This window comes from Nonomuraea candida (assembly GCF_000725485.1).
Lineage (GTDB): Bacteria > Actinomycetota > Actinomycetes > Streptosporangiales > Streptosporangiaceae > Nonomuraea > Nonomuraea candida.
The window spans coordinates 280161-337690 of record NZ_KL647031.1 but is presented as its reverse complement, the minus strand read 5'-3'; the positions used below and the strand labels follow the sequence as shown (position 1 = coordinate 337690).

The 57530-nt window shown below is 72.8% G+C and carries 52 protein-coding genes (1 of these 52 only partly in view); 18 read left to right on the top strand and 34 right to left on the bottom strand.

Translation table 11 applies throughout. The features are described from left to right. Positions 1-86 precede the first annotated feature (86 nt). From IO39_RS45500 to IO39_RS45455, 8 genes are all read right to left on the bottom strand, one after another. Positions 87-518 (bottom strand): DUF2752 domain-containing protein, encoded by a 432-nt coding sequence (locus IO39_RS45500; protein ID WP_043638773.1) that lies wholly within the window; start codon positions 516-518, stop codon positions 87-89. Positions 519-565: 47 nt separating this feature from the next. After that, complete coding sequence (locus IO39_RS53845) at positions 566-1183, bottom strand: CD225/dispanin family protein (RefSeq protein WP_245642634.1); 618 nt, start codon at positions 1181-1183, stop codon at positions 566-568. Positions 1184-1339: 156 nt separating this feature from the next. Continuing rightward, positions 1340-2026, bottom strand: coding sequence for a DUF4190 domain-containing protein (locus IO39_RS53840; protein ID WP_052424207.1), 687 nt, complete (start codon positions 2024-2026; stop codon positions 1340-1342). Positions 2027-2135: 109 nt separating this feature from the next. Next, entirely contained in the window at positions 2136-2723 is a 588-nt protein-coding gene (locus IO39_RS45475) for a Trp biosynthesis-associated membrane protein (protein ID WP_052424206.1), read from the bottom strand. Between the two features lie 5 nt (positions 2724-2728). Continuing rightward, entirely contained in the window at positions 2729-3076 is a 348-nt protein-coding gene (hisI, locus tag IO39_RS45470; protein WP_157549867.1) for a phosphoribosyl-AMP cyclohydrolase, read from the bottom strand. Between the two features lie 68 nt (positions 3077-3144). Next, a complete protein-coding gene (locus tag IO39_RS45465; RefSeq protein WP_052424205.1) occupies positions 3145-3399 on the bottom strand; it encodes an STAS domain-containing protein in 255 nt (84 codons plus the stop codon). Positions 3400-3702: 303 nt separating this feature from the next. Next, on the bottom strand, positions 3703-5592 hold the full coding sequence (locus IO39_RS45460) for an ABC transporter ATP-binding protein (RefSeq protein ID WP_043638768.1): 1890 nt from the start codon (positions 5590-5592) through the stop codon (positions 3703-3705). Then, a complete protein-coding gene (locus tag IO39_RS45455) occupies positions 5589-7394 on the bottom strand; it encodes an ABC transporter ATP-binding protein (protein WP_084774689.1) in 1806 nt (601 codons plus the stop codon). Before IO39_RS45455 ends, IO39_RS45460 begins: the two co-directional genes overlap by 4 nt. Before the next feature lie 116 nt (positions 7395-7510). Between IO39_RS45455 and IO39_RS45450 the strand changes: the two genes are divergently transcribed. The 3 genes from IO39_RS45450 to IO39_RS45445 all read left to right on the top strand — a co-directional run bounded on the left by IO39_RS45450 (position 7511) and on the right by IO39_RS45445 (position 9927). After that, positions 7511-8140, top strand: a complete 630-nt coding sequence (locus IO39_RS45450; protein ID WP_043638765.1) for a TIGR03085 family metal-binding protein — start codon at positions 7511-7513, stop codon at positions 8138-8140. A gap of 202 nt (positions 8141-8342) precedes the next feature. Further along, positions 8343-8504: a hypothetical protein gene (locus IO39_RS56535; RefSeq protein WP_169789240.1), complete on the top strand. Its 162-nt coding sequence runs from the start codon at positions 8343-8345 to the stop codon at positions 8502-8504. 61 nt (positions 8505-8565) lie between these two features. After that, complete coding sequence (locus IO39_RS45445) at positions 8566-9927, top strand: glutamine synthetase family protein (RefSeq protein ID WP_052424203.1); 1362 nt, start codon at positions 8566-8568, stop codon at positions 9925-9927. Positions 9928-9941: 14 nt separating this feature from the next. Here the strand turns inward: IO39_RS45445 and hisF are convergent, their stop codons facing one another. The 9 genes from hisF to hisD all read right to left on the bottom strand — a co-directional run bounded on the left by hisF (position 9942) and on the right by hisD (position 16126). Further along, a complete protein-coding gene (gene hisF, locus IO39_RS45440; RefSeq protein ID WP_043638762.1) occupies positions 9942-10703 on the bottom strand; it encodes an imidazole glycerol phosphate synthase subunit HisF in 762 nt (253 codons plus the stop codon). After that, entirely contained in the window at positions 10700-11110 is a 411-nt protein-coding gene (locus IO39_RS45435; protein ID WP_052424202.1) for a Rid family hydrolase, read from the bottom strand. Before IO39_RS45435 ends, hisF begins: the two co-directional genes overlap by 4 nt. A gap of 21 nt (positions 11111-11131) precedes the next feature. Next, positions 11132-11854, bottom strand: a complete 723-nt coding sequence (gene priA, locus IO39_RS45430) for a bifunctional 1-(5-phosphoribosyl)-5-((5-phosphoribosylamino)methylideneamino)imidazole-4-carboxamide isomerase/phosphoribosylanthranilate isomerase PriA (RefSeq protein WP_043638755.1) — start codon at positions 11852-11854, stop codon at positions 11132-11134. Beyond that, entirely contained in the window at positions 11855-12184 is a 330-nt protein-coding gene (locus IO39_RS45425) for a hypothetical protein (protein ID WP_043638752.1), read from the bottom strand. A 106-nt stretch (positions 12185-12290) separates the two neighbouring features. Next, complete coding sequence (gene hisH, locus IO39_RS45420) at positions 12291-12929, bottom strand: imidazole glycerol phosphate synthase subunit HisH (RefSeq protein WP_211267409.1); 639 nt, start codon at positions 12927-12929, stop codon at positions 12291-12293. Continuing rightward, the gene (locus IO39_RS56530; RefSeq protein WP_169789239.1) at positions 12923-13078 is read right to left on the bottom strand and encodes a CG2302 family histidine operon protein; all 156 of its coding nucleotides are present in this window, start codon (positions 13076-13078) and stop codon (positions 12923-12925) included. The genes hisH and IO39_RS56530 overlap by 7 nt, the downstream gene beginning before the upstream one ends. Then, positions 13075-13668: an imidazoleglycerol-phosphate dehydratase HisB gene (hisB, locus tag IO39_RS45415; protein WP_043638750.1), complete on the bottom strand. Its 594-nt coding sequence runs from the start codon at positions 13666-13668 to the stop codon at positions 13075-13077. Before hisB ends, IO39_RS56530 begins: the two co-directional genes overlap by 4 nt. Then, entirely contained in the window at positions 13665-14720 is a 1056-nt protein-coding gene (locus tag IO39_RS45410; protein WP_043639744.1) for a histidinol-phosphate transaminase, read from the bottom strand. The genes hisB and IO39_RS45410 overlap by 4 nt, the downstream gene beginning before the upstream one ends. Positions 14721-14818: 98 nt before the next feature. Beyond that, entirely contained in the window at positions 14819-16126 is a 1308-nt protein-coding gene (gene hisD / locus IO39_RS45405) for a histidinol dehydrogenase (protein WP_043639741.1), read from the bottom strand. Between the two features lie 412 nt (positions 16127-16538). Here hisD and IO39_RS45400 point away from each other — a divergent pair, with 412 nt between their 5' ends. From IO39_RS45400 to IO39_RS45390, 3 genes are all read left to right on the top strand, one after another. Continuing rightward, a complete protein-coding gene (locus IO39_RS45400; protein WP_043638748.1) occupies positions 16539-16751 on the top strand; it encodes a hypothetical protein in 213 nt (70 codons plus the stop codon). Between the two features lie 48 nt (positions 16752-16799). Further along, on the top strand, positions 16800-17831 hold the full coding sequence (ligD, locus tag IO39_RS45395) for a non-homologous end-joining DNA ligase (RefSeq protein ID WP_052424201.1): 1032 nt from the start codon (positions 16800-16802) through the stop codon (positions 17829-17831). Positions 17832-17892: 61 nt separating this feature from the next. After that, positions 17893-19827 (top strand): trypsin-like serine peptidase, encoded by a 1935-nt coding sequence (locus IO39_RS45390; protein ID WP_157549865.1) that lies wholly within the window; start codon positions 17893-17895, stop codon positions 19825-19827. Positions 19828-19946: 119 nt separating this feature from the next. Here the strand turns inward: IO39_RS45390 and IO39_RS45385 are convergent, their stop codons facing one another. Further along, complete coding sequence (locus IO39_RS45385) at positions 19947-21068, bottom strand: MFS transporter (protein ID WP_245642633.1); 1122 nt, start codon at positions 21066-21068, stop codon at positions 19947-19949. Between the two features lie 54 nt (positions 21069-21122). Here IO39_RS45385 and IO39_RS45380 point away from each other — a divergent pair, with 54 nt between their 5' ends. Continuing rightward, complete coding sequence (locus tag IO39_RS45380; RefSeq protein WP_043638744.1) at positions 21123-21884, top strand: AraC family transcriptional regulator; 762 nt, start codon at positions 21123-21125, stop codon at positions 21882-21884. Between the two features lie 59 nt (positions 21885-21943). Then, positions 21944-22399 carry a Cys-tRNA(Pro) deacylase gene (gene ybaK, locus IO39_RS45375; protein ID WP_052424199.1) on the top strand — a complete coding sequence of 152 codons (456 nt, stop codon included), beginning with the start codon at positions 21944-21946 and terminating at the stop codon, positions 22397-22399. 93 nt (positions 22400-22492) lie between these two features. Here ybaK and IO39_RS45370 read toward each other — a convergent pair whose 3' ends face one another. Together IO39_RS45370 and murA are read right to left on the bottom strand one after the other, a co-directional pair. After that, positions 22493-24916: a transglycosylase domain-containing protein gene (locus IO39_RS45370; protein WP_084774605.1), complete on the bottom strand. Its 2424-nt coding sequence runs from the start codon at positions 24914-24916 to the stop codon at positions 22493-22495. A gap of 63 nt (positions 24917-24979) precedes the next feature. Then, the gene (murA, locus tag IO39_RS45365) at positions 24980-26290 is read right to left on the bottom strand and encodes a UDP-N-acetylglucosamine 1-carboxyvinyltransferase (RefSeq protein WP_281200379.1); all 1311 of its coding nucleotides are present in this window, start codon (positions 26288-26290) and stop codon (positions 24980-24982) included. Between the two features lie 253 nt (positions 26291-26543). On the opposite strand from murA, the gene IO39_RS45360 reads away from it, so the two are divergent. Beyond that, on the top strand, positions 26544-27059 hold the full coding sequence (locus IO39_RS45360; RefSeq protein ID WP_052424198.1) for a hypothetical protein: 516 nt from the start codon (positions 26544-26546) through the stop codon (positions 27057-27059). A 135-nt stretch (positions 27060-27194) separates the two neighbouring features. Here IO39_RS45360 and IO39_RS45355 read toward each other — a convergent pair whose 3' ends face one another. The 3 genes from IO39_RS45355 to dnaE all read right to left on the bottom strand — a co-directional run bounded on the left by IO39_RS45355 (position 27195) and on the right by dnaE (position 33118). Further along, the gene (locus IO39_RS45355) at positions 27195-28577 is read right to left on the bottom strand and encodes an amidase (RefSeq protein WP_043638737.1); all 1383 of its coding nucleotides are present in this window, start codon (positions 28575-28577) and stop codon (positions 27195-27197) included. Between the two features lie 14 nt (positions 28578-28591). After that, complete coding sequence (locus IO39_RS45350; protein WP_157549863.1) at positions 28592-29455, bottom strand: CPBP family intramembrane glutamic endopeptidase; 864 nt, start codon at positions 29453-29455, stop codon at positions 28592-28594. A gap of 135 nt (positions 29456-29590) precedes the next feature. Then, the gene (gene dnaE / locus IO39_RS45345; protein WP_043638731.1) at positions 29591-33118 is read right to left on the bottom strand and encodes a DNA polymerase III subunit alpha; all 3528 of its coding nucleotides are present in this window, start codon (positions 33116-33118) and stop codon (positions 29591-29593) included. A 213-nt stretch (positions 33119-33331) separates the two neighbouring features. Here dnaE and IO39_RS45340 point away from each other — a divergent pair, with 213 nt between their 5' ends. Together IO39_RS45340 and IO39_RS45335 are read left to right on the top strand one after the other, a co-directional pair. Then, positions 33332-34690: an amino acid permease gene (locus IO39_RS45340; protein WP_043638728.1), complete on the top strand. Its 1359-nt coding sequence runs from the start codon at positions 33332-33334 to the stop codon at positions 34688-34690. Positions 34691-34960: 270 nt separating this feature from the next. Continuing rightward, complete coding sequence (locus IO39_RS45335; RefSeq protein WP_052424197.1) at positions 34961-35968, top strand: SGNH/GDSL hydrolase family protein; 1008 nt, start codon at positions 34961-34963, stop codon at positions 35966-35968. 122 nt (positions 35969-36090) lie between these two features. Here IO39_RS45335 and IO39_RS59540 read toward each other — a convergent pair whose 3' ends face one another. Next, positions 36091-36933 (bottom strand): chorismate mutase, encoded by an 843-nt coding sequence (locus IO39_RS59540; protein WP_342671494.1) that lies wholly within the window; start codon positions 36931-36933, stop codon positions 36091-36093. A 283-nt stretch (positions 36934-37216) separates the two neighbouring features. Between IO39_RS59540 and IO39_RS45325 the strand changes: the two genes are divergently transcribed. Genes IO39_RS45325 through IO39_RS51650 form a run of 6 tightly spaced genes read left to right on the top strand, consistent with a single transcriptional unit; the run spans position 37217 to position 44065 of the window. Continuing rightward, a complete protein-coding gene (locus tag IO39_RS45325; RefSeq protein ID WP_052424196.1) occupies positions 37217-39139 on the top strand; it encodes a serine/threonine-protein kinase in 1923 nt (640 codons plus the stop codon). Positions 39140-39149: 10 nt separating this feature from the next. Continuing rightward, entirely contained in the window at positions 39150-40856 is a 1707-nt protein-coding gene (locus IO39_RS45320; protein WP_084774598.1) for a serine/threonine-protein kinase, read from the top strand. After that, a complete protein-coding gene (locus IO39_RS45315) occupies positions 40853-41683 on the top strand; it encodes an AraC family transcriptional regulator (protein WP_043638724.1) in 831 nt (276 codons plus the stop codon). The genes IO39_RS45320 and IO39_RS45315 overlap by 4 nt, the downstream gene beginning before the upstream one ends. A gap of 22 nt (positions 41684-41705) precedes the next feature. Next, on the top strand, positions 41706-42368 hold the full coding sequence (locus IO39_RS45310; protein ID WP_043638721.1) for an AzlC family ABC transporter permease: 663 nt from the start codon (positions 41706-41708) through the stop codon (positions 42366-42368). Continuing rightward, positions 42365-42676, top strand: coding sequence for an AzlD domain-containing protein (locus IO39_RS45305; protein WP_043638719.1), 312 nt, complete (start codon positions 42365-42367; stop codon positions 42674-42676). Before IO39_RS45310 ends, IO39_RS45305 begins: the two co-directional genes overlap by 4 nt. Positions 42677-42685: 9 nt before the next feature. Then, positions 42686-44065: a serine/threonine protein kinase gene (locus tag IO39_RS51650; protein ID WP_245642631.1), complete on the top strand. Its 1380-nt coding sequence runs from the start codon at positions 42686-42688 to the stop codon at positions 44063-44065. Positions 44066-44069: 4 nt separating this feature from the next. Here IO39_RS51650 and IO39_RS45295 read toward each other — a convergent pair whose 3' ends face one another. The 3 genes from IO39_RS45295 to IO39_RS45285 all read right to left on the bottom strand — a co-directional run bounded on the left by IO39_RS45295 (position 44070) and on the right by IO39_RS45285 (position 45992). Next, a complete protein-coding gene (locus IO39_RS45295; RefSeq protein ID WP_043638717.1) occupies positions 44070-44999 on the bottom strand; it encodes an RluA family pseudouridine synthase in 930 nt (309 codons plus the stop codon). Continuing rightward, positions 44992-45522: a signal peptidase II gene (gene lspA / locus IO39_RS45290; RefSeq protein ID WP_281200384.1), complete on the bottom strand. Its 531-nt coding sequence runs from the start codon at positions 45520-45522 to the stop codon at positions 44992-44994. The genes IO39_RS45295 and lspA overlap by 8 nt, the downstream gene beginning before the upstream one ends. An 80-nt stretch (positions 45523-45602) precedes the next feature. After that, a complete protein-coding gene (locus IO39_RS45285) occupies positions 45603-45992 on the bottom strand; it encodes a TraR/DksA family transcriptional regulator (protein ID WP_211267408.1) in 390 nt (129 codons plus the stop codon). A gap of 471 nt (positions 45993-46463) precedes the next feature. Between IO39_RS45285 and ileS the strand changes: the two genes are divergently transcribed. Then, positions 46464-49610, top strand: coding sequence for an isoleucine--tRNA ligase (gene ileS, locus IO39_RS45280; RefSeq protein WP_043639711.1), 3147 nt, complete (start codon positions 46464-46466; stop codon positions 49608-49610). A gap of 286 nt (positions 49611-49896) precedes the next feature. Here the strand turns inward: ileS and IO39_RS45275 are convergent, their stop codons facing one another. From IO39_RS45275 to IO39_RS45245, 7 genes are all read right to left on the bottom strand, one after another. After that, positions 49897-52275, bottom strand: coding sequence for a hypothetical protein (locus tag IO39_RS45275; RefSeq protein ID WP_157549859.1), 2379 nt, complete (start codon positions 52273-52275; stop codon positions 49897-49899). A gap of 271 nt (positions 52276-52546) precedes the next feature. Continuing rightward, the gene (locus IO39_RS45270; RefSeq protein ID WP_043638710.1) at positions 52547-53425 is read right to left on the bottom strand and encodes a DivIVA domain-containing protein; all 879 of its coding nucleotides are present in this window, start codon (positions 53423-53425) and stop codon (positions 52547-52549) included. Positions 53426-53530: 105 nt separating this feature from the next. Then, complete coding sequence (locus tag IO39_RS45265) at positions 53531-53824, bottom strand: YggT family protein (protein WP_043638707.1); 294 nt, start codon at positions 53822-53824, stop codon at positions 53531-53533. Positions 53825-53904: 80 nt separating this feature from the next. Next, the gene (locus IO39_RS45260) at positions 53905-54405 is read right to left on the bottom strand and encodes a cell division protein SepF (RefSeq protein WP_043638705.1); all 501 of its coding nucleotides are present in this window, start codon (positions 54403-54405) and stop codon (positions 53905-53907) included. A gap of 138 nt (positions 54406-54543) precedes the next feature. After that, a complete protein-coding gene (locus IO39_RS45255; protein WP_043638704.1) occupies positions 54544-55236 on the bottom strand; it encodes a YggS family pyridoxal phosphate-dependent enzyme in 693 nt (230 codons plus the stop codon). 123 nt (positions 55237-55359) lie between these two features. Continuing rightward, the gene (ftsZ, locus tag IO39_RS45250) at positions 55360-56832 is read right to left on the bottom strand and encodes a cell division protein FtsZ (RefSeq protein ID WP_043638702.1); all 1473 of its coding nucleotides are present in this window, start codon (positions 56830-56832) and stop codon (positions 55360-55362) included. Between the two features lie 335 nt (positions 56833-57167). After that, on the bottom strand, positions 57168-57530 hold the 3' portion of the coding sequence (locus IO39_RS45245; protein ID WP_043638700.1) for a cell division protein FtsQ/DivIB. The gene runs 306 nt beyond the window's last position; 363 of the gene's 669 nt are visible here — the last part of the coding sequence; its start codon lies beyond the right edge, outside the window — the gene reads right to left on this strand; its stop codon occupies positions 57168-57170.

Sequence of the window (57530 nt, the reverse complement as noted above, 5' to 3'; positions counted from 1 at the left end):
GCTCTCTGCCTTGTCTTGCGATGGTATCGGCCCGGGTGGGGTCACCTCACCACTGGTACCCCCAAGTGCCGGCCGCCTGTCGGCGGCTAGGGGGCAAGAAACGCCCCGAATGGCAGATTACGGACGACCCAGTAGACCACGATGATCGCGATGAACGCCCACAGCCACGCCGGATGGGCCAGCGTGGTGCGCCGCGGCCCGCCGCGCCAGGCCCGCACGACCCAGCGCCCCCACCAGAACAGCAGGAACGGGATCGTCGCCACGGCGAGAGGGTTGAGGCCGATCGCGGCGACCGGGTCGAGGTGGGCCAACGCGTGGATGGTGCGCAGCGTGCCGCACCCCGGGCAGTAGAGGCCGGTGACCGCCAGGAACGGGCAGGTCGGGTAGTGGCCCTGCTCGTTGGGGTCCACTACGCCGACGAACGCGAACACCGCGCCGGTGGCGGCCGCAACACCGAGCGGCGGCAGCAGGTCCTTCAGACGCCGGCGCTCGTCCCGCCCGGTTGTTGCGATGCTCATGTTCCCAGTATCCGCCTTCCCGTACGTGCCGATCGTGGTGCGCCGGCTCAGTACGACGAGTAGGAGGACATGCTGGCGGCCAGGATCACGAAGAACAGCACGTACGCGATGATGCTCAGGCCGATCATGATCGCACCGACGATCAGGCTGCGCTTCCACCACGTCTTGGCCTCTTCGGACGCCTGCTGCGCGCCCGCGTAGTCGCCGATCTGCCACTTCTGGTTGACCTGCGACGACTTGACGATCGACACGATGCCGAGCGGCAGGCAGCAGAACAGCGTGGTGAGGATGGCCGGGACGAGGTGGTTGTCCGGCGGGGTGCCGCCGGGCCCGCCCGGGCCGCCGTAACCGCCCCCGTAGCCGGGGGGCTGCTGGCCATAGCCGCCACCGCTCGGGGGCTGCTGGCCGTAGTCCCCGTAGCCACCACCACTCGGAGGCTGCTGCCCGTACCCGCCGGGAGGCTGCTGGCCATAGCCGCCGCCACTCGGGGGCTGCTGCCCGTAGCCGCCACCGCTCGGAGGCTGCTGGCCGTAACCGCCACCGCTAGGAGGCTGCTGGCCGTAACCGCCGTAGCCACCACCGCTGGGCGGCTGCTGGCCGTAACCCCCGCCGGGCGGCTGGGCGCCGTAACCGCCGTCGCCCTGGTTGCCGTAACTCATGCTCATGACCCCTTATGTCGCATCTTTGATTCGAGGTGCGCGCGGCACTCTAGCGAGAAACCATCTCCTACGTGGATTAACGCCCACTTTGCGGACAATTCGTAATCGGACCGCAAGCGGCTCGTCACGGTGCGGCTACGCTGCGAACGGGTTACCGGCCGGTCAATAACCGTAGGAAGAGGTGGCCGCCGCGCTCAGGCCGAGGATCGACAGCACGAAGCCGCCCCAGATCAGCCAGCACAACACCCAGATCACGACCGCGATGTACGAGGTCACCAGGCCGGCCATCGCCATGCCCGAGCCCTCCTCCCCCGTGCGCTTGATCCGGTTGAGCGCGACGTGCCCGAAGATCACGCCCAGGATGCTGGTGACGCCGCAGGAGACCAGGCCGATGATGCCCAGGACGAGCGAGGCCACCGCCATGCCGTTGGTGGGCCTGGACTGCGCGTGCGGGCCGTAGGGGCCGTAGCCCGGCTGGCCGTACCCGCCGGGGCCGGGGGGCTGCTGGCCGTAGCCGCCGCTCGGGGGGAGCTGGCCGTAGCCGAGCTGCTGGGGATGGCTCGACGGCTGCTGCCCGTAACCGTACCCGCCGCTGCCGGCCTGCTGGCCGTACCCGCCGCTGCCCGCCTGCTGGCCGTACCCGCCGCCGGCGGGCGGCTGCCCGTAGCCGCCGCCGTTCTGGGGAGGCTGGCCGTAGCCGCCGCCGTTCTGAGGATGCTGCCCGTAGCCGCCGCTCTGGGGCGGCTGGCCGTACCCGCCACCGGTCTGGGGCTGTTGCCCGTAGCCGTCGCCGTGGTTCGGCGGTGGCGCGCCGTAGCCCCCGTTGGCGCCCTGATCCCCGTAGCTCATGAGCCGGCTCCCCAAGTGTTCGTGACGAGTTGCAACGGCAGCTTATTGAGGAAACGCCCGCCGGGGAGGGAAGGGTTCAGAACAGTGGAGAATTCGCCATCGCCGGATATCAGCGGTGATCGGTGGGATCGTCGCCCCGGTCGAGCGCGTCCCAGAGCGCCTTGTCGTCCTCGGGCCGCCCGGCGGCGCCGCCCGGCTTGGCCGCCCCTCTGTCGTAGCGCGCCGACATGCCGGCCCACCTGCCGCCGCGTACGATCGCCGCGACCCCGCCGGCGAGCATCAGCGCCGCGCCCACGGCGGAGACGGCCGGCCACAGGGGCGCGCTCTCCCAGGGGATGCCGGCGGCGCCCTGCAGCACGTTCTGCTCGCGCAGCCAGGCGGTGACGCCGCCGCCGTCGAGCGCCGCCCACGTCGCCGCCCCGGCCCCCAGGCCGCACAGCGCGAGCAGCGCGCCGACGAGGCGGCGGCCCAGGCCCTTGGTGGCCAGCACGGCCACCACGCCGGCCAGCCCGGCCAGCGCCACGGGGCTCAGCGCGGGGCTGAGGTCGCCGCCGGCCGGCGCCGCGACGTCGGCCCCCTGCAGCACCCGCACCCACGCCCGGCCCGCGGCGACCAGCACCAGCAGGCAGCCCAGCGCGGTGCCCGCCAGCCAGACCCACAGCTCCCGGCGGCCGGCCGCCCGCTCGTCGGTCTCCATCGCGGTCAGCCGAGCGCGATCTCGAGCGGGCCGGCGTCGAAGCAGGTGCGGTCGCCGGTGTGGCAGGCGGCGCCCGTCTGGTCGACCTTGACCAGGATGGTGTCGCCGTCGCAGTCGAGCGCCACGGACTTGACGTGCTGGACGTGGCCCGAGGTGTCGCCCTTGACCCAGAACTCCCCGCGGCTGCGGGACCAGTAGGTCGCCCTTCCGGTGGTCAGCGTCCGGTGCAGGGCCTCGTCGTTCATCCAGGCGAGCATGAGCACCTCGCCCGTGTCGTACTGCTGGGCGATCGCGGGGACCAGCCCTTCGGGGTTGCGCTTCAACCGCGCGGCGATCTTGGGATCGAGCGACATGCCGCCCATTCAACCAGCCCGGCCCGGTGACCCCGCCAACGAGCCCCCGCCGGGGCCCGCCGCCCGCCTCAGGCCAGAGCCTGGGCGAGCGTGTCGTAGACGGGGAAGACCCGCACCAGGTTGGTGCGGCGCAGCCGCCGCAGCACCGGCCCGTCCGGCGCGACCGGGGACATGGTGCCGTTCCTGTCACGCAGCGAGGCCACCAGCAGCCGCACCAGCACGCCCAGCCCCGTCGTGTCGATGAAGGTCAGCCCGTCCTCGGGGAGGTCACCATCGTGGTGCACGTCGCCGGCGGCGCCCTCGATCCCGACCTGGGCGACCACGTGTGCCTGCCGTTCGAGGGCGAGCGGGAGCGGCGCACGGCCACGCGGGTCTTCACCCTGAACGGCCTGCGCCGCCGTACCAGGGTGGTGATCCTCACGCACACCGACAGCCCCGGGCGCACGCGCGGCTGGCTGGCGCCGCTCGTTCCGGGGCTCGCCGACGCCGAGTCGGCGGGGCACGTCGAGATCCTGGCCTGCGCCGACCGTCGTACGAGGCTGAGCGTCGTACGAGGTCGAGCGTCGTACGGGGCTGGCCGAGCGCCCCTTCCCGGCCGGAGCGGGCTCGGCGGACGGGAAGGGGCGTCAGGAGCGGGCGGCCGAGACCCAGGAGGCGTGCAGGTCGGCGTACACGCCGGGCCGGCCGACCAGCTCCGCGTGCGGGCCGCGCTGCACCAGGCGGCCGCCGTCGAAGACCAGGACCTCGTCGGCGTTCTCCGCCGTGGACAGGCGGTGCGCGATCGAGACGGCCGTGCGGCCGCGGGTGACGCCTTCGAGGGCGCGCGCCAGCCGTACCTCCGTGGCGGGGTCCACCGCGGAGGTGGCCTCGTCCAGCAGGAGCAGGTCGGGGTCGGCGAGGTAGGCGCGGGCCAGCGCGACGAGCTGGCGCTCGCCCGCCGACAGGGACTCCCCGCGCTGGCCGACCGGCGTGTCCAGGCCGGCCGGCAGGCCCTCCATCCAGTCGGCCAGGCCCAGCTCGGTCAGCGCCAGCTCGATCTCCTCGTCGGTGGCCGACGGCTTGCCGTAGCGGATGTTGTCGGCCAGCGTGCCGTCGAACAGGAAGCCGTCCTGGGGGACCATGACGATGCGCTCGCGCAGCGAGGAGAAGCGCACCTCGCGCAGGTCGTGGCCGTCCACGGTGACGCGCCCGGAGCCGGGGTCCATGAGCCGGGTCAGGAGCTTGGCGAACGTGGTCTTGCCCGACCCGGTCTCCCCCACCACGGCCACGCGCGAGCGCGGCGGGATGGCGACCGTGACGTCGCGCAGCACGGGCACGCCGCCGGGGTAGGAGAAGTGCACGTTCTCGAAGGCGACCTCGATGGGCCCGCGCGGCAGCTCCACGCCCGTCTCGCCGGGGTCGGCCACGTCGGGCGGGGTGTCGATGACGCCGAGGATGCGCCGCCAGCCGGCGACCGCGTTCTGGGCCTCGTTCAGCACCTCGGTGGCGGTCTGCAGCGGCGAGACGAACAGCGTGACGAGGAAGAGGAACGCGACGAGCTGCCCCTGGGTGATGTCGCCGGACAGGCCGAGCCGCACGCCGAGCAGCACGACGCCGGCGATGGCGACGGCGGCGACGATCTCGGTGAGCGGGAAGACGAAGCCGACGATGGTCTGGGCCCTGGTCTGGGCCCGCTTGTTGGCGTCCACGGCCCGGTCGATGCGCTCGGCGGTGCGCTGCTCGGAGGCGTAGGCCCGGATGACGGCGGCGCCGACGACGGACTCGCTGACCGCCGCGAGCATGTCGCCGGTGCGCTCGCGCACGATCGTGTACGCCCGCGACAGCAGCCGCTGGAAGCGCGGCAGGGCGATCATCAGCGGGATGAAGCAGGCCCAGACCAGCAGCGTGAGCTGCCAGGAGTAGACGAACATCAGGACGGTGGCCACCAGGAGCTGGCCGGCCGCCACGATGATCATCAGCCCGCCCCATTGCATGAAGTTGCTGATCTGGTCGATGTCGTTGGTGACGCGGGAGACCAGGGCGCCCCGGCGCTCGGTGTTCTGGGTGAGCACGGACAGGTCGTGGACGTGGCGGAAGCCGCGTACGCGCAGGGTGGCCAGCGACGACTCGGTGGCCTTGTAGAGCCGGACGTTCATCACGTAGGCGGCCAGCGCCGTCAGCACCACGGCCGCCGCGCAGATGACGACAGCGCGCGTGATGTACGAAATGTCGGGTGTGCCGCTCTTGAGTCCCGTGTCGATCGTCTGCTGCACCGCGATCGGCACGATGATCTTGCCGATGGTCGCGATGACGGCCAGCGCCAGCGTGCCGGCCAGGCCCTTGCGGAACTCGGGCGTGAGCGACAGGCCGTGGCGGATGGTGGCCAGCGCCGACCGGTCCTGGTCGCGCTGGATGCTCTGCGCGGCCGGGTCGCGCTGGATGCCCTGCGCGGCCGGGTCGCGCTTCGTGCTCTGCGCGGCCTGGTCGCGCTTCGTGCTCTGCGCGGCCTGGTCGCGCTTCGTGCTCTGCGCGGTCATGCGCCGACCTCTTCCTCTTCCACTTCGCCCGCGTCGGGGGCGGCGGGCACGTCGATGGCCGCGCGCTCGGCCTCCTCGCGCTCGTAGGCGGTCACCAGGTTGCGGTAGCCGGCGCAGCGCTCGATCAGCTCGTCGTGCGGGCCCCGGTCCACGACGCGGCCCTTGTCCAGGTAGACGACCTCGTCGGCCAGGGCGATCGTGGCCATGCGGTAGGCGACGACCACGACGGTCGACGCCTCGGCGGCGTCCCGCAGCCCGTACAGGATCTTGGCCTCGACCTGCGGGTCCACGCTGGAGGTGGCGTCGTCGAGGACGAGCAGGCGGGGGCGGCGCACCACCGCGCGGGCCAGGGCCAGGCGCTGGCGCTGCCCGCCGGACAGGGAGGCGCCGCGTTCGCCGACGCGGGTGTCGAGGCCGTCGCGCAGGCGGTTGACGAAGCCGTCGGCCTGGGCCAGGCGCAGGGCGGCCCACACGTCCTCGTCGGTCGTGGCGGCGTCGAGCGCGACGTTGCCGCGCACGGTGTCGTCGAACAGGAACGTCTGCTGCGGCACCAGCGCCACCGAGGCGGCCACCTCCCCGTAGGGCAGCTCCCGCAGGTCCACGCCGTCGAGCAGCACCCGGCCCGCGTCCGGGTCGACCAGGCGGGCCAGGAGCTGCACGAGCGTGGACTTGCCCGACCCGGTGGGGCCGACGAGGGCGACGGTGCGGCCGGCGGGCACGTCGAAGGCGACGTCGTGCAGCACCTCGGCCTCGCCGTAGGCGTAGGAGACGTCGCGGACCGCCAGCTCGGCGGGGGCGGTGGAGGTGAGCCGGGCGGAGCCGTACTCCATGGAGCCGCTCGCCTCCAGCACGGCCTGCACCCGCTGCCAGCCGACGACGCTGCGCGGCAGCTCGGCCAGCACCCAGCCCAGCGCCCTGATCGGGAAGGCCAGCAGCGTGAACAGGTAGGCCACCTGCACCAGCCCGCCGGCGTCGATCGCGCCCGCGGACAGGCGCATGGAGCCGACGGCCAGCACGGCGAGCACGCCGAGCGTGGGCAGCGCCTCCAGCAGCGGGTCGAACAGCCCGCGCACCCGGCCGACGGCGATGTTGGCGTCGCGCAGCTCGTGGGCGCGCCGCCGGAACCGCTCGGTCTCCAGGTCCTCGCGGCCGAGCGTCTTGACGACGAGCGCGCCGTCGAAGCTCTCGTGCGCGATCTCGCTGACCTCGGCGCGCAACTGCTGGGCCCGGGTCGCCAGCGGGCTGAGCCGGCGCTGGTAGACCAGGTTGAGCAGGGCGATGGCCGGGAAGATCAGGAAGCCCACCAGGGCCAGCACGAGGTCGGTGAACAGCATCGCGACCGCCGCGGTGACCAGCATGACGACCACGCCCACGGCCATCGGCAGCGGCGCGAGCGGCGCCCAGGCGGCCTCGGCGTCGGCGCTGGCGTTCGACAGGAGCTGCCCGGTGGGGTGGCGGTGGTGCCACGACAGCGGCAGGCGCAGGTACTGCTTGGTGACGTCCCTGCGCGACCTGGCCTGCATGCGGTACTGCATGACGCCGGCCAGGATGCGCCGCCCGGCGACGCCGAGCGCCTTGAGCAGCGCGGTGCCGAAGATCAGCAGCACGCCGGTCCACAGCACGCCCGGCGCGACGGCGCCGGAGGCGAACGAGGTGAGCACCACGTTCTGCGTCGCCCACCCGAGCGCCCAGGCGGAGGCGACGGTCATGCCGCCGTAGACGGCGCTGGCGATGACCGCCAGCGCGAACACCGCCTTCTCTGTGCGAATGGCCACCCCAAGGACGCGGAGTCCCTGACGCATCACGGCCGAGGTGACCTTGTTCGCCACTCGGTGAGCTTCCTCTCAAGTATGACGTTTCTCCGTATGTCAGTATCTCGTCTGATCATGTGGTTATTCCCGGCGGTAGGGTGGGACCCGTGACTCACGCCCGTGCCGAACGCTCGGCGCTCTGCGATCTGCTCGACCGGCTCGGCCCGGACGCGCCGACGCTGTGCACGGGCTGGACCACCGCCGACCTGGCGGCCCACCTCGCCGTACGCGAGCGCAGGCCCGACGCCATGCCCGGCATCGCCCTGGGCTTGCTGGCCGGCTACACCGCCTCCGTGCAGAGCTCCTTCAGGGCCCGCCACTCCTACCCCGCCCTGGTCTCCGTCGTCCGCAGGCCCGGCGGCGTCTACGCCCTGCTGCCCGCGCTCGACGAGGCGGTCAACACGCTGGAGCTGTTCGTCCACCACGAGGACGTGCGACGCGCCCAGCCGTCGTGGGAGCCGCGCGAGCTGCCCGCCGACCTGGAGACGGTCATCTGGAAGCGGGTCTCCACCGGCGCCCGGCTGATGTTGCGCAAGTCACCCGTGGGCGTGGTGCTGCACCGGCTCGGCGGCGGCGTGGCGCTCGGCGGCCCCCGCGGCGGCTCCCGGGTGGAGGTCACCGGCAGGGCGGCCGAGCTGCTCGTGTTCTGCTTCGGCCGGCAGGCCCACGCCAGGGTCGAGCTGACCGGCGACCCCGCCGACATCGACGCGCTGCGCGCCGCCTCCCTGGGCGTTTAGCCCGCGCGGCCGGGACCCGCCGCCGCTTCTCCCAACGTGCCGAACTCCCGGCGCGGCAGGCGCTCGCGCGCCGATTCGAGCCCGTACCATGGCATGAGTAAGAAGCCCCCCGGTTAGGATCATGTACATCTTCACAGAAGATGCCTAGTGATCGCCCAGATCCGGGTATATACGGCTGGGAATGGACTGCAGGAGGCCCCCCATGCAGGTCAAGAAGGTGATCACCTACGTGGCTGTCGCGTTCGTGGTCTTCTACCTGTTCACCCGGCCGGCCCAAGCCGCCGCCGCGGTCAACGGTGTGTTCGACGGAATCATTCAAGGAGCCAATCAGTTGGCCGTGTTCTTCTCAAGTGTTCTGACCTGACGGACGGTTCTGTCTGCGTCAGGTGCTTCCCCGCACTGCCAGATCGTGTTACGCAGACAGGATGAGAGATCGCTCCGGCGGCACCAAGCCCCAACAGCTCGACCCACAGGCGCGGCGCATCCTCGAGCGAGCCGAGCTCGAGGGCATCGAGCTGATCCGGTTCCTGTACGCCGACCACGGTGGCGTGATCCGTGGGAAGGCGGCATCACGGTCGCGGTTGGCCGAACGGCTCGGCACGGGCATCGGGCACACGGTGGCCATGATGGCGATGAACATGCTCGACCAGCTCCAGGAGGTCGAGCACCTGGGTCCGGTGGGTGAGGTACGCATCGTTCCCGACCCCGCCACCTACGTCCCGTTGCCCCACGCCCCCGGCGCGGCGGCCATGCTGTCGGACCTGTGCCTGCCCGACGGCACGCCGTGGGGGGCGTGCCCGCGGACGTTCCTCAAGGACGCCATCGCCGAGCTCGGCACCGAGGGCTACGCGCTCGTGGCCGCGTTCGAGCCGGAGTTCACGCTGGGCCGGCGCCTGCCCGACCCCGGCGGCGGCCCCGACCGGCTGGTGCCGCTCGACGACTCGCTCTGCTATGCCGGCACGGGCTTCGACACCGCCCACGACTACACGATCAAGCTGATCCGCGCCCTGGAGACCCAGGGCCTGCGCGTCGAGCACTACCACCCCGAGCTCGGCCCCGGCCAGCAGGAGCTGTCGGTGCGCCACGCGCCGGCCCTGCGCGCCGCCGACAACCACGTCATCTACCGCGAGACCGTGCGCGGCGTGGCCATGCGCATGCAGATGTGGGCCTCACTGGCGCCCAAACCGCTGGCCGACCAGGCCGGCAACGGCGCCCACCTGCACCTGTCGCTGTGGCGCGACACGCACAACCTCTTCGCCGAGGACGGCGAGGTGCGCGCCGGCTTCATCGGCGGACTGCTCGCCCACCTGCCCGCCCTCACCGCGCTGACCTGCGGCAGCGTCAACAGCTTCCGCCGCCTGGCCCCGCGCGTGTGGTCGGGCGCCTACGCGGTGTACGGCCCCGACAACCGCGAGGCCGCCGTCCGCGTCTGCTCCCCGCTGGGCGACACCGGCGAGCCGAACCTGGAGCTGAAGCCCTCCGACTCCTCGGCCAACCCCTACCTGTCGCTCGGCGCCGTCATCCACGCGGGCCTGGACGGCATCCGGCGCAAGCTCGACCCCGGCGAGGCCGTGGACGTCGACCCGGACAGCCGTCCGGGCCGCTATCCGCGCCTGCCGGCCACGCTGGACGAGGCGCTGGACGCGCTGGAGGCCGACGAGATGCTCATGGAGGCGCTCGGGCCGTTGCGGCGCAGCGCGTACCTGGCCGTCAAACGGTCCGAGGCGGCCGCGTTCGCCGCCAAGGACGTCTCCTACGAGCTCTTCCACCACCTGCGCGTGTTCTGACCCGGCGCGCCGGGTCAGCGGACCGGGTGGCCCGCCATCCTGAGGGTCTCCTTGACCTCGGAGATCTTCAGCGTGCCGAAGTGGAACACGCTGGCCGCCAGCACCGCGTCGGCGCCCGCCGCCACCGCCGGAGGGAAGTCCTCCAGGCGGCCCGCGCCGCCGCTGGCGATCACCGGCACCCGCACGGCCGCCCTGACCGCGCGCAGCATCTCCAGGTCGTAGCCGTCGAGCGTGCCGTCGCCGTCCATCGAGTTGAGCAGGATCTCGCCGACGCCGAGCTCCTCGCCGCGGGCGGCCCACTCGACGGCGTCGATGCCCGTGCCGCGCCGCCCGCCGTGCGTGGTCACCTCGAAGCCGCTGGCCGTGCCGGGCGCGCGGCGGGCGTCGACCGACAGCACGACGCACTGCGCGCCGAACCGCCTGGACGCCTCGGTGAGCAGCTCGGGCCGGGCGATCGCGGCCGTGTTGAGCGACACCTTGTCGGCGCCGGCCCGCAGCAGCCGGTCCACGTCCTCGACCGAGCGGACTCCCCCGCCGACGGTGAGCGGGATGAACACCTGCTCGGCGGTCCTGCGCACCACGTCGAGCATGGTCTCCCGCTCCCCGGACGACGCCGTGATGTCCAGGAAGGTCAGCTCGTCCGCGCCCTCCTGGTCGTAGCGCCGCGCCAGCTCGACGGGGTCGCCCGCGTCGCGCAGGTTCTCGAAGTTGACGCCCTTGACCACGCGGCCGGCGTCCACGTCGAGACAGGGGATGACTCTTACCGCAACGGTCATGTTCGCAACGCCTCGATCTCGATCTCTACCAGCATTCTCGGGTCGACCAGCCCGGCCACCCTGACTCCGGTGCAGGCGGGCCGCACCTCGACGAAGACGTCGTGGATGGCGCGCCCGACGAGGTCGAAGTGACGCTGCTCCACCACGTAGTAGCGGACCATGACGACGTCTCTCGCCGTCAGGCCGCCCATCAGGACCGCTTCGAGCGCGATGTCGATCGCCGTCAGGCTCTGCTTGTAGGCGTCGCCGACGTGGCGCACCTCTCCGTCGACGGTGGAGGTGCAGCCGGAGACGATCACCCGCTCGCCCGCGACGACGGCGCGGGCGTAGCCGTACTTCTCCTCCCAGATGCCGCCCGAAAACACCCTGAACCCGGTGCTTTCCATACCGATGCTGCTGACGCTCATCTCGCCCCCTCCCGGCAAGAGCTACACGCGTACCGCGGCAAGCGCGTCTTCCAGCGTGAACGCGTGAGCGTACAGGGCCCTGCCCACGATGGCGCCCTCCACTCCGACCGGAACGAGAGAAGACAGTGCCACCAGGTCATCGAGGCTGGAGACACCGCCGCTGGCGATGACGGGCCGGTCGGTACGGGCGCAGATCTGGCGGTACAGGTCGAGGTTGGGCCCCTGCAGCATGCCGTCCTTGGTGACGTCGGTCACCACGTAGCGGGGGCAGCCGTCGGCCTCCAGCCGGTCGAGCACCTCCCACAGGTCGCCGGCGTCCTCGGTCCAGCCGCGCGCGGCCAGCGTGGTGCCGCGCACGTCGAGCCCGACCGCGATCTTGTCGCCGTGCTCGGCGATGATCTTCCGGCACCACTCGGGGTTCTCCAGCGCGGCGGTGCCGATGTTGACCCGCCGGCAACCGGTGGCCAGCGCGGCGGCCAGGGACTCGTCGTCGCGGATGCCGCCGGACAGCTCCACGTTCACGTCCAGCCGGCCGATCACCTCGGCCAGCAGCTCCCGGTTGCCGCCCCGGCCGAACGCCGCGTCGAGGTCGACCATGTGGATCCACTCGGCGCCCGCCTCCTGCCAGGCCAGCGCGGCGGCCAGGGGCGCGCCGTGGACGGTCTCGGTGCCGGCCTCGCCCTGCGTCAGGCGTACGGCCTGGCCGTCCACGACGTCCACGGCGGGCAGCAATACGAGCGACATTCAGGTCCTCCGGTCGAATGCGAGGGTCACGACAACGGGTGCGAGCAGCAGGGACAGCACCAGGGCGGCGAAGCTGATCGGGAACGACCCCCACACCAGCCAGACGATCACCTGCACGATCAGGAAACCGAGCGCCACCGCGGCGTTCTGGGCGCGGTGGCGGCGGGCCAGCAGGCCGCCCTGCCGGTAGAAGCGCACCGGGCGCGGCGTCAGCCGGACCAGGAGGGCGCGGCGGCGGGCCCGGCGCGCCTGCCGCTCCTCGTTGGCCCGCATCGCGCGCGCCCGCTCCGCCTCCCGCTCGGCCCTGCGCCGCGCCCGCTCCTTGCTCATGGCTGCGTGCTCATGGCACGCGCTCCCTGGTCACGGCATGCGCTCCCTGGTCATGGCCTGCGTCTCCTGCTCACGGCATGCGCTCCCTGCTCGCGGGGTGGCCGGCTCATAGGGTGGCGAGCCAGTTGCGCAGCAGGGCGGCGCCGGCGTCGCCTGACTTCTCGGGGTGGAACTGGGTGGCCATCAGCGGGCCGTTCTCGACGGCGGCCACGAACGGCACCCCGTGCTCGGCCCACGTGACCACGGGCTCGGCGAAGCCGTCACCGGTGCGCAGCTCCCATTCGCGCACCCCGTAGGAGTGCACGAAGTAGAAGCGGGTGGCCGCGTCGAGCCCGGCGAACAGCACGCTGCCCTCGGGCGGCTTGACGGTGTTCCACCCCATGTGGGGCAGCACCGGCGCGTCGAGCCGCTCGACCGTGCCGGGCCACTCGCCGCACCCCTCGGTCTCCACGCCGTGCTCGACGCCCCTGGCGAACAGGATCTGCATGCCGACGCAGATGCCCAGCACCGGGCGGCCCCCGGACAGGCGGCGGCCGACGATCTGGTCACCGCGCACCCCCTTGAGCCCCTTCATGCACGCCTCGAACGCGCCCACGCCCGGCACGACCAGCCCGTCGCACGCCAGCGCCGCGTCGAAGTCGGACGTGACCGTCACCTCGGCGCCCGCCCTGGCCAGCGCGCGCTCGGCCGAGCGCAGGTTGCCCGAACCGTAGTCGAGCACCACGACGTTCTTCTTGCTCACCACCACAACACCCCCGCCGTGATCGCCATCGCCGCGGCCAGCGCGCAGACGGCAGCACCGATCTTGATCCCCTGCCTGCCCAGGGAGAACACGCCTCCGGCCAGGAACAGCCCGAGGAAGAGCATCGCGACGGCGAGCAGGTTGTCCGTCACAGGACGCCCTTGGTGCTGGGCACCCCCGTCGCCCGCGGGTCGATCTCCGACGCCTCGCGCAGCGCCCTGGCCAGCGCCTTGAACTGGGCCTCCACGATGTGGTGGGCGTTGCGGCCGTAGGGGACGTGCACGTGCAGGCAGATCGCCGCCTGCGCCACGAACGACTCCAGGATGTGCCGGGTCATGGTGGTGTCGTATTCGGGCCCGATCATCGGCGCCATGCCCTCGGGCTCGGAGTGCACGAGGTAGGGGCGGCCGGACAGGTCGACGGTGACCTGGGCGAGGGATTCGTCCAGCGGGCACGACGCGCTGCCGAACCGCCTGATGCCCGACTTGTCGCCCAGCGCCTCGCGGAACGCGGCGCCCAGCGCCAGCGCGGTGTCCTCGATCGTGTGGTGCGAGTCGATGTGCAGGTCGCCCTCGGTCTTGACGGTCAGGTCGAACAGGCCGTGCTTGCCGAGCTGGGCCAGCATGTGGTCGTAGAAGCCGACCCCCGTCGACACCTCCACCCGGCCGGTGCCGTCGAGGCCCACCTCCACCAGGACCGAGGTCTCCTTCGTGACACGCTCGATGCGACCTACGCGGCTCAAAGCACTCCTTCCAGGGCGGCGCGGAAGGCCGCCATCTCCTCGCCCGTGCCGATCGAGACACGCAGCCATTCCGGCGGGCCCACCTCGCGGATGAGCACGCCGCGCTCCAGCAGACCCTCCCACACCGCGCGCCGGTCGGGGAAACGCCCGAACAGCACGAAGTTGGCGTCGGAGTCGGCCACCCTCAGCTTCTTGGACCGCAGCCACGCCACGGTGTCGTCACGCTCGCGCCGCAGCGCGTCGACCGTGCCGAGCAGCTCCTCGCGGTGCCGCAGCGCCACGCGCGCCGCCGTCTGGGTGAGCGTCGACAGATGGTACGGCAGCCGCACCAGCAGCAGCGCCTCCACCACGGCCGGATGCGCGGCCAGGTAACCCACCCGCGTGCCCGCCATGGCGAACGCCTTGGACATCGTCCGGGTGACGATCAGCCTCGGGTGCGCCGGCAGCAGGGTCAGCGCCGACGGCGTGCCCTCGCGGGCGAACTCGGCGTAGGCCTCGTCGACCACCACCATGCCGGGCGCCGCGGCCAGCACGGCCTCGATCGTCTCCAGCGGCTGCGCGGTGCCGGTGGGGTTGTTCGGCGAGGTGAGGAAGACGATGTCGGGGCGGTGCTCCTCGATCGCGGCCGTGGCCTTGCCCGGGTCGAGCGAGAAGTCCTCCTCGCGGCTGGCCTTGACCCACTCCGTGCTGGTGCCGCCGGTGATGATCGGGTGCATGGAGTAGGACGGCTCGAACCCCATGGCGGTGCGGCCGTGGCCGCCGAACGCCTGGAGGATCTGCTGGAGCACCTCGTTGGAGCCGTTGGCCGCCCACACCTGCTCGGTGGACAGGCCATGGCCGAGGTAGGCGGCCAGGTCGGCGCGCAGTTCCACGGCGTCGCGGTCGGGGTAGCGGTTGAGCTCGCCCGCCCGCGCCCCGATCTCCCCGGCCAGGTCGGCGACCAGCGCGGGAGAGGGCGGGTAGGGATTCTCGTTGGTGTTGAGCCGGACCGGCACGTCGATCTGGGGCGCGCCGTAGGGCGTCTTGCCCCGCAGGTCGTCGCGGATCGGCAGGTCGCCGAGGCTTACCCCGGCCCTGGTGGTCTCTCGGACGCCGGTGGTCTCTCGGACGCCGCCGGTCTCGCGGTCGCCGGTGGTCTCGCGGGCACTGCTCACTCGGGCACTCGCCAGTCGAATCGGGCGCGGATCGCCGCGCCGTGTGCGGGCAGGTCTTCGGCGTCGGCCAGGACCGACACGTGCGCCGCCGCGCCCGCGAGCGCCTCACGGCTGTAGTCGACGACGTGGATGCCGCGCAGGAACGACTGCACCGACAGGCCGCTGGAGTGGCAGGCGCAGCCGCCGGTGGGCAGGACGTGGTTGGAGCCGGCGAGGTAGTCGCCGAGCGAGACCGGCGCGTAGGCGCCCACGAAGATCGCTCCGGCGTTGCGCACCCGCGCCGCGACGGCCGCCGCGTCGGCGGTGTGAATCTCCAGGTGCTCGGCGGCGTAGGCGTCGACCACCTTCAGGCCGTCGTCGATCGAGCTGACCAGCACGATGCCCGACTGCCTGCCGCTCAGCGCCTCGGTGATGCGCTCGGAGTGCCTGGTGGCCGAGACCTGGCCGGGCAGCTCCTTCTCGACCGCGTCGGCCAGCTCGGCGCTGGTGGTCACCAGCACGGCGGCGGCGATCGTGTCGTGCTCGGCCTGGCTGATCAGGTCGGCCGCGACGTGCACCGGGTCGGCCGTCTCGTCGGCCAGGATGGCGATCTCGGTCGGCCCCGCCTCGGAGTCGATGCCGATGCGGCCCTTGAGCAGCCGCTTGGCCGCCGCCACCCAGATGTTGCCCGGACCGGTCACCATGGTGGCCGGCGGGCACTCCTCGGTGCCGTAGGCGAACATGGCCACGGCCTGCGCCCCGCCCACCGAATAGACCTCGTCGACGCCGAGCAGCGCGCACGCGGCCAGGATCGTCGGGTGCGGCAGGCCGCCGAACGCCTTCTGCGCCGGGCTGGCCACGGCCAGCGAGCCGACGCCGGCCTCCTGGGCCGGCACCACGTTCATCACCACGCTGGACGGATAGACCGCGCGGCCGCCGGGGACGTAGAGGCCCACCCGGTCGACCGGCACCCACCGCTCGGTCACCGTGCCGCCGGGCACCACCTCGGTGGTGACGTCGGTGCGCCGCTGGTCGCGGTGGACCAGCCTGGCCCGCCTGATCGACTCCTCCAGCGCGGCGCGCACCTTCGGGTCGAGCTCGGCCAGCGCCCTGTCCAGGGCCTCGGCGGGGACGCGGGCGGAGGCGATCTCGACGCCGTCGAACCTGGCGGTCAGCTCCCGTACGGCTGCCGCCCCGCGATGGCGCACGTCCTCGCAGATGGGCCGCACCTTCTCCAGGGCGGCCTCGACGTCGAGGTCGGCGCGGGGCAGCACGTCGCGCAGGTCCTCGGGCAGGCCACTGCGCATGTCGATACGGGAAATCACCCTCATAGTCTACGGAGTCCGGGCCCTGAATCTGGTTCTGTCCATCATGCGGACATCCGGGCCGCCGGAGACGAGGAAACGGCGGCCGGACAGGTGAGGGGGCGCGGGGCGGCGCTCGCCGACGTCCGCCCCGCGCCCGCGAACGCCCCGGACCGGGCCTGCCGGGGCGGCGCCGTGGCCGTCACGGGGGTACGGCCACGACCGGGAAACGCTCAAGGCGTCACCACTGCCCGAGACGCGCCGCCTCTAACACGACGGACCAAGAAAAACTTCGGGTCAGCAAAAGATAACGTTACGTGGCCGCCGCACGAGGGGCGTGTCGGTGCGCGTCCTGCGGGGATTCCGGCCGGTGCGGGCGCGGCGGAGGCCCGACATTACCTGTCCATTATGTCCGGCCCCTTACCCTTACGGCATGGGACAGTGGCGCGGGCCCGACGGCATCCTGGTCGAGGCGATCATCCTGGGCGACCGCCCCCTGCTGCGCGTCTCCCACCAGGTCGGCGACCGCACCTACCTGCGCGGCTACTGCACCACCGTCACCGAGCTGGGCGAGCACGGCGTGGACCTCGCCGAGCTGGTGGAGGACGGCCGCACGGCGGCGGACAGCCGCCTTGACCATCTGTAGACCCCCGGCCGCCACTGCCGGCCGCCCCGGCGGGGTACTGCCTGCACCATGGTGCTGCCGGCCTACGCGCCGATGCTCGCCCAGCTCGGGACCCTGACCTCCGTCCAGGGTGACGACTGGGCCGTGGAGATGAAATGGGACGGCGTGCGCGCCCTCGCCTACGTCGAGGACGGCGCCGTCCGCCTCATGTCGCGCAACGGCAAGGACATCACCGCCGCCTACCCCGAGCTGCAGCTCATGGCCGGCGCCACCGGCCGGCGGGCGGCCGTGCTCGACGGGGAGGTCGTGGCGTTCGACGAGGCCGGACGGCCCAGCTTCGGCGCGCTGCAACCCCGGATGCACCAGCGCAGGCCCGCCGCCGTGGCCGAGCTGGCCAGGGCGGTGCCGGTGACGTACATGGCCTTCGACATCCTGCACCTCGGCGACGCCGCGGTGATCGCCCGGCCCTACACCGAGCGGCGCGAGCTGCTGGAGGGCACGCTGACGCCCGGCTACCGGTGGCAGGTGCCCGTCTGGTTCGCCGACCACGCCGAGCGGGCGTTCGACTCCTCCCGGCAGCTCGGGCTCGAAGGGGTCGTGTGCAAGCGGATGAGCTCGCCGTACCGGCCCGGGCGGCGCAGCGGCGAATGGACCAAGGTCAAGAACGTCAGCGCGGTCGAGGTCGTCATCGGCGGCTGGAAGGCCGGCGGCGGGCGGCGCTCGGGGATGATCGGGTCGCTGCTGCTCGGCGCGTACGACCCGGACGGCCGCCTGCGGTACGTCGGCCACGTCGGCACCGGCTTCACCGAGGCCATGCTGCGCGACCTGCTCGACCGGCTGGCCCCGCTGGAGCGGCCCGACCCGCCCTTCGGCGAGGCGGTGCCCCGCGAGCACGCCCGCGACGCGCGCTGGGTGGAGCCCCGGGTGGTCGGCGAGGTGCAGTACGCCGAGGTCACCGGCGACGGGCGGCTGCGGCACCCCTCGTGGCGGGGGCTGCGGCCCGACCGCTCCCCCACCGACGTGACCACGGCCGGCATCCTGCCGGAGCGGGGCACGGGCGACGGCACGGGTGACGGCAGGGGCGAGGCCGTGGCGGGCTGATCCGGGCGTTCTCCGACACGCGGCACCCTAACCACAGTTCGCACCCTTATGGTGACTTAGAGTGATCGAGAGGTTGTCGAGCCGCTCGGGGGACACTGTGCACAAAACTCTGGTCACCACCTTGACCACGCTGGCCGGCGTCACGCTCGCGCTGCCCGCCGCGGCCGACCAGGCACCCGCCGTCCCGGCCGGCCGCACGAGCACCGCGGCGAACGCCACGTCCGTCCCGACCACCGTCCCGACCACCGTCCCGACCACCGCCACGACCACCGCCACGACCACCGCCACGTCCGCGGCGACATCTGGCGTGCCGACGCGGGCGCCGGTGGCCGAGCAGCCGCCCGCCGCGCCGGTCGGCGCCGGGCGGCCCGCCCGGCCCACCCGCTCCTGGGGAGCCGTGGCGTCGCCGGTGATGCGCCCGGGACGCGCCGTGCGCTACTGGACCGCGGGCAAGCAGGCCAAGGCCAAGGCCGCCGACCTGCCCGAGAGCCTGCCCAGCACGGCCACGCCCGGCGGGACGACCGGCGCGGCAGCAGGCGCGACGGCAAGGGTGACGGGCGGCGGAACGGGCGCGGCGCGGGCCGGGGCGGATGGTGAGACCTCGGGCGGCGCAGCCGAGGAGACGGCCGGCGGCACCGCAGGGGTGACGACCGGCGGCACCGCAGGCCAGGCGGCCGGTGAGGCGGCAGGCAAGACCGCAGGCGAGACGACCGGCGCAGCCGCAGGCAAGACCGCAGGCCAGGCGACCGGCAGAGCGGCGGGCAAGACCGCAGGCAGGGCGGCCGAGCGGCGGAGCGTGCCGTCGGCCAAGCGGATCACCCCCGGCGGCGACGCCAACGGATACGCCCGGGCGCGCAGGCCGTACACCGCGACGCCGTACAGCCGGATCAGCGGACGGCTGTTCTTCGTCAACGCCTCCGGGCAGGGCGACTCCTGCACCGCCTCCGTCGTCCGCTCGGCGGCCGGCCTGCTCGTCGTCACCGCCGCCCACTGCGTGTACGGCGTCCCCGACGGCGCGACGACCGGCAGATGGCACACCAGCTTCGCCTTCGTGCCCGCCTACGACGGCCGGGCGACCACCCAGCGGCAGCGCGAGCCGTACGGGAGATGGGGCGCGCGGCGGGCGTGGAAGCCCGACGGCTACACCGGGATGAGCGGCGGCGACTGGAACTCCATCTACGACGTCGCCCTCATCGAGGTCGGCCGGCGCAACCGCACCCTGCAGGACGCCGTCGGCGCGTTCACCCCGCTGCTCAACCAGGGCGGCAGGCACACGATCGCCACCACCGGCTACCCCGGCCTGCTCGGCAGGAAGCCGTACGACGGCAGGGACCAGCTCTGGTGCCTGGGCAGGACCAGGCAGGCGCTCGGCGTCACCGGCGCGGAGACCATGCTCGCCGCCCGCACCGCGGTCCCCGCCGCCAAGGCCGGGCGGCTGGAGACGCAGAACTGCCACCTGTTCAAGGGCCACAGCGGCGGGCCGTGGTTCCTCAGGGCCACCGGCGACCTGGTCGGCGTGCTGTCGGCGGGCAAGGAGGACGGCGAGTCCGACGGCAACTCCGTCGCCAACGCGATCAACCTGGAGGGCTACGGCGCGATCGTCAAGCAGGCCGACCCGCGCGGCGTGTACGACGCCCTGTCCGTCGCCCTGTCCGGCCCCGCCCGGCCGGCCAGGCGCGGCGGCACGGCCACCGTCACGGCCACCGTCACCATGCGCGGCCTGCTGGCCGCCTCCCAGGTGCCCGTCACGCTCACCCTGCCGCCCGGCGCGACCCTGACCGGGACCGGCGGGGCCACCTGCAAGAGCGCCTCCCGCGCGGCCGCCTGCACGATCGGCGTCATCCGCCCCGGCCGTCCCGTGCGGATCACCGCCCAGGTGCGAGTGGCCGACGACGCGCCACGCCGCCTGCCCGTGACGGCCCGCGTCACCAGCACCCGCCTGGACCCGACCCAGCGCGACAACACCAGCGTCCTGCGCCTGCCGGTCACCGGCTGAGCGCCACGCGTGCGGGGCCCGCTCCCCCGAGCCTTCCACCGCCGGGAAGCGGGGCCCGTCCGGCGTGACACCGGAGCCGGCCCCCGACCCGGGCGGGCGGGATCCGGGCCGGTCTCGCGTCAGGCGGAGGCCGGGGCCGGATCCTTGAGGGTGCGCGCCAGGAGCCAGGCCAGCGCCGGGAACACGATCAGGCACGCCAGCGCCGTCCGCAGCGACGCCGCCTGCGCCACCGCCCCCACCACCGGGCTGACCAGGCCGCCCACGCTCACCGCCAGGCCCAGGGTGACCCCGCCCGCCGTGCCCACCCTGGTCGGCAGGAAGTCCTGCCCGAGCGTGACGTGCAGGGAGAAGGGGGCGTACAGGGCGATGGAGGCGGCGGCGACGCACACGTACGCGGCGGGGCCGGGCACGAACACCACCCCGGCCACCGCCGGCACGGCCAGCGCGTACGCCAGCCGCATCGTGGGCAGCCGGCCCCGGCGCGCCGCCATCCTGCCGCCCAGCACCGTGCCCACCGCCCCGCCCGCGAACAGCACGAACAGCGCCACCGCGCCGGCCGCCCCGCCGCCCAGGTGGAGGGCCACGAAGGCGCTCAGGCCCACGTACACGACCGACCGCAGGACGATCACCAGCGTCAGCCGGACGAACGACGGCCAGTCGTCACGTCCCGCGACCGGCGCGGCGGCCCGCGCCGCGCCGCCCCGCCCGGTCAGCGCCAGCACCGCCGGCAGCGTCACCACCGCCCCCAGCACCGCCGGCAGCGCCAGGAACGGCGAGGCGTCCAGCCCCCACCCCGCCAGCAGCGGCGTCACCAGCACCGGAGCCGAGGCGAACCCCAGCGTCCCGCCCAGCGAGAACCAGCTCATCCGCACGTGGCTGCCCGCGCTGGCGACCCTGGCCAGCCGCGCGGACTCCGGGTGGTAGGCGGCCACGCCCAGCCCGGACGCGGCCACGGCCAGCCAGATCAGCGCGTACGAGTCCGCCGCGCCGCCCGCCGCCACCCCCGCCCCGGCCAGCACCATGCTCGCCGGGATCAGCCAGGGCATGCGCCACCGGTCCGTCAGCACCCCGAACAGCGGCTGCACGATCGACGACAGCAGCGTGGCGGCCAGCACGATCCCGGAGACCGCGACATATCCGTAGCCGCGCTCGGCCACCAGGAAGGGCACGAGCGCGGGGACCGCCCCCTGGTAGAAGTCGACGGTGGCGTGACCGGCGGCGAGCATCGGGATTTTGTTCACGCTTCGATCCTCGACCGGCCGCCGCGTGGCCCGCTTCCGATAATGTGCCAGCTTATGAGGGAAATCCGCCACGTGTCCGAGGCGCCCACCGGACGGCGTCCCCTCGCGCCCGGCGCGGGCATCACCGCCCACCGGCACGACACCCACCAGATCGTGTACGCCTGCCGCGGCGTCGTCTCGGTCACCACCGACGCCGGCACCTGGGTCGCCCCCGCCAACCGCGCCCTGTGGGTGCCGGCCGGCACGGTGCACGAGCACCGCGCGCACGGGGACACCGACCTGCGCCTGGTCGGCCTCACGGGCAACCCGCTGGGCCTGGCCCGGCCCGCGGTGCTGGCGGTCGGCCCGCTGCTCCGCGAGCTGATCATCGCCTACACCGACCCGCCTCCGGCCGGCGCCCCCGGCGCCGGAGGCGATCGCGAGGCGGAGCGGGGGCGGCTGCTGGGCGTGCTGCTCGACCAGCTCAGGCACGCCCCCGAGCAGCCGCTCCACCTGCCCACCCCCAGGGACCCGCGGCTGGCCGCCGTCTGCGCCGTGCTGCACCGCGACCCCGCCGACAACAGCACCCTGGCCCGGCTCGCCGCCCGCGCCGGCACCAGCGACCGCACGCTGGCCCGCCTGTGCCGGGCCGAGCTGGGCATGAGCTTCCCGCAGTGGCGCACCCAGCTCCGCCTCCACCACGCCCTGCTGCTGCTCGCCGGCGGCACCCCGGTGACCGCGGTCGCGCACAGGTGCGGGTGGGCGTCGGCGAGTGCGTTCATCGACGTGTTCAAGAGGGCGTTCGGGTACACCCCCGGCCGCGCCTTTACACTGTAGATTCGCTACAATCGGATCTCGTGAGCACATCGAAGGGCAAGGGGGGCACCCCCGCCACCATGGCACTGGCCAAGGCGAAGGCCGAGTTCACGCTCCACCCGTACGATCACGACCCCTCCGCGCAGGCCTACGGGGAGGAGGCGGCCGACGCGCTCGGCGTGCCGTACGAGCGGATCTTCAAGACCCTCGTGGCGGAGGTCGAGAGCGGGCTGGCCGTGGCGGTCGTGCCGGTGGCGGGCAAGCTCGACCTCAAGGCCCTGGCCGCCGCGCTCGACAGCAAGCGGGCCGCGATGGCCGACGCCGCCAAGGTGGAGCGCGTCACGGGTTACGTCGTGGGCGGCATCAGCCCGCTGGGGCAGCGCAAGCAGCTCCCGACGGTGGTCGACTCCTCGGCGCTCGACTTCGAGACGATCTACTTCTCGGCCGGGAAGCGCGGCCTGCAGATCGAGACCGCACCCGACAACCTCATCACGCTCACCAGGGCCGTCACCGCCCCCATCGGCAAGGCCGGCTGACCCCGCCCGGCCTGACCGAGGCCCGGCCTGACCGACGCCCGGCTGACCGACACCCGGCCGACCCGCCCGGCGCGCCGTCACCTCGGAGCCCCGTCACCTCGGAGCCCCGTCACCTCTGATTCCGTCAGGGCCGCCGCGGTGCCGCCACCCCTCGCCGCGCCCGCGACGCGGCCGGTCGGCCTCCCGCCCGGGACGCCGCGCCCACGGCGGCTCCCCCACCCGCCGGTCCCGGCCCTCCTGGCGCCGTACGCCGGGCCGGAGGGCGGGGGCGCCGTCGATGGCGTCGCGGCGCAGGCGCTCCAGCAGCCGCTCCCCGCGCTCCCGCCCCGGCGGCGCGGCGGGCCCCTGCCCGAGCAGCCACTCGAACAGCCGCCGGTGCCGCCTGCCCCCGAACGGATGGTCACCGCGCCGCTTCTTGCGCTCCTCCTCGGCCAGCGCCTTCTCCAGCCCCGGCGTGTGCCCGCCGCCGAACCGCGACATGTCCGGCCCGGGGAACCCGCGCGGCTCCGTACGCCGCAGCGCCGCCCCCATCGACTCCACCCAGATCGGCCCCGGCAGCGACGCCCCCTGCACCGACCCGTAGCTGCGGCCCCCGATCTCCACCCCCTGCAGCGGGTACTTGTAGGACCCCCGGATGTCCCCGACGCTGACCGCCGCCGCCAGGTCGGGCGTGTAGCCGGCGAACCAGGCCGAGGTGTAGCCGTTGTTGGTGCCGGTCTTGCCGGCGGCCGGCCGGCCGATGCTCTGCCCCTTCATGGTGCCCTTGTCGAAGACGCCCTCCAGGACGTGGTTGACCGCGTCCGCGACGGGCCGCTCGATGGCCTGCTCGCACGAGGGCGGCACGTGCGTGCGCCGCCCGTCCCTGCCGGTGATCTCCACGATGGCCAGCGGCCGGCAGTACCGGCCCCGGCTCGCGAACGCCGCGAAGGCCGCCGCCACCGTCACGGGGTCCATCTCGTTGACCCCCAGCGTGAACGTCGGCACCTCCTTCAGCGGCTTCCCGTCGGCCCGGCTGATGCCCAGCGACCGGGCCGTGCGCACCACGTCGCAGAGCCCGACCTTGCGCTCCAGCATCATGTAGAAGATGTTCACCGACTTCCACGTGCCGGTCTCGATGCTGTGCGGGCCGCCCTCGCCCTCGCCGCTGGCGTTGAGCACCCGCGTGCCGGGGTCGTTGACCGGGCGGCCCGAGCAGTCGCGGTAGCCGTGCGACGGCGTCATCGCCCCCGGCGTCTGGAAGCCGTCGCCGAAGCGCCACCCCTGCCGCAGGGCGGTGGCCAGGGTGAACACCTTGAACGTCGAGCCGGCCTGGAAGCCCTGTCCCCCGCCGTGCGCGACGTCGGCGGGCAGGTTGAAGGTGGTCTTGGGGCCGTTCCTGCGGTTGCCGGGGTTGCGGCCGAAGCGTTTGCTGGCGGCCATCGCCCTGATGCGGCCGGTGCCCGGCTCGACCATGGCCTCGGCCGCCACCTCGGTGTCCTCGGGCGAGACGTGCTCGCGGATGGCCCGCTCGGCGGCGCGCTGCGCGATCGGGTCGAGGCTGGTCCTGATCACCAGGCCGCCCCTGGCCATCCTGGACTGCCGCTCGCGGGCCGAGTTGCCGAAGACGGGGTTGGACAGCAGCTCGCGTTTGACGTACATGCAGTAGAAGGGGTACTGGCTCTGCTCGCAGCCGCCGGGCTCGGGCCGCAGCCGGATGCCCAGCGGCGCCGCCTTGGCGCGCGCCGCCTCCTGCCGGGTGATCTGCTTGAGCCCGGCCATGCGGTCGAGCACGAGGTCGCGCCGCTCCTTGAGCCGCTCCCGGTGCGCCTGCCCGAGCGAGGGGTCGGTCGAGTACGGCATCCGCACCGCCCCCGCCAGCGTGGCCGCCTGGTTCAGCGTCAGCCGGGAGGCCGAGGTGGAGAAGAAGCGCCTGGCCGCCGCCTCGACGCCGTGCGCCCCGGCGCCGAAGTAGGCGATGTTCAGGTAGCGCTCCAGGATCTCGTCCTTGCGGTACTTCTTCTCCAGGGCCAGCGCGTACCGCAGTTCGGTGATCTTGCGGGCCAGGTTCGGGGCGCGGGCCTTGTCGCGTTCCTCGTCGGTGCGGGCGCTCTCCACCAGGATGTTCTTGACGAGCTGCTGGGTCAGCGACGAGCCGCCCTGCCGGATGCCGCCCGCCTGGGTGTTGGTGAGCAGCGCCCTGATCGTGCCCCTGACGTCCATGCCGCCGTGCTCGTAGAAACGGGCGTCCTCGATGGCCACGATCGCCCGGCGCATCACGGGCGCGACCGCGCCGAGCGGCACGGCCGTCCTGTTGGCCTCGTAGAACTGGGCGAACGGGCGGCCGTCCTTGTCCAGCAGCCTCGTCACCTCGGCCAGCGGCTCCTCGCGCGGGGCGGGCGGCAGATCCACGAACGTGTTCGCGACGCCCATCGCCGCGATGCCGCCCCCGCTCACCACGGGCGCGGCCAGTGCGGCCGCCAGCACTCCGCCGAGCGCCCCCGCCAGCCCGAGCGCCCCGACGGATCTGAGTACGGTCACGTCAGATGATGTGCGACGTCCGGATCGGCGGCAAACGCCCGCTTCCGACCTCTTTACCGAGGTTTACCGTTGCCGGGTGATGTGCAGCCCCAGGGACGCGAACTGCTCGAACGGCCGGTGGTAGCCGCGCTCGATGTGGTGCACGCCCCGCAGCGTGGAGGGCCCGTCGGCCACCGCCGCCGCCAGCACCGCCGAGAAGCCGGCCCGGATGTCGGGCAGCGTCACGTCGGCGCCCTTGAGCCGGGACACCCCGCGCACGACGGCCGAGTGACGGGCGTTGGTGTCGTGGTAGCGGCAGGCGGGCCCGCCCAGGCACTGGTCGAACACCTCGATCTCGCAGCCCATCTTCTGCAGCGCGGGCACGTACACCAGGCGGTTCTCGAAGACCGTCTCGTGCAGCACCGACATGCCGTGGCTCTGCGTGAACAGCACCATGAGCGGCGTCTGCCAGTCGGTCATGAACCCGGGGTGGGTGTCGGTCTGCACGGCCGCCGCGCGCAGGCCCTCGGGCGGCGCGGTGGCGCACAGGTACTCGTCGTTGATGTCGAACTGGGCGCCCATCCTGGCCAGCGTGGTGATCGCGGTGACCAGGCGGTCCTGGGGGCAGCCGTGCACGCGGACCTCGCCCTGGGTGACCAGCCCCGCCGCCAGGTACGAGAACGCCTCGATGCGGTCGCCGGTCAGCCAGGTGGAGGCGCCGCGCAGCCGTTCGACGCCCTCGATGACGATCCTGCGGTCGGGCGACAGCTCGATCCTGGCCCCCATCCGCTGCAGGAACAGCGCCAGCTCCACCACCTCGGGCTCGGTGGCCGCGTTCTTCAGCACGGTCTTCCCGTCGGCCAGCACCGCCGACATCAGCACCGTCTCCGTGGCGCCCACGCTCGGGTACGGCAGCTCGATCCGGGTGCCGTTGAGCCGCTTGGCCTTGGCGTAGATGCCGGCGTCGCCCACCTGCACCTCCGCGCCCATCGCGCGCAGGGCCTCCACGTGGAAGTTCACCGGCCGCCGCCCGATCGGGTCGCCGCCGACCAGCGGCACGAACGCCTCGCCCGCCAGGTGCAGCAGGGGGCCGAGCATGAGGATGGGGATGCGGTTCAGGCCGGTGAAGGCGTCGGGGACCCGGGGCTCGATCTCGGCGCCCTTCTCGATCCTGATCTCCGTACGGGAGATCTCGACGTTGATGCCCAGAGCGCGCAGCATCGCGGCGGTGATCTCCACCTCGCCCACCTCGGGGGCGTTGTGGATGCTGCTCTCGCCGTTGCCGAGCATGGCCGCGACCATGTGCTTGGACACGCCGTTCTTGGAACCGCGCACTTCGACGTCCCCCCGGAGCGGACCGGAGGGCTCTATCAGCCAGACCTCTTCTTCAATCACGAAGTTCTGCCCTTTTCAATCGAGGTCGTGCGCAACCGCGCACGATGCACGATCGTACGTCGAGGCGCCCGGCAGTCCGCACTCGTGTTCCGCACCCGTGTTCGCGCACCCGTGTTCGCGCGCTCGGGTTCCCGGTGGCCGGGCGGGCGGGAGCCGCGGCCCGGCCTCCGATGGGAGCGGAGGGAGCCTGACCGAGGGATACCATCGAGCTGATTCGGACGTACATGTGAGGGGGAGTGGCGTGACGAGGGAAGTGCGCGCATTTGCGGTAACTGTCCTCGCACTCGCCGCTCTCGGGGTGGCCGCCGGGCTGCTCTGGTCCGGGGTGACGCCCCGCGCGCCGTACCAGGTCACCGAGCGGGGCACGGTCCTGGCCGACCCCACCACGCAGGCGCTGATCGCGGCCGACGGCTGGTTCGCGGTGATCACCGGCGGGCTGGGCCTGCTGTGCGGCGGGGTCGCGTGGTTCGCGGGGCGGCGGTGGATGCTGCCGGTGCTGCTGGGGCTCTGCGCGGGCGGGGTGCTGGCCTCGTACCTGACGTTGTGGACCGGGTCCACGTTCACGATCGGGGCCGTCACGGTCGAGGCGGCCGCCCTGCCGGGGGACACGATCGTGCCAGGCGCGCTGAGGCTGACCGCCCGCGGGGTCCTGGTGTCCTGGCCGCTGCTGGCGGTGGGGTTCTTCGCGCTGCTGGAGGGCATGCACGGCTACCGCGAGTCCCCCCTGCGCCAGCCGTACGGCGGGATCGGGCCGACGCAGGGGCTGTGACAGGACCTTGAGCCGGCCGCGGGGCCTCGACGAGCGCGGCCGGCGCGGGGCGGCTTCGGGGCCTCAGAGCGGCGGCCGGCGCGGGGCGGCCCCGGAGCCTCAGAGCGGCGGCCGGCGCGGGGCGGCCCCGGAGCCTCAGAGCGGCGGCCGGCGCAATCCGTGGCCGGTCGCCTCCTCGAACGCCCGCGCCACCCGCAACACCCTGGCGTCCTCGAACGGCCGCCCGACGATCTGCACGCCGACCGGCAGCCCGTCCCCGGTGAACCCGGCCGGGACCGAGGCGGCCGGCGAGTGCAGCGCGCTGATCCAGTAGGCCGAGCGCATCCACGTCAGGTAGTCGGGCAGCCGCTGCCCGTTGATCTCGCTGACGTGCGGCTGCTCGACCGGGAACGGCGGCACCTGGCTGACCGGCGCGATCAGCACGTCGTAGGTGTCGAAGAAGTCGGCCATGCGCTGGTAGAGGCGGCTGCGCGCCACCTCCGCCCGGGCCAGGTCGGCGCCGGTGAGCGCGCGGCCCTGCTCGACGTTCCACGCCGTGTTGGGGCCCAGGCCGCTCTTGTCACCGTGGGCGAGCAGGTAGTACCAGGCCCGGTAGGTCCTGAAGGCGTCGTCGGCGCCGGTCAGGTCCAGCTCGACCTGCTCGACGCGGGCCCCGAGCCGCTCGAACACGCCGGGCGCGGTCGCGGTCACCGCCGCCGTCCGGGTGTCCACGGGCAGCCCGCCCAGGTCGGGGCTCCACGCCACCCGCAGCCCCGCCACCCCCCGCTCGGGCTCCGGGGCGAACACCTCCTTGATCGAGTACGGGGAGCGCCGGTCGAACCCGGCCACGGCCCCCAGCATCAGCGTCACGTCCTCGACCGTCCTGGCCATCGGCCCCGGCACCGACAGCGTGTACCAGGCGGCGAGGTCGGACGGGGCCGGCACCCGGCCGGGAGTGGGCCGCAGCCCGACGACGTTGCAGAACGAGGCGGGGTTGCGCAGGGAGCCGCCCATGTCGGACCCGTCGGCCAGCGGCACCATGCCGGTGGCCAGCGCGGCGGCGGCGCCACCACTGCTGCCGCCGGCGGACTTGGACAGGTCGTAGGGGTTCCTGGTGGCGCCGAACACCTCGTTGACCGTGTGGGAGCCGGTGCCGAACTCGGGGGTGTTGGTCTTGCCCACGGTCACCGCGCCCGCCGCGCGCAGCCGCCGCACGATCACGTCGTCCCTGGCCGGGACGTGATCGGCGAAGAGCGGCGAGCCGTACGTCGTGCGGATGCCCGCGGTGTCCACCAGGTCCTTGTGCGCGACCGGCACACCGTGCAGCGGGCCGGCGGGCTCGCCCCTCGACAGGGCCGCGTCGGCCGCCCGCGCCGCCTCGGCCGCCCGGTCGGCCACGAGCGTGACGATCGCGTTGACCCGGGGGTTGACCTCCTCGATGCGGGCGAGGCAGGCTTCGAGCGCCTCCACGGCGCTCACCTGCCGGGTTCTGATGAGGCGGGCCAGCTCGCTCGCGGTCAGGTAGTGCAGTTCGCTCACCCTGCGATCCTGCCTCACGACGGCCGCGAAGACGACGGTGAGGCCGCCCGCCCCTCCTGGGCAGCGCCCTCCCCGCTCCGCGGCGCGCCCTCCCCGCTCCGCGGCGTGCTCTCCCCGTCCGCGCGCCGGCGCAGGAGCAGCAGCCCGGCGGCGCCGAGGGCGCAGGTCAGGATGACGAGGTACAGGCCGTACCGGACGTCCTGGGCGGGCAGCACCAGGTGCCCGAGGTGGAAGCCGGTGTGCGCGCCGACCGCCGCCCAGATCGTCCCCGTGCGGGCCCGCGCCGCCCCGCAGAGGAAGCCGAGCGCGACCGCCTGCACCACGAAGAGCAGGCGTTCGGCGAGCGTGTCGGCCTGGCTGCGCGAGATGATGTGCAGCGCGCCGAACGCCACGGAGGTCACCACCAGCACGGCCCTCGGCGACAGCCGGTCCGCCAGCATGTCGTACGCGTGCCCGCGCCACAGCAGCTCCTCCGGGAAGGACTGGCCGAGCAGGACGATGACGATCGCGAGCGGCAGGTAGGGCAGCTGCCCGAGCACCAGGTCCCACGACCCCCACGTGGCCACCCCGAGCAGCACCGACAGCGCGCCGGCGACGACCACCGCGAGCGTGCCCGCCAGCACGCCGGCCAGCAGCTGCGGCACCGCCCGCCAGGACCGCCCGAACCCCGCGCCGCGCCACGACCGGCGATGGACGAAGCGGCGGACCAGGTAGATCAGCCCGAGCGAGGCCAGCGTGACCCCCGCCGTGCCGAGCGGGCGGAAGAGGGGGTGTCCCGGGTCGAGCAGCAGGGGCAGGGGCAGGGCGGGGAGGAACACCTGCGCGAACATGACGGCGACGGCGATCAGCACCGTCCACACGGGATGGGGGGCTCTCATGACGGCCACGCTAGGCAGCGGGCCGGTGACCGCACATCGTGCCACGGGCCGATCCCGCGGTGAAAATGGTCATGCCGCCACCCCATGACCATCGTCATGCGCCACGCCGTCCGCGCCGTGGCGGAGCGGAGCGGGTCACGCCCCCAGGCAGGCCGGGCCGAGCAGTTGTTTGAGGTCGCCCATCAGCGCCGGGGACGGCGTCACGCGCAGCCGGTCGTCCACCCGCATCACCGTCGTCCTGGGCCCGTTGTGCACCTGCAGGTGCACCTCCGACGTGCCCGGGTGGGTGGTGAGGATCTCCTTCAGCCGCCCCACCACGGGCGGCGTGCAGCGGGTCAGCGGCAGGCTCACCAGCAGCGGCCCGCCGGCCTCCACGGTGAGGTCGGGCGCCGTCACCTCCATGGCGATGATCTTCGCGACGTCCTCGCGCTTGTCGATGCGGCCCTTGACGAACACGATCGCGTCCTCGGCCAGCAGCGTCGAGCACAGCTGGTAGGCCGACGGGAAGATCATCACCTCGATCGAGCCCGCGAGGTCCTCGAGCTGGGTCAGCACCCAGGTGTCGCCCTTCTTGGTGACCTTGCGCTGCACCCCGCTCAGGATGCCGCCCACGGTCACCACCTGCCCGTCGGCCCGGCTCTCGTCCTGCACGGCCCCGATCGAGCAGTCGGCCCCGGCCGCCAGGATGTGCTCGACGCCGAAGAGCGGGTGGTCGGACACGTAGAGGCCGAGCATCTCGCGCTCGAACTGCAGCAGCGTGTTCTTGTCCCACTCGCCCAGCGGGATCTGCACGTCGAAGGTCTGGTCCTCGCCGCCGTCGATCGCCCCGAACAGGGAGTCCTGGCCGATGGCCTCGTTCTTCTTGATGTCGATGATCGCGTCGACGGCCTGCTCGTGCACCATGACCAGGCCCTTGCGCACGTGGCCCAGCGAGTCAAACGCGCCCGCCTTGATCAGCGACTCGATCACCCGCTTGTTGCAGACGATGGCCGGCACCTTGCGCAGGAAGTCCTTGAAGTCGGTGAAGCGGCCCTTCTCCTTGCGCGCGGCGATGATGCCGTCGACGACGTTGCCGCCGACGTTGCGGATGGCCGACAGGCCGAAGCGGATGTCGGTGCCGCGCGGGGTGAAGTCGAAGTCGGAGTCGTTGACGTCGGGCGGGAAGACCTTGATGCCCATGCGGCGGCACTCGTTGAGGTAGAGGGCCGACTTGTCCTTGTCGTCCTTGACCGACGACAGCAGCGCGGCCATGTAGGCGGCCGGGTGGTTGGCCTTGAGGTAGGCGGTCCAGTAAGCGATGAGGCCGTAGGCGGCGGTGTGGGCCTTGTTGAAGGCGTAGTCGGAGAACGGCAGCAGGATGTCCCACAGCGCCTTGACGGCCTCGGGGGGATAGCCCCTGTCCAGCATGCCCTTCTCGAAGCCGGCGTACTGCTTGTCCAGCTCCGCCTTCTTCTTCTTGCCCATCGCGCGGCGCAGCAGGTCGGCGGCGCCGAGCGAGAAGCCGGCCACCTTCTGCGCGATGGCCATGACCTGCTCCTGATAGATGATCAGGCCGTAGGTCGTGGACAGGATCTCCTTGAGATCCTCCTCCAGCGCCGGGTGGATCGGCGTGATCTCCTGCTGGCCGTTCTTGCGCAGCGCGTAGTTGGTGTGGGAGTTGGCGCCCATGGGGCCGGGCCGGTAGAGCGCGAGGGCGGCGGAGATGTCCTCGAAGTTGTCGGGGCGCATGAGGCGCAGCAGCGAGCGCATGCCGCCGCCGTCGAGCTGGAACACGCCCAGCGTGTCGCCCTTGGCCAGCAGCTCGTAGGACTTGCGGTCGTCGAGCGGCAGCGCCAGCAGGTCGACCTTCTCACCGGTGGTCGCCTCGATCATCTTGAGGCAGTCGTCCATGATGGTGAGGTTGCGCAGGCCCAGGAAGTCCATCTTCAGCAGGCCGAGCGTCTCGCAGGTCGGATAGTCGAACTGCGTGATGATCGCGCCGTCGGAGTCGCGGCGCATGATCGGGATGTGGTCGGTCAGCACCTCGCTGGACATGATCACGCCGGCGGCGTGCACGCCGGTCTGCCTGATCAGGCCCTCCAGGCCCTTGCCGAGGTCCATCGTCGCCTTGACGTCGACGTCTTCCTCGTAGAGCCTGCGCAGCTCGCCGGCCTCGTTGTAGCGCGGGTGGTCCTTGTCGAAGATGCCCGCCAGCGGGATGTCCTTGCCCATCACGGCCGGCGGGAACGCCTTGGAGACCCGGTCGCCCAGCGCGTAGGGGTAGCCCAGGACGCGCCCGGCGTCCTTGATGGCGGCCTTCGCCTTGATGGTGCCGAACGTGGCGATCATGGCGACCTTGTCGGCGCCCCACTTCTCGGTCACGTAGCGGATCACGTCGCCGCGCCTGCGCTCGTCGAAGTCGATGTCGACGTCGGGCATGGAGACGCGCTCGGGGTTGAGGAACCGCTCGAAGATCAGGCCGTGCGGGAGCGGGTCGAGGTCGGTGATGCCCATCGCGTACGCCACCAGCGAGCCGGCGGCCGAGCCACGGCCGGGACCGACCGGGATGCCGTTCTGCTTGGCCCACATGATGAAGTCGGCCACCACGAGGAAGTAGCTCGGGAAGCCCATCTGCTCGATGATGCCGATCTCGTACTCGGCCTGCCTGCGGTGCTCCTCGTCGTAGCCCTCGGGCCACCGCCTGTCCATGCCCTCCCACACGGTCTTGCGGAAGAACTCGCTCTCCGTCATGCCGTCGGGGATGGGGTAGGTCGGCATGAGGTTCTTGAACTCGAAGAACCCGGTCGGGTCGACCTTCTCGGCGACCAGCAGCGTGTTGCGGCAGCCCTCGGCCCACAGGTCGGAGGAGTCGACCGCGCGCATCTCGTCGGCGGTCTTGATGTAGTAGCCGCTGCCGTCGAAGCGGAACCGGTCGGGGTCGGACAGCTGCTTGCCGGTCTGGATGCACAGCAGGGCGTCGTGGGAGGCGGCGTCGGACTCGTAGGTGTAGTGCGAGTCGTTGGTGACCAGCGGCGGGATGTTCAGCTCCCTGCTGATCCTGGTCAGCCCGTCGCGGACGCGGCGCTCGATGTCGAGGCCGTGGTCCATGATCTCCAGGTAGAAGTTGTCCCTGCCGAAGATCTCCTGATATTTCGCGGCGGCCTTCAGCGCCTCGTCGTACTGCCCGAGCCGCAGCCTCGTCTGCACCTCGCCCGAGGGGCAGCCGGTGGTGGCCATCAGGCCCTCGGCGTGCTCGGCGAGGATCTCGGAGTCCATGCGCGCCCACTTGCGCACGAAGCCCTCGGTGTAGGCGCGCGAGCTGAGCTTCATCAGGTTGTGCAGGCCGGTCTTGTTGCGCGCCCAGATCGTCATGTGGGTGTAGTAGCCACCCGCCGAGACGTCGTCCTTCTTCTGGTGGGGCTCGCCCCACAGCACCGGCTTCTTGTTGTGGCGCAGCTCCGGCGCGACGTAGGCCTCGATGCCGATGATCGGCTTGATGCCGGCGGTCGTGGCCTGCTTGTAGAAGTCGTAGGCGCCGTGCATGTTGCCGTGGTCGGTGATCGCGATGGCGGGCATGCCCAGGTCGCCGACCTGCTTGAACATCTGCTTGAGACGGGCGGCCCCGTCGAGCATCGAGTATTCCGTGTGTACGTGCAGATGAACGAACGAGTCGCTTGACGACATGGAGCGGCGCCTCCCGGTCTCGATGGGTTGTGGCATCTGACTCTAGTGGTCCCGGCGGACATCCCGGGGACGTCACCACGCCCGTACCGCGCCGGTACCGGTCTGCCGCGGCGCCGCCGCCGCGCCGCCCCCCGGACCGGCGCGCCGGGGACGCACGGCGATCAGCGGCACCGATATCCTCGATCTCACGCCAGGTAATCGAGGAGTGACCGCGTGCGATCTCAGACCGACGAGGGCTACACCCACGCGCTGGGCAACCGGCAGGTCCAGATGATCGCCATCGGCGGCGCCATCGGCGTGGGCCTGTTCCTGGGCGCCGGGGGCCGGATGGCGGCGGCGGGGCCCGCCCTGGTGCTCTCCTACGCCGTCGCGGGGGTGGCCGCGTTCTTCGTCATGCGGGCGCTGGGCGAGCTGGTGCTCTACCGCCCGGCCTCGGGCTCCTTCGTCGAGTACGCCGGGGAGTTCATCGGCCCGTGGGCGGCCTTCGCCAGCGGCTGGATGTACTGGATCAACTGGGCCGCCACCGGCGTCGCCGAGCTGACCGCGATCGCCGCCTACATCCACTACTGGGCGCCGACCTTCCCCGAGTGGGGCACGGCCCTGATCGCGCTCGGCTTCGTCCTGGTGGTCAACCTGCTGTCGGTGCGGCTCTTCGGCGAACTGGAGTTCTGGTTCGCCATGCTCAAGGTCCTGGCCATCACGGTCTTCCTGGTCGTGGGGCTGGTGCTGGTGGTGTTCGCGGTGGGCGAGGCGGGCCCGGCCAACCTGGTGGCGCACGGCGGGTTCTTCCCGACCGGGTTCCCGCTGGTGCTGATGAGCCTGCAGTCGGTGGTGTTCGCCTACGCCTCGATCGAGCTGGTCGGCATCACGGCGGGCGAGACGGCCCGGCCGCACGAGGTCATGCCGCGGGCGATCAACGGCGTGGTGTGGCGCATCGCGATCTTCTACGTCGGCTCGGTGCTGCTGCTGGGCATGGTGCTGCCGTGGACCGCGTACCGCGCGGGCGTCTCCCCGTTCGTGACGGTCTTCTCCGGGCTGGGCGTGCCGTGGGCGGCCGACGCCATGAACCTCGTCGTGATCACCGCAGCGCTGTCGTCCTGCAACTCGGGCCTGTACGCCACGGGCCGCATCCTGCGCTCGATGGCCAGGAAGCACGAGGCCCCCCGCTTCGCCGGCACGCTCAGCTCCCGGCACGTGCCGATCGGCGGCATCCTGTTCACCGCGATCATGTTCCTGGGCGGGGTGGGGCTGTTCTACTACCTGCCGGAGCGGGCCTTCAACATCGCCACCGCCGTGGCCTCCCTGGGCGTGATCACCACCTGGGGCGTCCTGGTGTACTGCCAGACCCGGCTGCGCCGCACGGGCCACCGCTCGGCCTTCCCGATGCCCGGCTCGCCCTACACCAACTGGCTGACGCTGGCGTTCCTGGCGCTGGTGGTGCTGCTGATGCCGTTCGCCGACCAGGACCAGCGGGTGGCCTTCCTGCTCGTCCCCGTCCTGGTCGCCGGCATCGCGCTGGGCTGGCTCGCGGTGCGCCGCCGCCGCAGGGTGCCCGCGCCCGCCGAATCGTAGCCCCGGCGGGCATGCCCGCGCCGATCACCGGCTGGGTAGTCTCGGTGGCGCAGCAGGAGCAGTCGCGCCCGGGGGGAGGCCACGCTGGACGAGACCAGACGGCTGGACGAGACGGAACCACCGGCCGGGCCCGGACCCGCCGCCCCCGCTGTCCGGTTCTTACCGGGCGGGAAGAGCGGGCGGGAGGCCGGGCCGAAGGCTCGCCGGCCCGCCGGAGGAACCGCCCGAGGGCCCGCCGGAAGGACCGCCGGAGGGACCGCCGGGCGGGTCGTGGCGGCGGCCGCCGTCGGCGTGGCGCTGGCGCTGGCGTGCCTGCCGCTGGGCGTCTACCCCAAGCTGGCCTGCGCCGTCCTGGACGCGGGCTGCCCCACCGGCGCGCCCGCGGGCGAGCTGCCCCGGGCGGTCCGGCTGACGCCCGTGCAGGCGGCCCAGAAGGGCTCGTACGTGGCGCTCGGCGACTCCTACTCCTCCGGCGAGGGGGTCTTCGAGCTGGACGAGGAGCCGGTCAACGACGGGGCCGACCGCTGCCACCGGTCGACGGGCTCGTACGTGCCGCTGATCGCGCGCACCTACCGGTTCGGCGGCGGCACCGCCTTCTACGCCTGCAGCGGCGCCACCACCCGCCAGCTCCTGTCCGGGCAGCACGGCCACCCGCCCCAGGTCACCCGGGTCACCGAGGCGACGAGCCTGATCACGCTGAGCATCGGGGGCAACGACGCCGGCTTCAGCAAGGTGCTGACGGGCTGCATCGTCAAGATCCCGTGGTCGTCGGCCTGCGTGGACCAGGAGGCGGCGGTCTCGCGCCGCATCGAGGAGCTGCGGACGAGCGTGCTCCAGGTCCTGCGGGAGCTGCGCGGGCGCGCGCCGCGGGCCCGGGTGATCGTGCTCGGCTACCCGCGCCCCTTCCCCGCGAACCCGGCCGGGAGCGTGGACAACCTGACCGTGACCGACCAGCGCTGGCTGAACGGCGTGACGCGGCGGCTCAACGACACGGTGGGGTCGGTGGTGCGGGAGTTCGACCGGGCCATCGCGGCGTTCGGCGCGCCCGGCAGCGCCGAGTACGTCGACGCCTACGAGGCGTTCACCGGCCACGAGGTGGGGCAGCCGCAGCCGTTCCTGAACGGGCTGGCGGTGGACATGGAGGAGCTGACGGTCAACGCGCGCAGCTACCACCCGACCGGCGACGGCTACCGCCGCTTCGCCGAGCTCATCACGAAGCAGATCGCCGCCGGCCCCGGCCGCCCGATGAACAACTTCGAACTCACCACCGCCCCCTGAAGGGTCCTCCCGGACGGACGGCGCGGCGGAGTCGGCCCCGGGGACGAGGGCCGCGTGAGGAGGCCGCGGGGGAAGGGCCTCCCGGGTCGCCGGTCAGGGCGAGGCCGCCCGGGAGCGGCCGGTCAGTGCGTGGTGCGTTCCTCGGCCAGGTGCAGGCCGGCCTCGATGACGGCGTTCATGATGGGCGCCAGCCGCGCCGGCCCCAGCGACGGCGCGCGCACCGCCATCCGGGCGACCAGGTCGCGCTCCCGGCCCAGGTCGCGCCCCGCGAACCCGCCCACCGGCTTGATCTCCTGGACCCGGCCCGCCAGCGCCGCCCGCCGTTCGAGCAGGGTGGCCAGCGCGGCGTCCACCCGGTCGATGGCCTGCCTGCACTCCGGCAGCGTGGCGGGCGCCTCGTCGCGCAGCAGCGCGCCCACGACGGTCACGGCCTCCTCGGCCACCCGCCGGTCGGCGGGGCTCACGATCAGCCCGTCGGCCCCGGCCGCGACGGCGGCGGCCGACAGCCCGGGGTCGGCGGAGACGTCCGCCAGCACCGGCCGCCCGGAGGCGGCCCGCGCCGCCCGCATGAGCCCGAGGTCGGGCCGGCCGCCCTCGCAGAGGATCACCTGCCCGTCGCCCTGGAGCGCGCAGTAGTCGGCCAGCCCCAGCCACTCCTCCATGCCGGCCGCGGGCCGCCGCTCCACCACGACCGGCAGGCCCAGCCCGGCCGCCGCGCGCACCAGGGGGATGTCGCGGGTCCACGACGCCCCCACCACCACGGCCCGCGCGTGCTCCGCGACGGCCGGCAGGTCGGCCGCCGTGGCCGGCTCGGCGAGCACCGCACCCTCCAGCACCGCACCCTCCGGCGGCGCGTCGCGCGGGCCGGCGCGCAGGCTCACCCGGTCGCTGATGACCACGCCGGGGCCGTGCCCCACCAGCAGATCTCCCAGGGCTACCGCCCGTCGTCGCAAGGTCGATGACATCCCGACTCCCCTCGGCCGGCCCGCGGAGCCGGCGCAAACCAAAAAGGCAGAGACGGTTGTCTCTGCCTCGGTGCCGACTCCAGGTGGTCGCTAGCTGACGACCGGCTCTCCCGGAGCCGGCTCGGTAAACGCGTAGCGACGACAAGTCATATCCAAACCCTACACCCCCGTCTCCACCTGCTGGGCGGCGCTTCTCACAGGACGGACTGTCCTTCAGGCGAGTCGCCGTTGATCCCTGCCTATGGGAGTATTTCTTGGCCTAGAGGAGGGTTTGAGGCCGTTGATGTCGGATCGCAAGCAGGACGGACGCCGCATCGCCGGCCGCTACCAGCTGCAGGAGCCCATCGGCAGGGGCGGGATGGGGATCGTCTGGCGCGCCTACGACGAGCTCCTCGATCGCACGGTCGCGGTCAAGGAGGTCAGGTACGCCGCCGCCCTGGGCGAGGAGGTGCAGCTGCTGAACCGGCGCACGATGCGCGAGGCGAGGGCGGCGGCGAGGTTCGAGCATCCCAACGTGATCGTCGTGCACGACGTGATCGAGGAGGACGACCGGCCCTGGATCGTCATGCAACTCGTCCAGTCACGCTCGCTGGGCGCCGTGATCAAGCAGGAGGGGCCCCTGCCGCCCAAGCGGGTGGCCGAGATCGGCCTGGCCGTGCTGGACGCGCTGCACCGCGCCCACGAGGCGGGCGTGCTGCACCGTGACGTCAAACCCGAGAACGTGCTCCTGGCCGACGACGGCCGCGTCGTGCTCACCGACTTCGGCATCGCCACGCTGGAGACCGAGACCCAGCTCACCGTGACGGGCCTGGCGGGCACGCCGGCGTTCATCGCGCCCGAGCGGCTCAAGGGCCTGCCCGCGCGGCGCGAGTCCGACCTGTGGTCCCTGGGCGCCACGCTCTACACGGCCGTGGAGGGCCGCTCTCCGCACGAGCGCGGGATGGCGCTGGCGACCATGCACGCCGTGCTCACCGACGAGCCCGATCCCGCCACGCACGCGGGCCCGCTCACCGACGTGATCATGGGGCTGCTGGTCAAGGAGCCGGTGCAGCGGCTGACGTACGAGGAGACGCAGCGCATGCTGCGCCGGGCCCTGGCGGAGATGAGCGTCGAGCCGGTCGCGCCGCCGGTCGCCCCGAGCCCGCCGCCGCGCACCGCGCAGTTCCCGGCCCCCCAGTTCCCCGCTCCCCAGTTCCCGGCCGCGCAGGAGCCGCAGGTCCCGGCCGAGCCGCAGCGCCCCGCCGCGCCGCCGCCCGCCAAGCCGAAGCGGACGGGCCCGGCCAAGGCCAGGCGCCCGTACGCGCCGGTCGAGGACGACACCCCGACCGACCCGAACCTGCGCGCTCCCGCCCCGCCCGTCCAGGAGTCCGTGCCGGAGACGGGCGCGCGCATCTCCCAGGTGCCGACCGTACGGCCTCCGGCGCCCCCCGCGGAGTCCGCGACGGACGTGGCCGCGCCGGAGCAGCGCCGGGTCGCCCTGATCATCGCGGCGGCCGTGGCGGTCCTGCTGGTGGCGGGCGTGGGCGGCTACCTCGGCCTGAGCGCGGGCCCGGAGGACACGTCCGAGCGGGACGCCGGCGCGCGGGCGGCGGCCGTCACGACCTCGTCGCCGGCCTCGCCGCCGGCCTCCCCGTCCGCGCCGGACGCCTCCGCCACCGCGTCGCCCGCGGCCTCGCAGTCGGCGGCCCCCAGCGCGACGGCCAGTTCCTCCCCCACCTCGACCCCCGAGGAGACGAAGGCGGAGGAGGAGAAGGACCCGATGCCGTCCGGGTGGCGGAAGTACACCGACAAGAAGCTCGGCTTCACGATCGGCCTGCCCAAGGGCTGGGAGGAGTGGACGCGGCAGGGCAAGAGCGTCCGCTTCAAGGGCCCCGGCGGGGCGCCCAACGCGCACGTGCGCATCGAGGAGTACCCCAAGCTGGGCAAGGACCCGCTGAAGGGCTGGAAGAAGCTGGAGCCCCGGCTGAAGCACGAGTACGGCGGCTACGACAAGATCGGCATCAAGGAGGCGGACTACCGCAAGGCCGCCGCCGACTGGGACTTCTACTGGCCCACCAACACCGGCAAGTCGCGCATCCGCTACCGGGGGTTCGTCGCGGAGAACGGGAAGACGTACGCGATCTACTGGCACACGCTCAGCCGGGAATGGAAGGACGACTACCACTTCTTCGAAGGCTTCTGCGCCACCTTCCAGCCGCCGAAGTAGGCTGCGCCTCGTGCACGTCAGCAATCGTTATCGCCTCATCGAGCCGCTCGGCGAGGGCGGCATGGGTGTGGTCTGGCGGGCCCACGACGAGCTGCTCGACCGCACGGTGGCGGTGAAGGAGGTCCGCTACACGGGCGTCGGCGACACCCGGCGGGCCGAGCTCAACCGCCGCACGATCAGGGAGGCCAGGGCGGCCGGCCGCCTCGACCACCCGTCGGTGGTCGTCATCCACGACGTCGTGGAGGAGGACGGGCGGCCCTGGATCGTGATGCAGCTCGTCCGCTCGCGCTCGCTGGCGCAGGTCATCGGCGAGGGCGGGCCGCTGCGCGTGGGGCAGGTCGCGGTGATCGGCGGCCGGGTGCTCGACGCCCTGCGCACCGCGCACGCGGCCGGGGTGCTGCACCGCGACGTCAAGCCGGAGAACGTGCTGCTCGCCGACGACGGCAGGGTGGTGCTGACCGACTTCGGGATCGCCTCCATGGAGACCGAGGCGGGGCTGACGGCGACGGGCGGGGTGGTGGGCACGCCCGCGTACATGCCGCCCGAGCGGCTGAACGGCGACCCCGCCCGGCCGGAGTCGGACCTGTGGTCGCTGGGCGCCACGCTGTACGCGGCCGTCGAGGGCAGCCCGCCGTTCAAGCGCGACTCGTGGGCCGCGACGGTGGCCGCGGTGCTGCGCGACGAGCCGGAGCCGCCGGCGCGGGCCGGGGCGCTCGAACCGGTCATCATGGGGCTGCTGCGGCGCGACCCCGCCGCCCGCATGCCCGCCTCCCAGGCCGCGGCGCTCCTGTACGAAGCCGCCGCCGCGCCCCCGCCACCCGCATGGACCGACGCCGGCCGGCCCGTACCCGCCACGCCCCCGCCACCCGCCTGGACCGACGCCGGCCGGCCCGTACCCGCCACGCCCCCGCCGCCCGCATGGAGCGAGGCCGGGGCGGTGGCGCACACGGCGGAGGGCGCCCGGCACATCGCGACGACCGGGCCCGTGACGGCGGGGCCCGAGCGGGGCGGCGGGCGGCGCAGGGCGGTGTGGGTCGCGGTGCCCGCGGCGGTGGCCGCCGTGGCGGTGCTGGCCACGGGCGGCGTGCTGCTGTCCGACCGCTGGGCGTCCGCGCCGTCGGCCACGTCCGCGCCCTCGGCCACGTCCGGGCCGGCCGGCGCCGCTTCCACGGCGCCCACAGAGCCGGGCGCGCGCCCGAGCGCGAGCGAGACGCCCGGCGCGGAGGTCACCGCCACGCCCGCCCCGACGCGCACCGCGGCGGTGCCCGCGGGCTGGCGCCGGTACCGGAGCGCGATCGGCCGTTTCCAGATCGCGCTGCCCGGCAAGTGGCAGGTGGCCAAGACCCCCGGCAGGGACAGCGTCTCCATCAAGGGCCCCGGCACCCCCGGCACGCTGATCGTGGAGTGGACGGTGCCCGACATCCCGTGGGACGACCCGAAGGAGCACTGGCTGGGCCTGGAGCGGGACATCCGGGCGAAGGGCGAGTTCCGGCAGTACCGGCGCATCGGCATCACCTCGCTCGGCTACCAGGGGATGCGGGCCGCCGACTGGGAGTTCACCCGGCTGCGCGAGAACGTGACGATCCACGTGATCAACCGCGGTTTCCACACCCGCGACGGCCGCCCGTACGCGCTGTACTGGGAGACCCCGCACTCCCGCTGGGCCAGGGACCGCCACTTCTTCGACACGTTCGCCAGGACCTTCCGGCCGCTGTGAAGGAGCAGGCGAGGTTCTGGCGGCATCCGGCGGTGCCGGAGACCGACCTGCTCAAGGCCCGTTACGTCACCCACCGCTTCTCCCGGCACGCCCACGACGGCTACGCCATCGGCCTGATCGTGTCGGGGGTGGAGGAGTTCGACTACCGCGGCACGCTGCACCGGGCGGCGGCGGGCGAGCTGGTGCTGGTCAACCCCGACGCCGTGCACACGGGGCAGGCGGGGACGCCGGGCGGGTGGGCGTACCGGATGCTCTATCCGTCGATCGACGCGCTGGCGGCGGTCGCGGAGGAGCTGGGCGCGCCGCGCGGGACCCCGCACTTCCCCGAGCAGGTGGTGCGCGACGACCGGGTGGCGGCGCTGCTCGGGCAGGCGCACCGGGCGGCGGAGCGGGGCGACGCGCTGGCGGCCTCGACGCTGAGCCGGGCGCTGTTCGCCCGGCTGCTGTCCCGCCACGCCACCCCGCGGCCCGACGCGGTCCTGCCGGCGGAGGGCAGGCGGGCGGTGCGCGAGGCGCTGGCCCTGCTGCACGAGAGCCTCGTGGACCCGCCGGCGCTGGAGGAGCTGGCGGGGGCGGTGGGGGCGCGGCCGTTCGCGCTGCTGCGGGCGTTCAAGGCCGCGACGGGGATGCCGCCGCACGCCTACCTGACCTCGCTGCGGGTACGCCAGGCGCGCCGCCTCCTGCTGGCAGGCGTCCGCCCCGCCCGGGTGGCCGCCGAGGTGGGCTTCACCGACCAGGCTCACCTGAACCGGCATTTCAAACGCATCGTGGGCGTCCCGCCCGCCGCGTACCAGCGGGCCGCAGGAACGTACAAGACCGGCCTTTGACCCGTGCGTAGCCTCAGGTCGCATGGAAGACACAACACCCCGTTCCGCCGCCGTACGGGACGGTCTGGGCGTGGGGCTGGCCGTGGGGCTGTCCGGCCTCGCCTTCGGCGCCGCGGCGGTCACCGCGGGCCTGTCGGTGCCGCAGGCGTGCGTGCTGAGCCTGCTGGCCTTCACCGGCGCCTCGCAGTTCGCGCTGACCGGCGCGGCCGGCGCCGGCGGCGACCTGGTCGCCGCCACCCTCGGCGCCCTGCTGCTCGGCGGCCGCAACACCCTCTACGGCCTGCGCCTGGCCGACCTGCTCCGGGTACGCGGCCCGCGCCGGCTGCTGGCCGCCCACGGCGTCATCGACGAGACCACGGCCGTCGCCATGGCCCAGCCGACCCCGGAGGCGGCCCGCACGGGCTTCGTGACCACGTTCGCCTCCCTGTACGTCACCTGGAACCTCACCACGCTGGCCGGCGCGTACGGCACCTCGTTCCTCGGCGACCCCGGCGTGCTGGGGCTGGACGTGGTGGGCCCGGTCGCGTTCCTGGCCATCCTGTGGCCCCGGCTGGCCGGCAGCGCGGAGCTGCGCGGGCTGGCGGCGGGCGCGGCGGCGATCGCGCTGTGCGCCACGCCGTTCCTGCCCCCGGGCGTGCCGGTGCTGCTGTCGGCCGCCGCGGTGCTGGTGGTGCTGGCCCGATGACATTGTGGTGGGCGATCGCGGCCGTCTGCGCCGGCTGCTACGCGCTGAAGCTGGCCGGGCTGGCCGCGCCCCGGCGGGTGCTGGACCATCCGACGGTGCGCAGGTTCGCGGAGCTGGTGCCGGTGGCGCTGCTGGCGGCGCTGGTCGCGGTGCAGACGTTCACGCACGAGGGCGGGCTGAGCTTCGACCCGGCCCGGGTGGCGGGGCTGGGCGCGGCGGTGGTGGCGCTGCTGCTGCGCGCGCCGTTTCTGGTCGTGCTCGCGGCGGCGGCCGTCGTCACGGCGCTTGCCCGGATCCTTCTTGGGTAGTCGCCGTGCATGTCCGATTCAGCGGTGATGGTCGGCGGGCGATATCGACTGCTCAGGACGATCGGCAAGGGCGGCATGGGCACGGTGTGGCAGGCGCACGACGAGGTGCTCGGCCGGGACGTGGCCGTCAAGGAGGTGCTGCCGCCACCCGACCTGACGGGGCCCGAACGCGAGGTGTTCGCCGTACGTACCTTCCGCGAGGCCAGGGCGGCGGGCCGGGTGGCGCACCCCGGCGTGGCCACCGTGTACGACGTCCTGGAGGAGCGCGGCCACCCCTGGATCGTCATGGAGCTCGTGCGCTCGCGCACGCTGGGCGAGCGGGTCCGCGAGGACGGCCCCATGTCCCCGCTGGAGGCCGCCCGGATCGGCCTGCAGCTCATGGAGGCGCTGCGGGCCGCGCACGCGGCCGGCGTGCTGCACCGGGACGTCAAACCGGACAACGTGCTGCTCACCGAGGACGGCCGGGCGGTGCTCACCGACTTCGGCATCGCCACCACCGAGGACGAGGCGCCCGTCACGCGGACGGGCATCCTGGTCGGCACCCCCGCCTTCATGGCCCCCGAGCGCGCGGCGGGCGGGCGGGCCAGGCCGGCCTCGGACCTGTGGTCGCTGGGCGTGACGCTCTATCTGGCCGTCGAGGGCCACTCCCCCTTCCACCGGGACAACGCCCTGGCCACGCTGGGCGCGGTCATGCATGCCGAGCCCGAGCCGCTGGCCCGCGCGGGCGTGCTCGGCCCCGTGCTGCTGGGGCTGCTGCGCAAGGACCCGGCCGAGCGCATGACGCTGGAGGAGGCCGAACGCCGGCTGGCCGCGATCCTGACCGGCCGCGCCCCCGAGGAGACCGGCCCGGTCGTCGTGCCGGGGCAGGTCCGGCGGCAGTCCTCCCGGTGGCGGCCCAGGCTGATGCCCATGGCCGCGATCGCCGGGGGCGCGCTGCTCGTGGGGCTGGTGACGGGCGGGGCGGCGTGGTGGTCGTCGCAGCGTACGCACGACGCCCGGCACCTGCCCGCCAAGATGACCACTCCCACCGCGATCTCCGGGACGCCGTCCGCCCCGCCCTCCACCCTGCCGTCCACCACGCCGGCGCCGCGGCGCGGTGACCCGCCGGCGAACGCCACCCCGCGCACCACGCCGCCCGTGAGCCCGCCCGCGAGCGGTCCCCGGGTGGGCGGCCCCGCCGGGGACAGCCCGCCGGCCGGCCGTGACCGGTCCGCTTCCCCGTCCGGGGAGCGCGAGCCGGCCAAGCGGAGCCCGTCGCAGGAGCCGGAGCCGGGCAAGACCAAGAAGGACAAGAAAGACAAGAAGGAGGATCAGCCGGAGGAGACGCCGGGCGGCGCCCCCGGCCAGGTCGAGGGCTCCGACAACGCCGAGCCCGCCGGCCAGGACTGACGCCTCAGGACTCCTCGCGCACGATGTCCAGTGCCTTCCGCAGGTCCTGCGGGTATTCGGTGCTGAACGACATCCACTCCCCCGTCGCGGGATGCTCGAACCCGAGCGCCACCGCGTGCAGCCACTGCCGGGTCACGCCCAGGCGGGCCGCGAGCGTGGGGTCGGCGCCGTACATCAGGTCGCCGACGCACGGGTGGCGCAGCGCCGACATGTGCACCCGGATCTGGTGGGTGCGCCCGGTCTCCAGCTTGATGTCCAGCAGCGACGCCGCCCTGAACGCCTCGACCGTGTCGTAGTGGGTGACGGAGGGCTTGCCCCCGGCCACCACCGCGAAGCGGCCGTCGCCGGAGGGGTGGCGGTCGATGGGCGCGTCGACCGTGCCCCTGAACGGGTCGGGATGCCCCTGAACCAGCGCGTGGTAGCGCTTGTCGACGGTGCGCTCCTTGAAGGCCCGCTTGAGCCGCGAGTAGGCGTGCTCGCTCTTGGCCACCACCATCGCGCCCGTGGTGTTGGCGTCGAGCCGGTGCACGATGCCCTGCCGCTCGGCGGCCCCGCTGGTGGCGATCGTGTGGCCGGCGCCGAGCAGCCCGCCGATCACGGTGGGACCGGTCCAGCCGACGGTCGGGTGGGCGGCCACGCCGATGGGCTTGTTGACCACGACGATGTCGTCGTCCTCGTACACGATGGTCATGCCCGGCACCGGCTCGGCCACCGGCATGGGGGTGCTGACCGGCGGCGGGAGGGTGACGTCCAGCCACGCGCCGGCGTGCACGCGGTCGGACTTGGCCGGCTGGCGGCCGTCCACCAGCACCTCGCCCGCCGTGATCAGCTCGGCCGCGCGGGTGCGGGAGAAGCCGAACAGCCGCGAGAGCGCGGCGTCGAGCCGCTCGCCCTCCAGTCCGTCGGGCACGGGCAGGCTGCGCTGCTCAGTCATCCTTGCCCGCCCCCTTCGGCTCCTCGATCTCCCTGGAGCCGTCGATCTGCACGTTGCGCCAGGCCAGGATGACCGCCAGGATGCCGCCGCAGACGATCGCCGAGTCGGCGATGTTGAAGACAGGGAAGTAGTCGATGATCGGGAAGTTGCCCGGCAGCACCTCGATAAAGTCGACGACGTGCCCCTGGAGCTGGCTGGGCCGCCCGATCCCCGACGGGTAACGCAGCAGCCGGTCGGTGAGGTTGCCGGTCGCGCCGCCCAGCAGCAGGCCGAGCGTGAACGCCCAGGACCTGCTGCCGAGCTTGCGGGCCGTGCGCACGATGGCCACGACCACGCCCGTCGCGATCAGGGTGAAGACGAACGTCATCCCGGTGCCGATGCTGAACGCGGCGCCGGAGTTGAAGATGACGCGGAACTGCAGCACCCCGGGGATGACGACGAGCGGCGGCTCCCCCTCCAGCGTGCGCAGCACGACCGTCTTGGTGATGAGGTCGGCCGTGTAGATCACGGCCGCCAGCACGATGAGGACGGCGAAGAGGCGCCGGCGGGGCCGTGGCGCGGGAAACGCCGTCGGCGGCTCCGATGACGGCCCCGACGGGGGCTCTACCTGCGCTCTTCCTTCTGCTTGCAGGTCACGCACAGCGTCGCCCTCGGGAACGCCTGAAGGCGTTCCTTGCCGATCGGCTTGTGGCACGATTCGCACACTCCATAGGTCCCTGCGTCGATCCTGGCGATCGCACGTTCGTTCTGCGCGACCAGATCGCGCGCATTCAGGGTAAGGGCGATCTCGCGTTCGCGCTCGTACGTCTTGGCGCCGGCGTCCGCCTGGTCGTCGCCGGCTCCCTGGGTGACGTCCCCCGAGGCTATCTCGGCCTCGTGGCGCAGGATGTCGGCCTCGAGCTCGGCGATCTCGGTCTGAAGCCTGTCGCGTACCTCGGCCAGCTCCTCGTCCGACCACATCGAGGGTGTAGCGGTCTGCGTGACTGCCGCCATGGCTGCCTCCATTGCTGATCAAGGCCGTAAATGGTGCGGGCAGCTTAGGATCCAGATAACGGAACGGCAAACGACCCGCCGGACGGTTTACCTCACCCGTACTATCCCGCCTCGCGCATTCAACTCCTCCCCAGCGGCGTCCATTCCCACAACTTTGCGCCGTTTACGACTCCCGTACCGACGGGCCTCGCGGGCACCGGGGCGCCACCGGGGAAACGAGGAAGCCTTCGCCTCCACTCTGCGTTATGGTTTGAGACTGCAAGGCGTTGATGGGGCCCGACTGTGAGGGATATCACCCCGGAGCCGCCGGAAGAACGGCTCTCGCGAGCTCATTAGAACCGGCAGCAGACCAAATGAAGAGGGCTCCGCCTCCGGGCGGGGTCAAGAAGGGTGGTACCGCGGAGCCTGCGGGCTTCGTCCCTTCACGCGTCCAGCCCAGCAGGCCGATCAAGCGTGGAGGTCCCGCCCGAGATGTCTTCCCCATCATTCCGCTCTCTTCCCGCGCAGGTCGACCTGCCCGCGCTCGAGCGCGAGGTCCTCGACCGCTGGCGGGACGGGAAGATCTTCGAGCGCTCCGTCGAGCAGAACTCCGGCAACCCCGCCTGGGTCTTCTACGAGGGCCCGCCCACCGCCAACGGCCTGCCCGGCGTGCACCACGTCGAGGCGCGCGTCTTCAAGGACCTGTTCCCGCGCTACAAGTCGATGCGCGGCTTCAGCGTGCCGCGCAAGGCGGGCTGGGACTGCCACGGCCTGCCCGTCGAGGTCGGCGTCGAGCGCGAGCTGGGCCTGTCGGGCAAGCGCGACATCGAGACGTACGGCATCGCCGAGTTCAACGCCAGGTGCCGCGAGTCGGTGCTGCGCCACGTCGACGCGTTCGAGCAGATGACCGAGCGGATGGGCTACTGGATCGACCTGTCCCAGGCGTACCGCACGATGGACCCGTCCTACGTCCAGTCCGTGTGGTGGTCGCTGAAGGTCATCTTCGACAAGGGGCTGCTGTTCCGGGACTTCCGGATCACTCCCTACTGCCCGCGCTGCGGCACCGGCCTGTCCGACCACGAGCTGGGCCAGCCCGGCGGCTACGAGACGGTCTCCAGCCCGTCGGTCTACGTCCGCATGCCCGCGACCTCCGGCCCGCTGGCCGAGCTGGGCGCCGCGCTGCTGGTCTGGACGACCACGCCGTGGACCCTGGTCTCCAACACGGCCGTCGCCGTGCACCCCGACGTGACCTACGTCGCGGCACGCACCGCCGACGGCGAGGTGCTGGTCGTGGCCGAGCCCCTGCTGTCGGTGCTCGGCGAGGGCACGACCGAGGTGGCCCGCTTCACCGGCCGCGACCTGGAGCACACCACCTACTCGCGCCCGTTCGACCTGGTCGACATCCCCGGCGCCCACTACGTCGTGCTCGGCGACTACGTCACGGTCGAGGACGGCACCGGCCTGGTCCACCAGGCCCCCGCCTTCGGCGCCGACGACATGGCCGTGATCAAGAAATACGACATGCCCGTCGTCAACCCGATCGGCCCCGACGGCCGCTTCCTCGACGACGTGCCCATGGTCGGCGGCAGGTTCTTCAAGGACGCCGACGAGGAGCTGACCGCGGACCTGCGCGCCCGCGGCCTGCTCTACCGCGGCGGCCATTTCGAGCACAGCTACCCGCACTGCTGGCGCTGCCACACCCCGCTGCTCTACTACGCGCTCCCGTCCTGGTACATCCGCACCACCGCGGTCAAGGACCAGATGCTGGCCGAGAACGCCGGCACCAACTGGTTCCCCGACACGATCAAGTGGGGCCGGTTCGGCGAGTGGCTGCGCAACAACGTCGACTGGTCGTTGTCGCGCTCGCGCTACTGGGGCACGCCGCTGCCGCTGTGGGTGTGCTCGGAGGACGAGTCCCACGTGACGTGCGTGGGGTCGCTGGAGGAGCTGGGCGCGCTCGCGGGCCGCGACGTCTCGGCCCTCGACCCGCACCGCCCGTACGTCGACGACGTCACCTTCGACTGCCCCTCCTGCGGCGCCCTGGCCCGCCGCGTGCCCGACGTCATCGACGCCTGGTACGACTCCGGCTCCATGCCCTTCGCCCAGTGGGGCGAGCGCGGCAAGCCGGAGGGCGTCTACCCCGCGCAGTTCATCTGCGAGGCCACCGACCAGACGCGCGGCTGGTTCTACTCGCTGATGGCCGTCGGCACGCTCGTCTTCGGCCAGTCCTCCTACGAGAACGTGCTCTGCCTCGGCCTCATCCTGGCCGAGGACGGCCGCAAGATGAGCAAGCACCTGGGCAACATCCTCGAGCCGATCCCGCTGATGGACCAGCACGGCGCCGACGCGCTGCGCTGGTTCATGGCCTGCTCGGGCTCCCCGTGGGCGGCGCGCCGGGTGGGCCACGGCACGCTGGAGGAGATCGTCCGCAAGGTCCTGCTGACGCTCTGGAACACCTCCTCGTTCTTCACCCTCTACGCCAACGCCGAGTCCTGGTCGCCGGCCATGCTGGCCGAGGCCACCCCGGCCGCGCAGCGCCCGCTGCTCGACCGCTGGGCGCTGGCCGAGCTGCACCGGACGGTGGCCGAGGTCACGGCGGCCCTGGACGACTACGACACCCAGCGCGCGGGCCGCCGCCTGGCCGACTTCCTCGACGACCTGTCCAACTGGTACGTACGCCGCTCGCGCCGCCGCTTCTGGCAGGGCTCGCGCGACGCGTTCGCCACGCTCTACGAGTGCCTGGAGACGGTGCTGCGGCTGATGGCCCCCATCACGCCGTTCGTCACCGACTACCTGTGGGACGTCCTGCGCTCGGCCGACGCGCCCTCCTCGGTGCACCTGGCCTCCTGGCCGGAGGTCCGCCAGGAGCTGCTGAACCCGGCGCTGTCGGACCAGATGGCCCTGGTGCGGCGCCTGGTGGAGCTGGGCCGCTCGGCCCGGGCCTCCTCGGGCGTCAAGACCCGCCAGCCGCTGCGGCGCGCGCTGGTGGGCGCGCACGGCTGGCCGTCGCTCCCCGGCGAGCTGCGCGGCCTGGTGGCCGACGAGCTGAACGTCCAGACCCTGGAGGACATGTCCGGCTTCAGCGCCGACCTCGTCTCCTACACGGTCAAGCCCAACTTCCGGGCCCTGGGCAAGCGCTTCGGCTCCCAGACCAAGCTCGTGGCCGCCGCGGTGGCCGCCGCCGACCCCGCCCGCGTCGCCAGGGCCCTGCGCTCCGGCGCCACGGTCATGGTCGAGGCGGACGAGCTGGGCGAGATCATGCTGGGCCCCGACGAGGTGATCGTCAACGAGCAGCCCCGCTCCGGCTGGGCCGTGGAGACCGGCGCGATCGGCACCGGCACGGGCGAGACGGTGGCGCTCGACCTGGAGCTGACCGACGAGCTGCGCCGCGCCGGCCTGCTGCGCGAGGTCATCCGCCTGGTGCAGGAGGCCCGCAAGTCGACCGGCCTGTCGATCACCGACCGCATCGACCTGTGGTGGACCGCCGCCAACCCCGACCTCGCCACGGCGCTCCGCTCGCAGGGCCACGTGGTGAGCGAGGAGGTCCTGGCGACCAGCCTCACGGAGGGCGCCCAGGAGGGCCTCCCGTCCCACACGGACGAGGACCTCGGCCTGACCTTCCAGCTCCGCCGCGCCTGACCCGCACGCACCGGCAAGGGGCGCACCCGACCAGGGCGCGCCCCTTGCCCCGGCCGCGACACACAGCGGTGCCCACGACCGAGCTCAGAGCGCCACGCCGCCGTTCCTCGGTGCACCGTCACAGCCCGCGCCCCCGAACGCCTCGCGCCGCACGAAGGCCCGCACCGCAGAGAAGCGGCACCCCGCAGCGAGGTATCGCCCGTCCACCGGGAGAGCTGCCGGCCCCAGTGTGAGCCCTCTGTGTGAGCCCTCTGTGTGAGCCCTCTGTGTGAGCCGCGGGCCGCTTCTAGCCGACCGTCTCGCGATCGTGCTGGCACACGGAGCAGCTCGTCAGCCCGGCCGCCTCGGCCGCCGCGAGGGTCATCGTCTCCACGCCGGTCTCACCCGCGCCCCTGATCAACGGGCAGTTGGTGCTGTGGTAGCGGCGGGTGCCGATGATCACCTTCACCGTCCCGGGCCGCCCGCCCTTGCCGCTCCCGGCACCGCCCTCGGCGGGTTCGTCGCCGGCCTTGGCCTTGGAAGTCTCAGCCTTGGAAGTCTCAGCCTTGGAAGCCTCGGCCTTGGAAGCCTCGGCCTTGGAAGCCTCGGCCTTGCCACCAGAGCCCTGCGCCTTCCCGGACCCCCCGGGAGCCGGAGGACGGGCAGCAGGCGAGGAGCCAGGCTTGGACGCCCCGCCCGACGAAGGCCCGCCCTTGGGCGAGGCGACCGCGGATGGCTCGCCCTTGGGCGTCACAGCCGAGGACGGCCCGTTCTTGGGCGTGGCGGCCGAAGCCGAGGAAGGCCCATCCTTGGGCGCCGCCACCGGCGAAGGACCGCTCCTGGGCGTCGCGGCCGGAGAGGGCCCGTTCTTGGGCGTCGTGGAGGGGGCCGCACCGCTCTTGGGAGCCGCACCGCCGGCCCCGCCTCTCGGCGCCTCTCCCTTGGACACACCGTCCCTGGACGAAGGCGGGCGTACGGGCTCAGCCTTCCCCGGAACGGCCGCCGACGCGGCTCCCGGTGACTTGGCCGGGGCACCCGCGGGCAACGGCCCCTTGGGCTTGGCGGTCGACTCGGCGGAGGACGCGGGCCGCTCGTGCAGGATCACGGTCTCGGAGGACGGCTCCGCCAGGGCCCCGGACGGCCGCTCGGCCGCCTTGCCGCCGTCGTCCGGCGGCTCCGGCATCCCGAACGCGTTCACGCGCGGCTGCGGCGCCGTCTCCGGATCATCGTCCTGCCCGGCCGCCCCAGGGGATCGCCCATTCCTGTCACCGGCGGACTGCCCGGCCTTCCCACCGGCCTGCCCGCTCTTGCCACCGGCCGAAGAGGAAGCCCCGGCCTGGCCGGACCCACCACCGGCCTGCACAGGCTTACCGCCACCGGTCTGCTTGGGCCTGGCGCCACTGGCCTGCCCAGGTCCGGCGCTGCCGGTCTGCCCAGGCTTGCCGCCGCTCTGCTCAGGTCCGGCCGCAGAGCCCCCCGGCTGGTCGGCCGTGGAGGCGGAAGAGGCGGTCTTGCCGGCCGGTGAGGCGGTCTTGGCCCCGGCCTGCCCGGGCTTGGGCTCGGAGCGCCCGGCGGTCTCGGAGGACGCTCCAGCCTGCCCGGACTTGGCACCGGCCGCCGGGGAACCCGAGCCCGAGCCGGAACCGGAAGCGGAGCCGGAACCGGAGCCGGAAGCGGAGCCGGAACCCGTGGCCGAGCCCGGGCCGGAGCCCGAACCCGGGCCGGAGCCCGAACCCGTGGCGGGGCCGGAAGCGGAGCCCGAGGCGGGCTTGCGGGCGAACGGCGGGGTGGGGAAATAGGAAGTCTGGTTCTCCGCCTGCTCCTCATCCGCATCCGGTTCGGGGGCGGCGGAGGGGGTGCTCTTGCCCTGACCGGCCGGGGAGCGGCCGAACCACCCGGTCGCGCCTTCCTCGTGGGCGGCTGCGGACTCCGGGTCGGGGGTGGAAGCCTTCGTGTCGGGCTTCGGCGAGACGACCGGCGGACGTAGGTCGCGGGTCTCCGCGGAGCTCCCGGCAGGGCTGCTGGCAGGGCTGCTGGCGGGGCTCTCGGCGGCGCCGCTGGCGGGGCTCTCCATGGGCCGGCCCGCGGGCTGGTCCGCGCGGGACTCCGTGGCCGGCATCACGGCGGGAGCCGGGCCGGGGGCGACGACGGGCTCGGGGTCGGCGGCAGGGGGCAGCTGCCGTCCGCCGAGCGCTGCGTCGGGCAGGCACGTCGTGCAGGGCGTGAAGCCCTCCTCGCGCGCCTCTTCGTAGGTGAGCTCCTCGTGATCCCGGCCGACCAGCTGCCTGCAGCCGGGGACGTGGTAGCGCTTGCGCCCCGGGATCACCAGCACGATCGCGTCCGGCGCGATGCCGCTCGCCGCGGGACGGCGGGGGGCGGGGGCAGGGGCGGGCACGGTCGCCGTCCGGCCCGGCGCCTGCGGATGCGGCCGGGGCTGCGGAGGCGGCTGCTGGTGAGCCATCGGACCGGTCTGGTTGTACGGCGGCGCGGAAGGCATCAGCCCCTTCGGGGGGGTGGCCGGCGCAGCGGCCTGCCCACCTCCGGGAAAAAGCTCGTTCCGCCGCAGGAACGCCCCGATCACCAGGAACAGCGCGGACAGCACGCTGACCACGATGGACCACATGATCAGGAACGGCTTCGCCAGTACGAAACCCGCGATCAGCAGAACCACTGCCGCGAGCACCAAACCAGCACTGATAAGGATCACAGGGGGCTCTTTCGATTGACATCCTCCCCGCCCATGACGAGCGAGGATTCCCGGGTTGCCCCAGGTGGTTCGCGGTTCTCGGCCCCGGCCAACGCCTGGAGGGCTCCCCGCGCCGCAACCCCATGCCCTGGGGCCGTCGAACGTGCCGGCTTGGCTATCGCCGTCACACCAACCCTAACGGTCAAGACCGACAGAACAAGAGCGCAGCATCCTGGCGAGGTCCGGTGCCAGATCCCAGTGACCCTCTACTTTACCTGCGATCGTTGTGGGGGCCGTCACCACCGGGGAACGCGCCCTGCGGAGCCTCGCCACCGAACGGGCTCGGACCACCGGGAAGAGGCGGCTGGCCACCCTGCGGCACGGCGTGCGACATGGCGGGAGCCTGGCCCTGCGGTCCGCCGGACATGACCGGGAAGCCGCCGCTGCCCTCCGCGGAGACGTTGAGCTCGGCGAGCTGGTTCTCCAGGTAGAGCTTGAGCCTGCTGCGGTATTCGCGCTCGAAGCTGCGCAGCTCCTCGACCTTGCGCTCGAGCTCGTCGCGGGTCTGCACCAGCGAGCCCATGGCCTGGCGGTGGCGCTCCTGCGCGTCGCGCTCGAGCGTCTCGGCGCGGGCGCGGGCGTCGCCGATGACCTGCTCGGCCTGGCGGCGCGCCTTGGTGAGGATCTCGTCGGCCTCGCGGCGGGCGCGGGTGACCGTCTCGTCCGCCTCCCGGCGGGCGTCGGCGATCGCCTGGTCGGCGGTCTGCTGGGCGAGCGCGAGCACGCGGGCCGCGGTGTCCATGTTGTCCTCGGCGGGAGGCATGTTCATGGCCACGGGGACCGGGGGCTGCTGCTGCACCGGCGGCGGCTCGGGGGCCCGCATGGGCTCCGGCTGCGGCGGGGCCATCATCTCGGGCTTGGGCTGCTCCTGGACCGGGGCGGAGGCCATGGGCATGTTCATGCCGCCCGGCACCTTCCCGCGCAGGCACTCGGCCAGCTTGGCGCGGAGCTCCTCGTTCTCTTGGATCAGGCGGTCGAGCTCAGCCTCCACCTCGTCGAGGAAGGCGTCGACCTCTTCCTCGTCGTAGCCCGGCCGCAACCGGGTGGTACTGAACTGCTTGTTCCGCACATCAGCGGGCGTCAGCGGCATTTTTTGGTCTCCTTGGCGCGCTTGGAGTCTGTCCGGAGGACGGTAACCCGAATCACCTCAGCGCGGACACGAGTTGGATCACGACCTGCGCCCCACATGTCCTCCTCATCGCGGTGCCAGCGATCCCGCGATCTGAATCAAGATCAGAACCACGATGAACAGGACAGTGAAGCTTAGGTCAAAGGCCACCGTACCCAACCGGAGCGGCGGAATGAAACGGCGGAGGAACTTGAGTGGTGGGTCTGTTGCGGTGTATGTGGCCTCCGCCAGCACCAGCACAACGCCCGAAGGCCGCCATTGGCGGGCGAAAGCCTGCACGGTCTCAAAGATCATCCTGCCGATGAGCAGCACCAAATAGAGGGACAGGACAACGACCAAGATCCCACTGACGATCTCCACGGCCCGGCCGCGCCTCCACTTCTGATGTGCCCTCCCGGTCTCGGTGAGACCAGGCTGGGTCCGATAGGCATACAGAGACTCTAACTCTGATTGAAGAACCCGCGTTCCGCGATTCGGGCCTTGTCCTCGGCGGTCACCTCGACATTGGCAGGGGACAACAGGAACACCTTGTTGGTAACACGTTCAATGCTGCCATGTAGGCCAAAGACAAGACCTGCCGCGAAATCGACGAGCCGCTTCGCGTCACTGTCAACCATCTCGGTCAGGTTCATGATGACCGGGGTGCCGTCGCGGAAGTGCTCGCCGATCGTCCGGGCCTCGTTGTACGTGCGGGGGTGGAGGGTCGTGATGCGAGCCAGGTCGGTCGTGCGGCGTTCCACGATGGTGGTGGTGGGCCTGGGCGCGGGGACCGCGGCGTCCGGCTCGTCGTCGCGGTCCTGGACCGCCACGGGACGCTCTTCGCCGGTACGCTGGACGTCGTCCTCGTAGGCGTAGTCGTCGGTGTAGTTCTCATACCTCTCGTAGCGGTCGTCCTCCACGAGACCGAGGTAGACCGCCATCTTGCGCATCGCGCCGGCCATCGCTACGTCGTCCTCCTGCTCATGGTCGCACTCGCTCGGGCCCGTCGCCGTGTCCGAGGCGGTAGGCGTACCCCCCTGGAGCTCACCGTTGATCGACCTCTACTTGGTCATGGGCCTGAAGACCCACTTGAGGGGACATTACCTGACGAAGGGCTTGCGACGACCGAGCAACGCCGTACCGACCCGCACGTGTGTCGCGCCGTAGGCGATGGCCTCCACGAGATCCTCGCTCATGCCGGCGGAGATCATGGTGGCGCGGGGGTGCTGCTCCTGCAGGCGCGTCGCCAGGTCCCTCAGCCGGGCGAACGCCTTGGCGGGCTCCTCGCCCAGCGGCGCCACCGCCATCACGCCGCCCAGCCGGAGCCCTTCGGTCAGGGCCACCTCGTCGGCGAGCGCGAGCAGGTCGGCGGGGCGGACGCCGCCTCTGGCGGGGTCGTCGTCGAGCGCGACCTGGATCAGGCAGCCGACCTCGCGGCCCTGCCTGACGGCCTCCTTGCCGAGCGCCTCCACCAGCCTGAGGCGGTCGACGGAGTGGACCACGTCGGCGTACCCGACCACGGAGCGGACCTTGTTGGTCTGCAACTGGCCGACGAAGTGCCAGGTGAGCGGCAGGTCGGCGAGCTCGTGCGCCTTGGGGGCGGCCTCCTGGTCGCGGTTCTCGCCGACGTCGCGCACGCCGAGGCCGGACAGGATGCGCACGTCCTCGGCGGGGCGCGTCTTGGTGACGGCGATCAGCGTGACCTCGCTCCGGTCGCGGCCCACGGCGTGGCACGCCTCGGCGATGCGCGCGTCGACCTCGGCGAGACCGGCCGCGATCTCGTCCCTTCTCACGTGCTGTTCCTCTCGACTACCGGTGTCCTGGCCGCCGCACGTGGTCGCGCTCGGCCGTACGCACGACGGCGCCGCTCCCGGGTCCCTGCGGGGAGCGGCGTCAGGCGGTCCTCTCTTTGACGGCTATTTGAGGAAGTCGGGAACGTCGAGTTCCTCTTCCTGCTCCTCGAAGATCACGCGATGACGTTTGGGGGGCTCCGACATGCGGGAGGTGATGGGCGTGGGCGGGGTGGCGGGCTCGGGCGCGGGCCGGGGGATCGAGACGGGGCCCGAGGGCTCGTCGTCGGGATCACCGGCGTCGCTCTCGGCGGCCCGCAGCGGCTCCACCGGGCGCACCGGCTCCGGCCGGGGCTCGGGACGCGGCTCGGGCCTGAACTCCGCGCGCGGCTCGGGGCGCGGCTCCGGCCTGAACTCCGCGCGCGGCTCGGGACGCGGCTCCGGCCGGGGCTCGGGACGCGACTCGGGCCTGAACTCCGCACGGGGCTCGGGACGCGGCTCAGGGCGCACCTCAGCCCGCGGCGCGGGCGGCTCGGACTTCACGCTCGGGGAGGCCACGCTGGGCCGCACAGGAGACGATGGAGGCGGCGAGGGAGGCGGCGCGGCGGCCGGGCGGCCCGCCGGGCGCGGCAGTTGCTTCTCCGTCGGCCCCGGCACGTCGTCGAAGCCCGCCGCGATCACCGTCACGCGCACCTCGTCGCCGAGGGCGTCGTCGATGACCGTGCCGAAGATGATGTTGGCGTCGGGCGCGGCGGCCATCGAGACGAGCTGGGCCGCCTCGTTGATCTCGAACAGGCCCAGGTCGGAGCCGCCCGCGATGGACAGCAGCACGCCGTGGGCGCCGTCGATGCTGGCCTCCAGCAGCGGGCTGGAGACCGCCATCTCGGCGGCCGCCACCGAGCGGTCGTCGCCCCGGGCGTGGCCGATGCCCATGAGGGCCGAACCTGCGCCCGACATGACCGACTTCACGTCGGCGAAGTCGAGGTTGATCAGACCGGGAGTGGTGATCAGGTCGGTGATGCCCTGGACACCGGACAGCAGCACCTGGTCGGCCGCCTTGAACGCGTCGAGCACGCTCACCTGCCGGTCGGAGATCGACAGCAGCCGGTCGTTGGGAATCACGATCAGCGTGTCGACCTCGTCGCGCAGCGTCTCGATGCCCGCTTCGGCCTGCGAGGCCCTGCGGCGTCCCTCAAAGCTGAACGGCCGGGTCACGACACCGATGGTGAGCGCGCCGAGTGACCGTGCGATGTTGGCCACGACGGGCGCGCCGCCCGTGCCGGTGCCGCCGCCCTCGCCCGCCGTGACGAAGACCATGTCGGCCCCCTTGAGGACCTCCTCGATCTCCTCACGGTGGTCCTCGGCCGCCTTGCGGCCGACATCGGGGTTGGCGCCCGCGCCCAGTCCGCGCGTGAGCTCACGGCCCACGTCGAGTTTCACATCGGCGTCACTCATCAGCAGCGCCTGGGCGTCGGTGTTTATCGCGATGAACTCGACGCCCTTGAGTCCCTCCTCGATCATCCGGTTGACGGCGTTGACTCCGCCGCCGCCGATGCCGACGACCTTGATGACCGCGAGGTAGTTCTGCGGTGCTGCCACGACGAGGGGCCTTTCCGCTCGTTGACTTGCCATTTCGGTGCGGATTGTCTCCGCTTTTGTCAGTTCGGGTAACTCTCAACCTCAGGTTGAGATTTAGATTTATGTCAACCTGAGGATTGATACGGACAGTAGGAGTTACGCTCCGGGCGGGTCAACTAACCGCGCCGCAAGCACGTCCGGCGTGTCGCGGGCTGTCCGTTTCGCTCCGCAGTCGCGCCTGGTGGCGGCACTCCTTCGCCGAAAGTCCGGGTTACAGGCTCTCACGCCGCGGGCCCCGCCTCGCACAGGCTCGGCGATGGCCTTGCCCCTCGGTTGCCAGACCCTGACGATCACGATCACTTCAGCGTCACCACGTCGGGGGAGCTGACGTCGTAGGACCTGGCCGCCCTCTCGCGCTTGAGCAGCGAGCTGAGGATGCGGGCCTTCTCCTCGGGCCGGTCGGCGCCGCCCCAGATGACGGTGCGCCCGTCGGACAAGTGCAGCGTCACGCCCTCGGCCGTGCCCGCGTGCACCTGCCTGACCTTGGCCGCGACCTCGCCCGGCACGGCCTGGACGACCTTGAGCGCGGCCGTCATGGCGGGGTCGCCGGGAACGGGACGGTCGACCTTGAGCAGCGGCAGCAAGGGCGGCGCGGCGTCCTTGACCTCGATCACCACGCCCTGCCCGTCGACGATCGCCACCTTCCCGCCGGCCGGGAT

Bases quoted from the DNA above. Each gene is read 5' to 3' on its own strand.
- IO39_RS45475 (WP_052424206.1), bottom strand. From the start codon at position 2,723: ATGGAGACCGACGAGCGGGCGGCCGGCCGCCGGGAGCTGTGGGTCTGG.
- IO39_RS45455 (WP_084774689.1), bottom strand. From the start codon at position 7,394: ATGCGTCAGGGACTCCGCGTCCTTGGGGTGGCCATTCGCACAGAGAAG.
- dnaE (WP_043638731.1), bottom strand. From the start codon at position 33,118: ATGTCGTCAAGCGACTCGTTCGTTCATCTGCACGTACACACGGAATAC.
- IO39_RS45380 (WP_043638744.1), top strand. From the start codon at position 21,123: ATGAGGGAAATCCGCCACGTGTCCGAGGCGCCCACCGGACGGCGTCCC.
- IO39_RS45325 (WP_052424196.1), top strand. From the start codon at position 37,217: ATGTCGGATCGCAAGCAGGACGGACGCCGCATCGCCGGCCGCTACCAG.
- IO39_RS45400 (WP_043638748.1), top strand. From the start codon at position 16,539: ATGGGACAGTGGCGCGGGCCCGACGGCATCCTGGTCGAGGCGATCATC.
- IO39_RS59540 (WP_342671494.1), bottom strand. From the start codon at position 36,933: ATGTCATCGACCTTGCGACGACGGGCGGTAGCCCTGGGAGATCTGCTG.
- IO39_RS45350 (WP_157549863.1), bottom strand. From the start codon at position 29,455: ATGAGAGCCCCCCATCCCGTGTGGACGGTGCTGATCGCCGTCGCCGTC.
- IO39_RS45445 (WP_052424203.1), top strand. From the start codon at position 8,566: ATGAGAGATCGCTCCGGCGGCACCAAGCCCCAACAGCTCGACCCACAG.
- IO39_RS45460 (WP_043638768.1), bottom strand. From the start codon at position 5,592: ATGACCGCGCAGAGCACGAAGCGCGACCAGGCCGCGCAGAGCACGAAG.
- IO39_RS53840 (WP_052424207.1), bottom strand. From the start codon at position 2,026: ATGAGCTACGGGGATCAGGGCGCCAACGGGGGCTACGGCGCGCCACCG.
- ileS (WP_043639711.1), top strand. From the start codon at position 46,464: ATGTCTTCCCCATCATTCCGCTCTCTTCCCGCGCAGGTCGACCTGCCC.
- IO39_RS45425 (WP_043638752.1), bottom strand. From the start codon at position 12,184: ATGAGCAAGGAGCGGGCGCGGCGCAGGGCCGAGCGGGAGGCGGAGCGG.
- ybaK (WP_052424199.1), top strand. From the start codon at position 21,944: ATGGCACTGGCCAAGGCGAAGGCCGAGTTCACGCTCCACCCGTACGAT.
- IO39_RS45260 (WP_043638705.1), bottom strand. From the start codon at position 54,405: ATGGCCGGCGCGATGCGCAAGATGGCGGTCTACCTCGGTCTCGTGGAG.
- IO39_RS45310 (WP_043638721.1), top strand. From the start codon at position 41,706: ATGGAAGACACAACACCCCGTTCCGCCGCCGTACGGGACGGTCTGGGC.
- hisF (WP_043638762.1), bottom strand. From the start codon at position 10,703: ATGACCGTTGCGGTAAGAGTCATCCCCTGTCTCGACGTGGACGCCGGC.
- hisI (WP_157549867.1), bottom strand. From the start codon at position 3,076: ATGTCGCTCGATCCCAAGATCGCCGCGCGGTTGAAGCGCAACCCCGAA.
- IO39_RS45500 (WP_043638773.1), bottom strand. From the start codon at position 518: ATGAGCATCGCAACAACCGGGCGGGACGAGCGCCGGCGTCTGAAGGAC.
- IO39_RS45285 (WP_211267408.1), bottom strand. From the start codon at position 45,992: ATGGCGGCAGTCACGCAGACCGCTACACCCTCGATGTGGTCGGACGAG.
- IO39_RS45295 (WP_043638717.1), bottom strand. From the start codon at position 44,999: ATGACTGAGCAGCGCAGCCTGCCCGTGCCCGACGGACTGGAGGGCGAG.
- ligD (WP_052424201.1), top strand. From the start codon at position 16,800: ATGGTGCTGCCGGCCTACGCGCCGATGCTCGCCCAGCTCGGGACCCTG.
- IO39_RS53845 (WP_245642634.1), bottom strand. From the start codon at position 1,183: ATGAGCATGAGTTACGGCAACCAGGGCGACGGCGGTTACGGCGCCCAG.
- IO39_RS45435 (WP_052424202.1), bottom strand. From the start codon at position 11,110: ATGAGCGTCAGCAGCATCGGTATGGAAAGCACCGGGTTCAGGGTGTTT.
- IO39_RS56535 (WP_169789240.1), top strand. From the start codon at position 8,343: ATGCAGGTCAAGAAGGTGATCACCTACGTGGCTGTCGCGTTCGTGGTC.
- IO39_RS51650 (WP_245642631.1), top strand. From the start codon at position 42,686: ATGTCCGATTCAGCGGTGATGGTCGGCGGGCGATATCGACTGCTCAGG.
- IO39_RS45305 (WP_043638719.1), top strand. From the start codon at position 42,365: ATGACATTGTGGTGGGCGATCGCGGCCGTCTGCGCCGGCTGCTACGCG.
- priA (WP_043638755.1), bottom strand. From the start codon at position 11,854: ATGTCGCTCGTATTGCTGCCCGCCGTGGACGTCGTGGACGGCCAGGCC.
- IO39_RS45270 (WP_043638710.1), bottom strand. From the start codon at position 53,425: ATGCCGCTGACGCCCGCTGATGTGCGGAACAAGCAGTTCAGTACCACC.